Annotated in this window: 51 protein-coding genes (1 of these 51 running past the window's edge); 26 read left to right on the top strand and 25 right to left on the bottom strand. The window is 69.7% G+C overall.

What is annotated here, in order from left to right; genetic code table 11:
• The 6 genes from ACZ63D_RS34020 to ACZ63D_RS33995 form a co-directional block, all read right to left on the bottom strand.
• Positions 1–155 carry the start of a CobW family GTP-binding protein gene (locus tag ACZ63D_RS34020; protein ID WP_465358410.1) on the bottom strand. Its footprint begins 826 nt before the window's first position, so 155 of the gene's 981 nt are visible here — the first part of the coding sequence; the start codon lies at positions 153–155; its stop codon lies off the left edge, out of view.
• Positions 156–168: 13 nt separating this feature from the next.
• The gene (locus ACZ63D_RS34015) at positions 169–1530 is read right to left on the bottom strand and encodes a UbiD family decarboxylase (protein WP_465358409.1); all 1362 of its coding nucleotides are present in this window, start codon (positions 1528–1530) and stop codon (positions 169–171) included.
• Complete coding sequence (locus ACZ63D_RS34010; RefSeq protein WP_465358408.1) at positions 1527–2132, bottom strand: UbiX family flavin prenyltransferase; 606 nt, start codon at positions 2130–2132, stop codon at positions 1527–1529. Before ACZ63D_RS34010 ends, ACZ63D_RS34015 begins: the two co-directional genes overlap by 4 nt.
• Before the next feature lie 9 nt (positions 2133–2141).
• Positions 2142–3503: a nucleobase:cation symporter-2 family protein gene (locus ACZ63D_RS34005; RefSeq protein WP_465358407.1), complete on the bottom strand. Its 1362-nt coding sequence runs from the start codon at positions 3501–3503 to the stop codon at positions 2142–2144.
• Positions 3504–3712: 209 nt separating this feature from the next.
• Complete coding sequence (locus tag ACZ63D_RS34000) at positions 3713–5074, bottom strand: nucleobase:cation symporter-2 family protein (protein ID WP_465358406.1); 1362 nt, start codon at positions 5072–5074, stop codon at positions 3713–3715.
• Between the two features lie 35 nt (positions 5075–5109).
• The gene (locus ACZ63D_RS33995; protein ID WP_465358405.1) at positions 5110–6516 is read right to left on the bottom strand and encodes an amidohydrolase family protein; all 1407 of its coding nucleotides are present in this window, start codon (positions 6514–6516) and stop codon (positions 5110–5112) included.
• A 340-nt stretch (positions 6517–6856) separates the two neighbouring features.
• Between ACZ63D_RS33995 and ACZ63D_RS33990 the strand changes: the two genes are divergently transcribed.
• Positions 6857–7840 (top strand): amidohydrolase family protein, encoded by a 984-nt coding sequence (locus tag ACZ63D_RS33990; protein ID WP_465358404.1) that lies wholly within the window; start codon positions 6857–6859, stop codon positions 7838–7840.
• Positions 7841–7864: 24 nt separating this feature from the next.
• On the opposite strand, the gene ACZ63D_RS33985 is transcribed toward ACZ63D_RS33990, so the two are convergent.
• Complete coding sequence (locus ACZ63D_RS33985; protein ID WP_465358403.1) at positions 7865–8860, bottom strand: LacI family DNA-binding transcriptional regulator; 996 nt, start codon at positions 8858–8860, stop codon at positions 7865–7867.
• 92 nt (positions 8861–8952) lie between these two features.
• On the opposite strand from ACZ63D_RS33985, the gene pucD reads away from it, so the two are divergent.
• From pucD to ACZ63D_RS33970, 3 genes are all read left to right on the top strand, one after another.
• Positions 8953–11277, top strand: a complete 2325-nt coding sequence (gene pucD, locus ACZ63D_RS33980) for a xanthine dehydrogenase subunit D (RefSeq protein WP_465358485.1) — start codon at positions 8953–8955, stop codon at positions 11275–11277.
• Between the two features lie 307 nt (positions 11278–11584).
• A complete protein-coding gene (locus tag ACZ63D_RS33975) occupies positions 11585–12463 on the top strand; it encodes an FAD binding domain-containing protein (protein WP_465358402.1) in 879 nt (292 codons plus the stop codon).
• The gene (locus tag ACZ63D_RS33970; protein ID WP_465358401.1) at positions 12454–12942 is read left to right on the top strand and encodes a (2Fe-2S)-binding protein; all 489 of its coding nucleotides are present in this window, start codon (positions 12454–12456) and stop codon (positions 12940–12942) included. The genes ACZ63D_RS33975 and ACZ63D_RS33970 overlap by 10 nt, the downstream gene beginning before the upstream one ends.
• Before the next feature lie 742 nt (positions 12943–13684).
• Here ACZ63D_RS33970 and ACZ63D_RS33965 read toward each other — a convergent pair.
• On the bottom strand, positions 13685–14464 hold the full coding sequence (locus ACZ63D_RS33965) for a PIG-L family deacetylase (protein ID WP_465358400.1): 780 nt from the start codon (positions 14462–14464) through the stop codon (positions 13685–13687).
• Positions 14465–14671: 207 nt separating this feature from the next.
• Between ACZ63D_RS33965 and ACZ63D_RS33960 the strand changes: the two genes are divergently transcribed.
• Positions 14672–16024 (top strand): TrpB-like pyridoxal phosphate-dependent enzyme, encoded by a 1353-nt coding sequence (locus ACZ63D_RS33960; protein WP_465358399.1) that lies wholly within the window; start codon positions 14672–14674, stop codon positions 16022–16024.
• 805 nt (positions 16025–16829) lie between these two features.
• On the opposite strand, the gene ACZ63D_RS33955 is transcribed toward ACZ63D_RS33960, so the two are convergent.
• From ACZ63D_RS33955 to ACZ63D_RS33935, 5 genes are all read right to left on the bottom strand, one after another.
• On the bottom strand, positions 16830–18023 hold the full coding sequence (locus ACZ63D_RS33955; protein ID WP_465358398.1) for an RNA polymerase sigma factor: 1194 nt from the start codon (positions 18021–18023) through the stop codon (positions 16830–16832).
• The gene (locus ACZ63D_RS33950; RefSeq protein ID WP_465358397.1) at positions 18020–18379 is read right to left on the bottom strand and encodes a YciI family protein; all 360 of its coding nucleotides are present in this window, start codon (positions 18377–18379) and stop codon (positions 18020–18022) included. The genes ACZ63D_RS33955 and ACZ63D_RS33950 overlap by 4 nt, the downstream gene beginning before the upstream one ends.
• An 80-nt stretch (positions 18380–18459) precedes the next feature.
• Positions 18460–20046: a hypothetical protein gene (locus tag ACZ63D_RS33945; RefSeq protein WP_465358396.1), complete on the bottom strand. Its 1587-nt coding sequence runs from the start codon at positions 20044–20046 to the stop codon at positions 18460–18462.
• A complete protein-coding gene (locus ACZ63D_RS33940; protein WP_037817506.1) occupies positions 20022–20792 on the bottom strand; it encodes an ATP-binding cassette domain-containing protein in 771 nt (256 codons plus the stop codon). Before ACZ63D_RS33940 ends, ACZ63D_RS33945 begins: the two co-directional genes overlap by 25 nt.
• A 42-nt stretch (positions 20793–20834) precedes the next feature.
• Positions 20835–21392: an ester cyclase gene (locus ACZ63D_RS33935; RefSeq protein WP_465358395.1), complete on the bottom strand. Its 558-nt coding sequence runs from the start codon at positions 21390–21392 to the stop codon at positions 20835–20837.
• Positions 21393–21471: 79 nt separating this feature from the next.
• On the opposite strand from ACZ63D_RS33935, the gene ACZ63D_RS33930 reads away from it, so the two are divergent.
• Positions 21472–22149, top strand: coding sequence for a TetR family transcriptional regulator (locus tag ACZ63D_RS33930; protein WP_465358394.1), 678 nt, complete (start codon positions 21472–21474; stop codon positions 22147–22149).
• Here ACZ63D_RS33930 and ACZ63D_RS33925 read toward each other — a convergent pair.
• A complete protein-coding gene (locus ACZ63D_RS33925; RefSeq protein ID WP_465358393.1) occupies positions 22133–23908 on the bottom strand; it encodes a VanW family protein in 1776 nt (591 codons plus the stop codon). The genes ACZ63D_RS33930 and ACZ63D_RS33925 overlap by 17 nt on opposite strands.
• A 91-nt stretch (positions 23909–23999) precedes the next feature.
• Positions 24000–25718: an L-arabinonate dehydratase gene (gene araD, locus ACZ63D_RS33920; RefSeq protein ID WP_465358392.1), complete on the bottom strand. Its 1719-nt coding sequence runs from the start codon at positions 25716–25718 to the stop codon at positions 24000–24002.
• Positions 25719–25835: 117 nt separating this feature from the next.
• Between araD and ACZ63D_RS33915 the strand changes: the two genes are divergently transcribed.
• The 3 genes from ACZ63D_RS33915 to ACZ63D_RS33905 are packed head-to-tail and all read left to right on the top strand — an operon-like array spanning position 25836 to position 27999.
• Positions 25836–26489 (top strand): GntR family transcriptional regulator, encoded by a 654-nt coding sequence (locus ACZ63D_RS33915; protein ID WP_465358391.1) that lies wholly within the window; start codon positions 25836–25838, stop codon positions 26487–26489.
• 4 nt (positions 26490–26493) lie between these two features.
• Entirely contained in the window at positions 26494–26997 is a 504-nt protein-coding gene (locus tag ACZ63D_RS33910; protein ID WP_465358390.1) for a metallophosphoesterase family protein, read from the top strand.
• Between the two features lie 18 nt (positions 26998–27015).
• On the top strand, positions 27016–27999 hold the full coding sequence (locus ACZ63D_RS33905; protein ID WP_465358389.1) for a PHP domain-containing protein: 984 nt from the start codon (positions 27016–27018) through the stop codon (positions 27997–27999).
• Here the strand turns inward: ACZ63D_RS33905 and ACZ63D_RS33900 are convergent.
• On the bottom strand, positions 27965–28549 hold the full coding sequence (locus ACZ63D_RS33900) for a L,D-transpeptidase family protein (protein WP_465358388.1): 585 nt from the start codon (positions 28547–28549) through the stop codon (positions 27965–27967). The genes ACZ63D_RS33905 and ACZ63D_RS33900 overlap by 35 nt on opposite strands.
• A complete protein-coding gene (locus ACZ63D_RS33895) occupies positions 28513–29361 on the bottom strand; it encodes a chitosanase (protein WP_465358387.1) in 849 nt (282 codons plus the stop codon). Before ACZ63D_RS33895 ends, ACZ63D_RS33900 begins: the two co-directional genes overlap by 37 nt.
• 290 nt (positions 29362–29651) lie before the next feature.
• On the opposite strand from ACZ63D_RS33895, the gene ACZ63D_RS33890 reads away from it, so the two are divergent.
• The 3 genes from ACZ63D_RS33890 (at position 29652) to hrpA (ending at position 35157) form a co-directional block, all read left to right on the top strand.
• On the top strand, positions 29652–29969 hold the full coding sequence (locus tag ACZ63D_RS33890) for a hypothetical protein (protein ID WP_465358386.1): 318 nt from the start codon (positions 29652–29654) through the stop codon (positions 29967–29969).
• A 42-nt stretch (positions 29970–30011) separates the two neighbouring features.
• Positions 30012–31205: a cation:proton antiporter gene (locus ACZ63D_RS33885; RefSeq protein ID WP_465358385.1), complete on the top strand. Its 1194-nt coding sequence runs from the start codon at positions 30012–30014 to the stop codon at positions 31203–31205.
• A gap of 76 nt (positions 31206–31281) precedes the next feature.
• The gene (gene hrpA / locus ACZ63D_RS33880) at positions 31282–35157 is read left to right on the top strand and encodes an ATP-dependent RNA helicase HrpA (protein WP_465358384.1); all 3876 of its coding nucleotides are present in this window, start codon (positions 31282–31284) and stop codon (positions 35155–35157) included.
• A gap of 512 nt (positions 35158–35669) precedes the next feature.
• Here hrpA and ACZ63D_RS33875 read toward each other — a convergent pair.
• Positions 35670–37364, bottom strand: coding sequence for a bifunctional 3'-5' exonuclease/DNA polymerase (locus ACZ63D_RS33875; protein WP_465358383.1), 1695 nt, complete (start codon positions 37362–37364; stop codon positions 35670–35672).
• Positions 37365–37606: 242 nt separating this feature from the next.
• On the opposite strand from ACZ63D_RS33875, the gene ACZ63D_RS33870 reads away from it, so the two are divergent.
• Positions 37607–39232, top strand: a complete 1626-nt coding sequence (locus tag ACZ63D_RS33870; RefSeq protein WP_465358382.1) for an acyl-CoA synthetase — start codon at positions 37607–37609, stop codon at positions 39230–39232.
• Positions 39233–39238: 6 nt separating this feature from the next.
• Here the strand turns inward: ACZ63D_RS33870 and ACZ63D_RS33865 are convergent, their stop codons facing one another.
• Both ACZ63D_RS33865 and ACZ63D_RS33860 read right to left on the bottom strand, forming a co-directional pair.
• Entirely contained in the window at positions 39239–39550 is a 312-nt protein-coding gene (locus ACZ63D_RS33865) for a hypothetical protein (RefSeq protein WP_465358381.1), read from the bottom strand.
• 154 nt (positions 39551–39704) lie between these two features.
• Positions 39705–40643 carry a hypothetical protein gene (locus tag ACZ63D_RS33860; RefSeq protein WP_465358380.1) on the bottom strand — a complete coding sequence of 313 codons (939 nt, stop codon included), beginning with the start codon at positions 40641–40643 and terminating at the stop codon, positions 39705–39707.
• A gap of 483 nt (positions 40644–41126) precedes the next feature.
• Here ACZ63D_RS33860 and ACZ63D_RS33855 point away from each other — a divergent pair, with 483 nt between their 5' ends.
• The 4 genes from ACZ63D_RS33855 to ACZ63D_RS33840 are packed head-to-tail and all read left to right on the top strand — an operon-like array spanning position 41127 to position 44353.
• On the top strand, positions 41127–41882 hold the full coding sequence (locus ACZ63D_RS33855) for an SDR family oxidoreductase (RefSeq protein WP_465358379.1): 756 nt from the start codon (positions 41127–41129) through the stop codon (positions 41880–41882).
• Between the two features lie 13 nt (positions 41883–41895).
• Positions 41896–42552, top strand: a complete 657-nt coding sequence (locus tag ACZ63D_RS33850) for a histidine phosphatase family protein (RefSeq protein ID WP_465358378.1) — start codon at positions 41896–41898, stop codon at positions 42550–42552.
• Between the two features lie 9 nt (positions 42553–42561).
• Positions 42562–43482, top strand: coding sequence for an SMP-30/gluconolactonase/LRE family protein (locus ACZ63D_RS33845; RefSeq protein ID WP_465358377.1), 921 nt, complete (start codon positions 42562–42564; stop codon positions 43480–43482).
• Between the two features lie 49 nt (positions 43483–43531).
• On the top strand, positions 43532–44353 hold the full coding sequence (locus ACZ63D_RS33840) for a MerR family transcriptional regulator (RefSeq protein WP_465358376.1): 822 nt from the start codon (positions 43532–43534) through the stop codon (positions 44351–44353).
• Here ACZ63D_RS33840 and ACZ63D_RS33835 read toward each other — a convergent pair whose 3' ends face one another.
• Both ACZ63D_RS33835 and ACZ63D_RS33830 read right to left on the bottom strand, forming a co-directional pair.
• Positions 44354–45181: an enoyl-CoA hydratase family protein gene (locus tag ACZ63D_RS33835; protein ID WP_465358375.1), complete on the bottom strand. Its 828-nt coding sequence runs from the start codon at positions 45179–45181 to the stop codon at positions 44354–44356.
• Positions 45178–45882 (bottom strand): SDR family NAD(P)-dependent oxidoreductase, encoded by a 705-nt coding sequence (locus ACZ63D_RS33830; protein WP_465358374.1) that lies wholly within the window; start codon positions 45880–45882, stop codon positions 45178–45180. Before ACZ63D_RS33830 ends, ACZ63D_RS33835 begins: the two co-directional genes overlap by 4 nt.
• A gap of 88 nt (positions 45883–45970) precedes the next feature.
• Here ACZ63D_RS33830 and ACZ63D_RS33825 point away from each other — a divergent pair, with 88 nt between their 5' ends.
• The 4 genes from ACZ63D_RS33825 (at position 45971) to ACZ63D_RS33810 (ending at position 49962) form a co-directional block, all read left to right on the top strand.
• Positions 45971–46744 carry a PaaX family transcriptional regulator gene (locus tag ACZ63D_RS33825; protein WP_465358484.1) on the top strand — a complete coding sequence of 258 codons (774 nt, stop codon included), beginning with the start codon at positions 45971–45973 and terminating at the stop codon, positions 46742–46744.
• Between the two features lie 8 nt (positions 46745–46752).
• Complete coding sequence (locus tag ACZ63D_RS33820; RefSeq protein WP_465358373.1) at positions 46753–47544, top strand: tryptophan 2,3-dioxygenase; 792 nt, start codon at positions 46753–46755, stop codon at positions 47542–47544.
• The gene (locus ACZ63D_RS33815; protein WP_465358372.1) at positions 47541–48740 is read left to right on the top strand and encodes a kynureninase; all 1200 of its coding nucleotides are present in this window, start codon (positions 47541–47543) and stop codon (positions 48738–48740) included. The genes ACZ63D_RS33820 and ACZ63D_RS33815 overlap by 4 nt, the downstream gene beginning before the upstream one ends.
• Positions 48741–48888: 148 nt before the next feature.
• On the top strand, positions 48889–49962 hold the full coding sequence (locus ACZ63D_RS33810) for a Glu/Leu/Phe/Val dehydrogenase dimerization domain-containing protein (protein ID WP_465358371.1): 1074 nt from the start codon (positions 48889–48891) through the stop codon (positions 49960–49962).
• A gap of 72 nt (positions 49963–50034) precedes the next feature.
• Here ACZ63D_RS33810 and ACZ63D_RS33805 read toward each other — a convergent pair.
• Positions 50035–50917, bottom strand: a protein-coding gene (locus ACZ63D_RS33805; protein WP_465358370.1) for an IS5 family transposase whose coding sequence is annotated in 2 segments (ribosomal slippage) — positions 50035–50202 and positions 50204–50917 — 882 coding nt in all. Because the reading frame shifts where the segments join, the coding sequence is not laid out codon by codon here.
• Between the two features lie 99 nt (positions 50918–51016).
• Positions 51017–51856 (bottom strand): inositol monophosphatase family protein, encoded by an 840-nt coding sequence (locus tag ACZ63D_RS33800; RefSeq protein WP_465358369.1) that lies wholly within the window; start codon positions 51854–51856, stop codon positions 51017–51019.
• A 224-nt stretch (positions 51857–52080) separates the two neighbouring features.
• On the opposite strand from ACZ63D_RS33800, the gene ACZ63D_RS33795 reads away from it, so the two are divergent.
• Positions 52081–53151 (top strand): glycosyltransferase family 4 protein, encoded by a 1071-nt coding sequence (locus ACZ63D_RS33795; protein ID WP_465358368.1) that lies wholly within the window; start codon positions 52081–52083, stop codon positions 53149–53151.
• A gap of 3 nt (positions 53152–53154) precedes the next feature.
• Positions 53155–54258: a glycosyltransferase family 4 protein gene (locus ACZ63D_RS33790; RefSeq protein ID WP_465358367.1), complete on the top strand. Its 1104-nt coding sequence runs from the start codon at positions 53155–53157 to the stop codon at positions 54256–54258.
• Positions 54259–54337: 79 nt separating this feature from the next.
• Here the strand turns inward: ACZ63D_RS33790 and ACZ63D_RS33785 are convergent, their stop codons facing one another.
• Entirely contained in the window at positions 54338–54796 is a 459-nt protein-coding gene (locus tag ACZ63D_RS33785) for a MarR family winged helix-turn-helix transcriptional regulator (RefSeq protein WP_465358366.1), read from the bottom strand.
• An 81-nt stretch (positions 54797–54877) separates the two neighbouring features.
• On the opposite strand from ACZ63D_RS33785, the gene ACZ63D_RS33780 reads away from it, so the two are divergent.
• The 3 genes from ACZ63D_RS33780 to ACZ63D_RS33770 are packed head-to-tail and all read left to right on the top strand — an operon-like array spanning position 54878 to position 57540.
• Positions 54878–55534 carry a DUF4386 domain-containing protein gene (locus ACZ63D_RS33780; RefSeq protein ID WP_465358365.1) on the top strand — a complete coding sequence of 219 codons (657 nt, stop codon included), beginning with the start codon at positions 54878–54880 and terminating at the stop codon, positions 55532–55534.
• A 10-nt stretch (positions 55535–55544) separates the two neighbouring features.
• Complete coding sequence (locus ACZ63D_RS33775; protein ID WP_465358364.1) at positions 55545–56234, top strand: demethylmenaquinone methyltransferase; 690 nt, start codon at positions 55545–55547, stop codon at positions 56232–56234.
• Between the two features lie 10 nt (positions 56235–56244).
• Positions 56245–57540, top strand: coding sequence for a geranylgeranyl reductase family protein (locus ACZ63D_RS33770; RefSeq protein ID WP_465358363.1), 1296 nt, complete (start codon positions 56245–56247; stop codon positions 57538–57540).
• Positions 57541–57671: the final 131 nt, after the last annotated feature.

Here is a 57671-nt window from a genome sequence, read left to right as displayed (position 1 = left end):
CCGAGCACGAGCGCGTTGTCGATCGGGATCTCGCCGAATTCGTTCTCGATCACCGCGATCCGGTGCCCGTGGTTCGCGGTGAGGATGTGGTTGACGAGCGTGGTCTTGCCGGAGCCGAGAAAGCCGGTCAGTACGGTCACCGGGATTTTGGCCATGATGATTCCCTCCTTAAACGTTCCCGCCGAGAATCCGGCGAGCGTGCTGACGTGCTTCTTCGGAAACGATGATGCGGTTGCCGTCGAAATTCGAACCGCGGGTGGCGTCCAGACCCATCCGGGAGGTCGTGCCGTCGGATCCGGATGACGGGTCGAGCGGCGAGCCGGGCAGACCGTCCACAGTGAACAAGTCCTGATGCGGCTGGAAATGCGTGGCGAGCGCCCAGAGGACCTCGCTGTCGCTGGTGATGTCGACGTCTTCGTCCACTGCGATCACTGTCTTCACGTACGGGTCCCAGCCGAGCAAGCCGAGCATGACTTGCCGGGCTTGACCGGGCCGTCGCTGCCGCAGCGCGACGTAACAGTGGAAGTGCGTGCCGGACGTCGGATAGTGCACCGCGGTGACATCCGGGAAGCGTGCCTTGAGTTTCTCCGCCATTTCCGATTCTCGCGGCACGCGTGCGAGATTCAGGTGCTCATCGGTGTTACCGCCGACGACATCGATGAGCATGGGGTCGGAGCGGCGCATGACTGTCTGCACGCGGAATACGTTGTTGGTCGAGCGATTCGAGGAATAGCCGGAGAATTCGCCGAACGGGCCTTCGTCCGCGTGCTCGGAGGCGTCGATCGTGCCTTCCAGGACGAAGTCCGACCAAGCCGGGACGCCGATGCCATGGCGGGGCGTGCGCACCACTTCCAGCGGTTCGCCGAACAGCCCGCCAGCCACCGCACGCTCGTCCACGTCGTAACCGACGCGCGCGGACGCGGCCAGCATGAACAGCGGATGCCCGCCGAGCACCATGGCCACCGGCATCGGCTCGCCGCGTTCCGCGTACTTCTGCAGCATCCGCCACAGGTCGCCCCGGGAATGGAGGCTGGTCGCCAATTCCGTGCGGGAATGCGGCATCGCGCGGTGATAGCTGAGATTGCCGACGCCGGTGTCCGGATCCTCCGCGACGATGATGCCGCTGGTGACGTAAGGGGAGCGGTCGCTGGCGAAATGGCGCAGCATCGGAATGGCCGCCAAATCGACGTCGGTTGTCACGTCGTCCAGCACGGGGCCGCTGTCGACCACCCTCGGCGGTACCGCCCGGAGTGCAAGTTGCTGGTAGGCACTGTGCAAACCGGACGGTCCGGTTTCGAGCATGCGGGCGATGCGTTGCCGCGAAGCGAACATGTTGCTGACCACCGGCACATCGAGTCCGGTCACCTTGCGGAACAGCACCATCTCGTGCCGTCCGGCCGCGGCGAGTTCGTAAATCACGCCGGTGACGCCCTCGTCGGCCGGGACGGGATTGTCGAGAACGAGCACGTCGCCGGGAAACTCCTGGCGGTACCGGTCGACGAAAGCGTGGGGATCTTGCCGGTGGTTCACCGCGAAACTCCTTGCGAGGCGGACGGCCCCTGCCAGCGCTCGAACAGGTCGTTTTCGATACCGAACTGGTCGAGCACCTTGCCGGTCAGGTGGGCGAGAATGTCCTCAATGGACTCGGGCTGGTGGTAGAAGGCGGGCACCGGCGGCAGGACGGTCGCGCCCGCCTCGGTCACCGCCACCAGATTGCGCAGGTGCACGAGGCTCAGCGGGGTTTCCCTGGCGACGAGCACGAGCGGACGGCGTTCTTTCAGGGTGACGTCGGCGGCGCGGACGAGCAGGTCGTCGCTGTAGCCGTGCGCGATCCCGGCGACGGTTTTCATCGAGCACGGCACGACGACCATGCCCATGGTGCGAAAGGACCCGGACGCGATCGAGGCGGCGATGTCCCCGCGCGCATGGCGGACGTCGGCCAGTTCGGCCACCTCGGCGGGCGGCATTCCGGTTTCCAGTTCGATGGTGCGGTGCGCGGCTCGCGACATGACCAGGTGCGTCTCCACCGTGCCGAGCTTGCGCAGCGCGGTCAGCAGGTGGATGGCAAGGTGCGGGCCGCTGGCCCCGGTGATGCCGACGATCAGCCGGGGCCGCTGCGATTCGGTGCCCATGACGTCCTTTCAGGACTGGGAAAGCTTCGCGGCGGGTTCTCGGTGCACGAGCGGCTCTTCCGGCCGCCGTTTCCGGCGCGCGAAGAAGAGCAGGTTCAGCAGCACTGCCAGGACGGTTCCGGTGGCCACGCCGCTCTTGAGGAAAACCTGGGCGGCGAACGGGAACTGCTTGTAGAAGTCCGGTGCGCCAGCCGGGATCAGCCCGACGCCGAGCGACAGCATGACGATCACGAGGTTGCCGGTCTGGTTGAAGTCCACTCGGGACAGCAGCTGGATGCCGGACACCGTCAGCGCCGCGAACGTGGCGACCGCGGCCGCTCCGATCACCGGTTGCGGGATCGCCGCGATCACCCGGCCGACCGGTTGCACCACCCCGAAAACGATCAGGATCATGCCGCCGACCGCGACCGGGTACCGGCTGCGCACCTTGGTCAGCGCGACGAGCCCGATGTTCTGGCCGAAGGTGGTGTAGGCGAAGCCGTTGAACACGCCGCTGAGCGCGGTGAGCAGGCCGTCCACCCGGAGCAGGTTGGCGATGTCGCGCGGCCCGGCCTTCTTGCCGACCACCTGCCCGACGGCGAGCCCCTGCCCGGACGCCTCGACCATCAGCACGAAAACGATCACCAGGAACAGCAGAATCGACGGGATGTCGAAATGCAAAGCTCCGTAATGCATCGGTTTCAGCAAGCCGAAAACGGGGCCGTTGGCCACTCCGGCGAGGCTGCCCAACCCGGTCAGCCAGCCGACGATCGCGCCGACCGTCAACGCGATCAGCATCGCGAGCTGGCCCAGCAGACCGCGGAAGACCCGGTAGAACACCGCGATCAGCGCGAGCGTGAACCCGGCGAGGGCGAGATTCGCTGGCGCACCGTAATTGTGCGCGGACGGGTTGGAACCGGCGATGAGTTTCAGCCCGACCGGAATCAGCGTCAGCCCGATCAAGGTGATGACCGTGCCGGTGACGACTTCCGGGAACAGCTTGAGCAATTTGCTGAACAGCGGCGCGATCAGCACCCAGAGCACGCCCACCACGAGCAGCGAGCCGTACACCGTGGCCAGGCCTTGCGTGCTGCCGATCAGCACCATCGGGACGATGCCGTTGGACGCGGCCCCGACCACGAGCGGCATCCGGATGCCGAACTTCCAGACGCCGAACGCCTGCAGCATGGTGCCGATCCCGGCGAGCACCAGGTCGACGCTGACCAGGTCGGCGATCTGCGCCTGCGGCAGCCCCAGCCCGGCCCCGACCACGATCGGCACCACGACGACACCGGCGTACATCACGAGCACGTGCTGCAGGCCGAGCAGCACCAGCGGACCGAATCGGGGACGTTCGTCCACAGGGGACGGGGGAGACGGGTGACTGGCCATGATTCCCTCACCTCGTTGGGCCGGCGGGGCCGGGAAAGGCCGGGCCGGGCGGGTCGCGGGGCGTCGCCGGAGCCGGACGGGCAGCCGGCGTCGATGACCCCCGGCCGCGCGCGCATCCTGCCGCCGCACCTACGGGGTTGTGGGATCGATGAAGATTTTTCCTTCCCTGCAAGGGGTTTCGACTATGGTGCATCGCAATCCGCCGAGGGTCAATACCCGGGCGCGGCTTCTCCTCCGGTGCGCGGGGCCCGCTCGCGGCGGTTGAGCACGAGGTTCAGCAGGAAGGCCGCGATGCCGCCGGCCGCGATACCGCTCGTCAGCACGGTCTGCACCACCACGGGCAGATGCTGGTAGAACTCCGGCGCGCCGACCGGGAGCAGGCCGAAGCCGAACGAGATGGCGACGATCAGGATGTTGCGGCCGTTGCTCAGATCCGCCTGGCTCATGATGCGCAGGCCGACCGCGCCGACGGTGCCGAACATGACCACGCCGACGCCGCCGAGCACCGGCCCGGGCAGCGACGCGACGGCCGCGCCGAGTTTCGGCACCAGGCTCATCACCACCAGCACCGCGCCCGCGGTCGCGACCACGAACCGGCTCATCACGCGCGTGATGCTGACCAGGCCGACGTTCTCGCCGAAGGTGACGACCGTGAACGAGCCGAACACCCCGGCGAACGCGGTGCCGATGCCGTCCGCGCGCAGCGCCCGGGAAATCTCGGGCGGCCCGACGTCGCGGCCGACGATTTGGCCGATGGCGAGCGTGTCGCCGGTCGATTCCACCATGTTCACCAGCTGCACAATGATCATCGGCAGCAACGCGGACACCGCGAACGTCGGCACGCCGAACTCGAACGGCTTCACGACGCCGACCCAGTCCGCTTGCCCGACCGAGCTGAAATCCGCCATGCCCAGCGGAATCGCCACCAGCGTCCCGACGGCCAGTGCGATCAGGATCGCGAAGCGACGCACCGCGGGCGGAGCGAACCGTTCCAGACAGACAGTCAGCACGATGGTGCCCAGCCCGAGAATCAGCCGTCCGGCCGAACCGTGGTCGGACGCACTCGGATTGGACCCGGCGATCAGGGTCGCGGTGGAGGGCAGCAGCGAGAACCCGATGATCGCGATGATCGTCCCGGTGACGATCGGCGGGAAGAACCGGATCAGCTTGCTGAACCACGGCGCGACCAGCCAGGTCAGCAGCCCGGCGACGATCGTCGCGCCGAAGACCGCGGGCAGGCCGGCCTCCTTGCCGACGATGATCGCCGGGGTGATGCCGGTGAAAGTCGAGCCCATGACGATCGGCAGCCGGACGCCGACATTGCCGACGCCGAGCGTCTGCAACAGCGTCGCGATGCCGCTGACCAGCACGTTCGCCGTGATGAGCGTGGCGATCTGCGCGGTGGACAAGCCGACGCCGAGCCCGACCAGCAGCGGCACGGTGACCATTCCGGAGTAGGCGACCAGCAGGTGCTGGATGCCGAGCGGGAGCAGCTGCCGGAGCCGGGGGACGGCGTCGACCGCGTCGCGGGTCGTGGCTTCGGCTCGGGTGGTGCGCGGACGGAATCGCATGGTTTCCTCCACAGCGGGGAAGGGGCGAGCGCGGATCACCGCGCCCAGGGAGTGAGCAGTCCGCCCATGCCGCTGCGCCTCAGCAGCCGGGCCGCGTGCCGTTCCGCCTCGTCGGCGGCGGCCGCTTCGTCGACGCGGACGCACTGTCCGGCGCGGTAGACGACCTCGCCGCCCACGATCGTCAGCTCCACATCGGACCCGCGGGCGGAGTAGACGAGGGCGGCGACAGCCCGGTGCACCGGGCGCACGTGCGGACGGTCGAGCGCGGTCACGATGACGTCGGCGAGTTTGCCCTCGCTGAGGGATCCCGCGTCGATACCGGCGTACCGGGCCCCCTCGCGGGTGGCCATTTCCAGCGCGTCCTCGGCCCGCAGCGCCGTCGGGTCCAAAGTGGCCGCTCGCTGGCCGAAAACGCTGAGTTTCATCGCCTCGAAAAGATCTTGCCGATGACCGCAGCTGGGACCGTCGGTGCCCAGCGCGACCGGGACGTTCTGCCTGCGCATGCTCGCTATCGAGGCGGTGCCGGAAGCGAGGTAGCCGTTGGACGCCGGGTTGTGCGAAACCCCGGCACCCGCCTCGGCGACCTGCTCGATTTCGGCTTCGTCGAGCCAAATCGCGTGCGCGAGGGTGGCTTTCTCGTCGAGCAGGCCTTCTTTCGCGAGCCATGCGACCGGCCGCACCCCGTGGGTTTCGAGGTAGCTGACCGGATCGGTTTTGCTTTCGCAGCAATGGGTGTGCCAGCGAGTGCCGAATTCCCGGGCGAGGTCGACCGTCCGGCGGACGAGTTTTTGCTCCACGTAACAGAGATTGAGCGCGGCGGGCCACACTGTGACTTTTGAACCGGGCGGCCGGTGCTGCATCGCCTCGCGAGTGATCGCGAACTCGTCCTCGGTCGAATAGCGGAACAGTTCGATCGGCTGACCGCGGCGGTCGGCGATTTCGGTGCGCTCGCCGAGCATGCCGCGCGCGACCGCGCCGCGAAGCCCGGCCTGCTCGATGACGTCGGCGACCGCGAGCGTCGTCTCGAGATCGCTTGGCGCGTAATGGTTGTCGATCACTGTCGTGATGCCGGCGCGCAATGCCTCGACCGCGCCGAGCCGCGCCCCGGCCGCCGCTTCGGGGCCGGTGATCGCGATCGAATACGGCCACATGAATTCGCACAGCCACGGCACGATCGACATGCCTTCGCCGAGCCCGCGAGCGAGTGCCTGGTAGAGGTGGTTGTGCCCGTCGACCAGGCCGGGCAGCACGGCTTTGCCGCGGCAGTCGATGATCTCTCCGGCGCGCCAGCGATCAGTGCCGGGCCCTTCGCCGACACCGGCGATCCGGTCGCCGATGATCGCGACGTGGCCGCGGGAATGGACAGTGCGCTGGTCGTCGACGGTCACCACCGTGCCGCCGGTAAGCAGGAGATCGCAGGGTCGTGGTTCCGCAGCCGACATCGGGCCGCCCTTCTCCGGGCGGGGACGGACCCGGCCCGGCGGTCGTCTCCAGCGCGCGGCTGGAGGCAGCTGGCCGAACGGTTGGCCCGAAACGGGAGGTCACCGGCGCCCGGCGGCACCGCCGGGTCGTTCAATGCAAAGCCCTCGCGGGACCGGTGTCAAGAGCCCCGTCCGGAAAAGTCTTGCCGCGCAACGCATCCGGCGATCATGTGTTGACAGCGGGCGGCGAAGGTGCTGCACTCGGTGGCGCCGGAGCGCGGATCGCGCTTCCGGGTCCCGTAGGTGCGGTGAAGCGCGGCCGGGGAGTCCTTTACTCAAGTCTTGCGTAAGGAGACATCCGGTGATTATCGATACCCATGTCCATCCGACGAATCTCGTCGACGAAGCCTGGCGGCACACCGGAACCCCGTTCACCGGCGAGCGCACGCTGGAAATGATGGACGGTCCATTCTGGATCAACGGCAAACCGCGGCGCGTGGACGTCAGCTGCATCATGCCGCCGCCGGGGAACACGACCTGGCGCGAGGGAAACAAAACCGGCCGCGAGGGCATCCGCGAATACCAGGCGTACGTGACCTCGCTCGTGCAGCGCTACCCGGACCGGTTCGTCGGGAACTTCATGTACAACCCGCGGTTCGGCCCGGAGAACGGCGCGGCGGAGCTGGCCTTCCACGTGAAGGAATACGGCTACAAGATGCTGAAACTGCACGCCAACATGCATTCCTACCGCCCGGACCGGGCGCTGGACTGGCTGCGGCCGGTGATGCGGGTGTGCGACGAGCTCGGCGTGATCGTGCTGATCCACACCGGGGACGGGCCGTACTCGATCCCGACCCAGTTCTACCCGATCATCCGCGAGTTCCCGAACGTCACGTTCATTCTCGGCCATTTCGGCATCCAGACCGGCGGCGTCTACTGTTTCGAGGCGTTCTGGATGATCCAGGACTCGCCGAACGTGATCGGCGAATCGGGCTGGCTGCTGCAGTCGCGGATCGTCGAATTCGCCAAGGAGATGAAGAAGAGCGACCTGGTCTTCGGCACCGATTCCCCGCCGAACGAGCCCGGCATGTGGGCGCGCGAGCTGGAAGTGCTGTGCCACCAGCCGCCGCAGGGCCTGAACCTGTCCGAGGACGACCTGGAGGGCTACCTCGGCAACAACATGGCCAAGCTGCTCGGCCTCGCGCCGACGCCGCCGCCGAAGGACAAGGCGGAGGCCGAGGCGTATTTGCGCGGGGACATTCCGCAGGCTTCGGCGGCGAACACGCACGCGTCGCATTATCTCGGCTACACGCCTTCGGCGTGGGCGGAGGCCGCTAACTCCTGATTTCTCGCCGCGCCAGCTGCGGGGTCAGTCGCACCCGCAGCTGGCGCGGGCGGTCAGGTGGACGTCGAGGATCCGGTCTCCCGGCTGAGTGTTCTCCCGGAGCTGGTCCAGAGTGGACACTGCCGCGTCGGCGAAATCGTCGAAGGAATGCCCGGCAGTGGACAACGCGGGCCAGCTGTGCGCGGCGGCGTCGGTGCCGCCGAAGCCGATCACCGCTAGGTCTTTCGGCACCCTCAAACCGAGTTCCGCCGCGACCGTGAGGGTGTCGAGCGCGAGCCCGTCCGCGGTCGCCATGATCGCGCGCGGCCGCTCCGGCGACCGCAACCACCGCCGGATGTCCGCCCGCGCGGCGTGCCGATCCAACCCGGTGCGCACGACGTTGCCCGCGTTCCTTTTCGCCGCCCGCATCGCCTCCGTCCAGCCCCGCGCCCGATCCGCCACCGGCCCGGAGCGGGCGGTGCCGGTGAGGCAGCCGATCTCGCGGTAACCGTGTCCGAGCAGGTGCTCGGTGGTCAACCGCCCGCCCGCCTTGTTGTCCAGCACGACAGACGGAGCGGTGCTGCCGGACGGTGCGCGGTGGTGCAGGTAGACGACCGGAACGTCCAAAGTGGAGTGATTCGCGGACGCACCGGCGAGCTCGGCGCGGACCAGCAGCAGACCGTCCACGCGCATGTTCGCCAGCGATTCGGCGTACCGCAGCTCCTGTTCCCGCGAGAAGGACGAATTTCCTAGCAGCACCAAGGATCCTCGGGCGAACGCGGCCCGCTCGACCGCATGCGTGAGCTGGGTGAAGTACCCCTCGCTGCTGTCCGGCACGACCAGCCCGAGCACGTTGCTGCGCGTGGACCGCAACGCCCGCGCGACGAGATTCGGCCGGTACCCGAGCTCGGCGATGGCCTGTTCGACCCGGGCCCGCGTGGCGGGCGCGACCGGACGCGGGCCGTTGTTGAGCACGTAACTGACCACGGCCGGCGAGGTGCCCGCCAGCCGCGCGACGTCGTCCCTGGTGACCCGCTGCATGCGCCGGACGATACCCGAAGAGCAGTTGACAGTCCCGATCTACACGTGTTGAATCCCGTGCAGTCGGCAAAGCAGGAAAGCTGGTGGTCACTGTGGACTCGCTGGTACGCGCCGCGGAAACCGGGAAAGCCGCCGGGGTGGGCGAAAGCGCCCTCCGGCCGGACGGCTCCGCCAAGGTGACCGGCCGGTTCGCCTATTCGTCGGATTTGTGGATCGAGGGCATGGTCTGGGCGACCACGCTGCGCAGCCCGTACGCGGCCGCGCGGATCCGGTCCATCGACACGAGCAAAGCCCTCGCGCAGCCAGGCGTGCACGCCGTGCTCACCCACGAGGACGTGCCCGGCGCGAAGACGTACGGAATGAAATCCGCCGACCAGCCGGTCCTCGCCGCGGAGGAAGTCCGCTACCACGGAGAACCGGTCGCGCTGGTCGCCGCCGACGACCCGGAAACCGCGCGGCAGGCGGCGAAACTGATCATTGTCGATTACGAACCGCTGACCCCGGTCACGGACCCGATGACCGTCCTGGACGACGGCGTCCGCTCCATCCACCCGGACGGAAACCTTGTCCGGCACGTGAAAATCCGCCACGGCGACATGGAGCGCGCCCGCGCCGAGGCGGACGTCGTGGTCACCGGCGAGTACGAGGTCGGCATGCAGGATCAGGCTTTCCTAGGCCCGGAATCCGGCTTGGCCATTCCTTCCGAAGACGGCGGCGTCGAACTTTACGTTTCCTCGCAATGGCTGCACAAAGACCTGGAACAACTCGCTCCCTGCCTGGGCTTGCCACCGGAAAAAGTGCGGCTGACTCTCGCAGGCGTCGGCGGCGCCTTCGGCGGCCGGGAAGACCTTTCCGTCCACGTGCACGCCTGCATGCTCGCCCTGCGCCTCGGCCGCCCGGTGAAAATGTCGTACAACCGCTACGAATCCTTCTTCGGCCACGTACACCGCCACCCGGCGAAGATGCGTTACGAACACGGAGCCACCCGAGACGGCCGCCTGGTCTATGTCAAAGCCCGCTTGGTTCTGGACGGCGGTGCCTACACCTCGACTTCGCCAGTAGTCATCGCCAACGCCTGCTACTTCGTCACCGGTGCCTACGACGTCCCGAACGCTGAAATCGACGGCCTGGCGGTTTTCACGAACAACCCGCCCTGCGGTGCGATGCGTGGTTTCGGCGCGGTTCAGTCGGCCTACGGCTGTGAGTCCAATATGGACAAACTAGCGCGCGCACTAGGCATGGATCCGATGGAACTGCGCCTGCGCAACGCCATGACCACCGGCACCGTCCTGCCCACCGGCCAAGCCGTCGACGGCCCGGCCCCCGTCGCGGAGCTGCTGCAAGCCCTCCGCGACCGTCCTCTGCCACCTGCTGGTGACACCGATTTGCTTTCCCTGCCCGGCGGAGCCGCCAACACGACGCACGGCGAGGGGGTGCGTCGCGGCGTCGGCTACGCAGTCGGAGTGAAAGCGATCGGCTACTCAGGAGGCGTCGACGACATCTCGACCGCCCGAGTCGCCTTGGCCGTAGTGAACGGTGAACCTGTGGTCTCCGTGCACACCGCCGCAGCTGAATGCGGACAAGGCGTCACCACGGTCCAAGCGCAAGTGGCGAGTACCGAACTAGGCGTCTCCCGAGTAGTCGTACTCCCCGCCGACACTCAAATCGGCGACGCCGGTTCCGCGTCCGCCTCCCGAATGACCTGGATGTCGACCGGGGCCGTGCAAGGCGCCTGCCGCCACATCGCCCGCGAACTGCTGCGCCGCGCCGCCGAGGCGTACAGCCTGCCAGCTTCGGCCCTGTCGCTAGGCAACGATCACGTCCTGGACAGCGGCGGGCATCCGGTGTGCCCCATCGCCGACCTGGTGGGCTCGGACACCGTCGCGCACACCTTCGAGTACCACCACCGCCCCACCCAAGGCATCGACCCGGAAACCGGCCAAGGCGACGCACACATCGCTTTCGCCTTCGCCGCCCACCGAGCCGTGGTGGACGTGGATGTCGAGCTGGGTTTGGTGAAGGTCGTCGAGCTGGCCACCGCGCAGGACGTCGGCAAAGCGATGAACCCGCTGGCAGTGGAAGGCCAAATCGAAGGCGGCAGCGTGCAGGGTTTGGGTTTGGCCCTGATGGAGGAGATCCTGGTCGACCGGGAGGGCCGGGTGCGGAACCCGTCCTTCACGGACTACCTGATCCCGACGGTGCTGGACGTGCCGCCGATGCCGATCAGCCTGTTCGAATTCCCGCACCCGGACTCGCCGTACGGGTTGAATGGCGTGGGCGAGCCACCGACGCTCTCGTCGACCCCAGCGATCCTGAACGCCCTCCGCGCCGCGACCGGTTTGCCTCTGCCGCACGCCCCGATCCGCCCGGACGACATCGCACTGGCCGGAAAGCCCGGGCTGCGGGCCGGGTCGTGATTGGCGCGCGAGGTGGCGTCCGGGTTGGCGGCTGGACGGTTTGGCGCGGCGACTGTGCGGTGCCGTCTGGCAGGTGCGGCTCTGCTTCTGCCGGTGGTGCAGCTCTGCGGACCGCGTTGGGGCGCATCCGGCCGGTGTCTCGCCTCCGTTCCCACGAGCGTCTCTTCCCAGCCCGCGCGGCAACGAACCCCATTCTGCAGGTCGAACCGCGCACGAGCCTGGACCGAGGAACCGCGCCCGTAATCGCTGACCCACCGACCGTCTTGTCCCGTCCCTGACCGGCAGCTGCCCCCTCCGGAGGTGCCCCGTGGATTTCCTGACCCCGGCGACCTGGGCCGAAGCCCTGGCCGTCAAATCCGACCGCCCGGACGCCGTCCCCCTGGCAGGCGGCACCGACGTCCTGGTCGAACTCAACTTCGACCACCGCCGCCCGCCCGCGCTGCTCGACCTCACCCGGATCCGCGACCTGACCGAATGGACCGAGAACGACGGCCGGATCCGGCTGGGCGCGGGCGTGCCCTACACGCGGATCATCACCGAACTCGGCACGAGGCTCCCCGGCCTGGCGATGGCCAGCCGCACCGTCGGCTCCCCGCAAATCCGCAACCGCGGCACCGTCGGCGGAAACCTCGGCGCGGCCTCCCCGGCCGGCGACACCCACCCGACGCTCCTGGCCTGTGACGCGACGATCGAGGCCGCCTCGGTGCGCGGCACCCGGATGATCCCGGCGACGGAGTTCTACCAAGGCGTCAAACGCAACGCACTGGCCCCGGACGAGCTGATCGCCGCCATCCACCTCCCCGTCGCGACCGGCCCGCAGCAGTTCGCGAAAGTCGGCACCCGCAACGCGATGGTCATCGCGGTGTGCTCGTTCGCCCTGGACCTGGCCCCGGAAACCGGCTGGGTAGGCGCCGCGGTGGGCTCGGCCGCCCCGACCCCGCGCCGGGCCACCGCCGCCGAGGACTTCCTCCGCGACGCCCTCTCCGAACGGTGGACGTCGCGCTCCCCGCTGCCGGACCCGCTCGTCCGCCGCTTCGGCGAACTGGCCGCGAGCGCCGCGTCCCCGATCGACGACGTCCGGGGCAGCGCCGACTACCGCATCCACGCGATCGCCGTACTGGCCCGCCGGACGTTGAGCTGGGCCTGGGAAGACTACCGGAAAGGCGGGCAGCCGAAATGCGCCTGAACCTCACTGTCAACGACGAGCCGCGCACCGTCGACGAGGTCTGGGAGGGGCAGAGCTTGCTCTTCGTGCTGCGCGACCAATTGGGTTTGCCAGGCTCGAAAAACGCCTGCGAGCAAGGCGAATGCGGTTCGTGCACAGTGTATTTGGACGGTGTCCCAGTGTGTTCGTGCCTGGTCGCCGCGGGCCAAGCCGAGGGCGGAAACGTCCACACCGTAGAAGGCCTGGCCGACGGCGAACACCTCGACGCGGTCCAGCAAGCCTTCATCGACGCCGGCGCCGTGCAATGCGGTTTCTGCACCCCGGGGTTGATCGTCGCCGCGCACGAACTCGTGCACCGCGCGACCACCCCGACGGACCCGGAAATCCGCGAGGCCCTGGCGGGAAACCTCTGCCGCTGCACCGGCTACGAGAAAATCCTCGACGCAGTCCGCCTAGCCGCGGCTCGCGTCGGCGAGACGGAGCCCGCCAACCCCGCTTGACGCCCACGCGCGGGATTCCGCGCTTGCCCACCGGTGGGGAGCTGTGCGACACCTTTCCCCAGCCCAGCCCAGCCCAGCCCAGCCCAGCCCAGCCCAGCCCAGCCCAGCCCAGCCCAGCCCAGCCCAGCCCAGCCCAGCCCAGCCCAGCCCAGCGCGGTGCCAACCACCCCGGCCGAGCCGGAGCAGCAGATGCTTCGAGCAACCCGTCCGGCGGCGAGCACGAAACCACGCGTAGCACCGGGTTCGAGCCGGACGTCGACGAGCTGCGCACCCAGCCGGGCGAGCACGACACCGCCGGTCATCCCCGGCATTTGCCCCGTGAGGGAGGCCCCGCTGCCCACCGGCTCGCCGGAGCCGACTTCAGGCTTGGAGCGTGGGGTTCCCGACGGCACCACGCATCCGAATCCCGCATCCGATGGGCTCACCGCACCAGCCGCGAACTCGCGACCGGTATCGGGCACCGCGCCAGTCGCGGACTGGTGACGGGTGTCGGTATCCCGTGCCGGTCGCGTACCGGCGTCCGGTATCGGAAACCCATGCCAGCCGCGCACTCGCGCCCCGCGTCGGAACTCCGCGCCAACTCGAATCCACGCCCCGGGCCGGAATCGGCGCCAGTTTCGGACTCGCACCCCGGGGCAAAACCCGCGCCAGCATCGAACCCTCCGGGCCGGAAACCAGCCTCACTCCCGAGCCCGCCAAACCCGCCCCGGAAATCCGCGCCGCACGGCTCACCCCAGCGGGGTCAGAGGCCCTTCATCAGGTCCGTCTCCGTCACCCCCGGCCCCTGTCCCTCCCGGATGAACCATTCCGTCCCGAACACCTGGCCGAACTGGTCGTCCGGCATGGCCAGGAAGAACGATTCCTCGCTGATCTGGCTCCGATGCGCTCGCATCGCCGCCCGCTTCGCCTTCGCGTACGCCGTGACGTCCACCTCGGCGGTCAGTTCGGCTTCCGGCTTGCCGATGACCGTCTCTTCGTCCGGACCGCCTTCCTCGCCAGCCGCCCGCGCGGCTTCGGAGGCCCGGCGGATCTGGTCGCGGTTCGCCGAGCCCTGGTAGACCCGCGGCGTGCCCGCGAGTTCGGCCGCGCGCATGCCGACGCGGTGGACCTGGATGTGGTCCGGGTGGCCGTAGACGCCGAAGTCGTCGTACACCGTCAGCGCGTCGGCCGACTCCTCGCGCAGGATCGCCGCCAGCAGCTCCGCCGCTTCCTCGACGGGCGCGCTCCAGAACGTGCCCGGGTCGTCGTTCGCCGGGTCGCCCATCATCCCGGAATCGTGGTATCCCAAGAACTCCACCCGCGAGACGCCCAGCACCTCGGCCGCCTCGTGGGTCTCCCGCACCCGGCGGTCCGCGAGCTGCTCGCCGTCGTCGAGCAGGCCCTGGGGGATCTCGCCCTTTTCTCCGCGCGTGGCCACCACGAGCACCACCCGGTGCCCCTCGTCGGCCGCCTTGCGCATCACGCCGCCGGTCATGATCGCTTCGTCGTCCGGGTGGGCGTGGAACGTCACCAATGTCGCCATGCCAACGAACCTACCGGCACCCACCGACAAAAACCGGCGTCCGGCGGAACCGTTTCCGGAAAATCCGTTCCACACTCCATTGTGGACAGGTAGCCCACACGGGTGGACCTGCCGCTTTACGCGCGCGAGGGGTCCCTTCGCGCGCTCCGCCGCTTGGCTTCTCCCGCGGCCCGGCTTACGTTGGGGTTCGCCGACCGAGGAGGCGTCATGGCAGAACAGACGAAATACATTCTGGACGAGGCCGATCTCCCGGCGCAGTGGTACAACGTGGTGCCGGACCTGCCCGAGCCGCCGCCTCCGCCGCTGCACCCGGGAACCCGTGAGCCCGTCGGGCCCGCGGACCTGGCTCCGTTGTTCCCGCAGGCGCTCATCGAGCAGGAAGTCACCACCGAGCGCTACGTCGACATTCCCGAGGAAGTCCGGGATGTCTACCGGCTCTGGCGTCCGTCCCCTCTCTACCGCGCCCGCCGGCTGGAGAAGGCGCTCGGGACCCCGGCCCGGATCTACTACAAGTACGAAGGCGTCAGTCCGGTCGGCTCGCACAAACCGAATACCGCTGTGCCGCAGGCGTTCTACAACGCGGCCGAGGGCGTCACGCGGCTCACCACCGAGACCGGCGCCGGGCAGTGGGGGAGTGCGCTGGCGTTCGCGTGCGCGACGTTCGGGCTGTCCTGCGAGGTGTGGCAGGTGCGGGCGTCCTACGACCAGAAGCCGTATCGCAAGCTGATGATGGAGACCTTCGGCGCGCAGGTATACCCGAGCCCGTCGGACCGCACTGCCGCCGGCCGCGCGATCCTGGCGGAGGACCCGCAGTCGACGGGCAGCCTCGGAATCGCGATCAGCGAGGCGGTCGAGCAAGCCGCGGCGAATCCCGGGACGCGGTACGCGCTGGGCAGCGTGCTCAACCACGTGCTGCTGCACCAGACGGTGATCGGCGAGGAAGCCCTCCGGCAGTTCGAACTGGCCGGCGACACCCCGGACGTCCTCGTCGGCTGCACCGGCGGCGGCTCCAACTTCGGCGGGCTCGCTTTCCCGTTCCTGCGGGAAAAACTGGCCGGCCGGATGAATCCGGTGATCCGCGCGGTCGAACCAGCGGCCTGCCCGACTCTCACCCGAGGCCGCTACGCCTACGACTTCGGCGACACCGCCGGTCTCACACCCCTGCTGAAAATGCACACGCTCGGCCACGGCTTCATCCCGGACCCGATTCACGCTGGCGGTCTGCGCTACCACGGGATGTCGCCGCTGATCTCGCACATTTACGAACTAGACCTCATCGAGGCGCTCGCGCTCGGACAGCAGGAATGTTTCGCGGCGGGCGTGCAGTTCGCCCGCACGGAAGGCATCATTCCCGCGCCCGAGCCGACGCACGCGCTGGCCGCGTGCATCCAGGAAGCGTTGCACTGCAAGGAGACCGGCGAAGAGAAGGTGATCCTGACGGCACTCTGCGGACACGCGCACCTCGACTTGCCCGCGTACGGCGCGTACCTCGCAGGGGACATGGTGGACAACGAATTACCGGACACGGCGCTGGAGGAATCGCTGGCGGCACTGCCCTGACGGGCGCGGCTGGCGGAAAGGAGAGGAGCGGCCAAGGGATTGAGCGATGGGCGGCGCTGCGCTGGCGGGCTGGCCGGGAGTGATGGGCTGGTGGGTGCCAGTCCGGAGGGATTGGCTGGCGGCTGGGGACGGGGCGGGTTGCGGTCGGTTGGCGAGGTGTTGTCGGCTGGGGCGGCTTCGGGTTGGTCGGGCGGTCGGTTGGCGAGATGGTGTCGGCTGGGATGGCTTGCTGTCAGAGGGGAGGTGGCTGATTGGTGTTACCGGCTGGCGTGGCCTGGCGCTGATGGGTGGCTGGCGAAGTGCGGTCGGCTCGGGTGGATCGGCTTGGTGAGCCGTGGCTGGCGGGTGTGGTCGGCTGGGATGGCTTGGTGTTGGTGAACCGGTGGCTGGCGGGTGTTGTCGGCTGGAACGGCTTGCTGTCGGCGAACCCGTGGCTGGCGGGTGTTCCAGACTGGGTGGCTCAGCCTGCTGCAACAGGGCCCGGCTGGTTCGCCCGCCGCGGTGGTCTCAGCGGGCGGCGGTCGGACTGAGCATGAGCGGCTCGGTCTTCGTTCCGGGCGGCGCGGGGCTTGGGCGAGCTGGAGCGCGTTCGTGCTCGCCGGAGTTGGCGGACGAGCCGGATCCATCGGGTGGGCGGGGCCGTGGAGGCGCGGAGTCCTGCTAAGCCGAGTTCGGCGTGCGTTCGCGGGCACAGCCCGTGAAGGTGCCATCCGTGCGTCGGCCGGGGCGGCAGAGACGGAAAGCTCAGCCGAACCAAATCGCGGCGGGTGACGGGACGGGCTCGCGTCAGCGCGGCGGACGAGACTCAGGCGTCCCCAGCGAGGCTGGAGCGGCGGGCTTCCAGGAAACTTCGCTCGGTGTCGTTGCTGGCCAACGCGATCGCCTCGCCATATGCGGCCGCGGCCTCCGCGGTGCGGCCCAGGCGGGTCAGCAGGTCCGCTCGGGTGGCGGGCAGCAGGTGGTAGCCGGGCAGGTCCAGGGCGTCCACCAAGGCCAGGGCCAGCTCTGGGCCGTGGACTTCGGCTACCGCGACGGCGCGGTTCAGGGCGACCACAGCGGTCGGGGTGTGAGCCAGGAGTTGGTCGTAGAGGGCCAGTACTTGCGGCCAGTCCGTCGCGGCGCCGTCGGTGTGGACGGCGTTGATGGCGGCTTGCAGCTGGTACGGCCCGGGCTGTCCGCGGCGCAGGCATTGGCGTACCAGGGCGTGGCCTTCGGCGATCAGGTCTTGGTTCCACAGGGAGCGGTCCTGCGCGGTGAGCACTACCAGCTCCCCGGAGGAATTGACGCGGGCTGGGCGGCGCGCTTCGGTCAGCAGAAGCAGCGCGAGCAGGCCTTGGACTTCCGGTTCGTCGGGCATCAGGCCGGCCAGGGCGCGGGTCAGGCGGACGGCTTCCAGGCACAGGTCGGTCCGCACCAGGGGGCCGGTGGTCGAGGTATAGCCCTCGTTGAAAACCAGGTACAGCACGGTGAGGACGGAAGCCAGCCGGTCGGGCAGGGCGGCCTCGTCGGGGACTCGGTACGGGATGCCCGCGTCGCGGATCTTCTTTTTGGCGCGGACGATGCGCTGGGCGATCGTCGGTTCCGGGACCAGGTACGCGCGGGCGATTTCGGCGGTGTCCAGACCGCCGAGCAGACGCAGGGTCAGTGCGGTTTGCGCGAGGGGGGACAAGGCTGGGTGACAGCAGGTGAAGATCATCCGCAGCTGGTCGTCGCGCACGGGGCCCGCCTCCGCTGGTTCGTCGGGCTGGTGGAGAAGCAGGGCCTGCGCGTGCCGGGCCTCCCGGGTCGATTCCCGGCGGAGGCGGTCGATCGCGCGGTTTCGGGCGGTGGTCACGATCCAGGCGCCCGGATTGGCTGGCCACGACTCGGCCCAGGCAGTGACGGCGGCGGCGAACGCGTCCTGCACCGCCTCCTCGGCCAATCCGATATCGCCGAGGAGGCGGGTCAGGGTGGCGACGCAGCGGCCGTATTCGGCTCGGTAGACCGCGTCGAGCGTCACGCGATGTCCTCCGGGCCCGCGACGAACGGGCGTACTTCGATGGGGCGGCCGCAGGCTTGCGCGCATTTGCCGGCCCAGGAGATGGCTTCGTCCAGGTCCGCGCACTGGACCACCCAGAAGCCGCCCAGCTGCTCCTTCGTTTCGGCGAACGGGCCGTCGGTCAGGGTGCTGGCACCGTTCGCGGGGCGGACCACCGTGCTGGCGTGCGACGGGCGCAAACCGCCGACGAACACCCAGGCGCCGGCGGCTTTCATGTCGTCGGTGACCTTCGCGGTGCGAGCCATCTGGGCGGCCAGTTCGGCACCGGTCTCCAGCGTGGTTTCGTCAGCGTGGACAGCCAGCAGGTACTGCTTCATGGCGAACTCCTCGAACGGGGTCTCTTACCCTGGCTACGAACGCGCTCGACCCCATTCGACACTTCGGCCAGAAAAACCTGTCACCGTTCTTTGGAGACAGTCGCCAGCAGCTCCGGGCCCCGCGCCGCGAGCCGTCGCTGGGCGAGCGAACCCCACCACCACGCCAGCGCGACGCCGGTCGCGATCCCGGCCGGAACGCCCAGCCATTGCAGCACCGGCAGGTCCGCCAGCTTCCCGGCCACGCCCAGCGCCACCACCGGCACCGCGCCGAGCACGATGAGCAGCGTGGTCGCCAGCATCAGGGCGGCCCGGGCGCACCCGGGACGTCCGCCGGACGACCACGGGCTGCCGCTGCGGCGTTGATCCGGCAGCGGGAAAGCCAGGAAGACCGATTGCAGCATCAGGACCCCGGCTCCGGCTCCCAGGGTGGCCGGGACCAGGCCCAGGACCCAGGGGTAAGCGCTCGGGACGCCGGTGACGCCGGGCAGGACCAGGGCGAGCACCAAGGCCACCGGGGCGACGATCAGGGCCCACGCCAGCTGACGGCCGCGGATGTCGGCGCGCTCGGCACCGGGGACGACCAGCGTGTGCCACAGGGCGCTGCCGTCCATTCCGTACAGGTTGCCGGACTGCATGGACGCGAAAAGCACTACGGCGACACCGAAATACGGCAGCATCGCGGACCGCTCGCCGCCACCGGACAGCGATGGCACGACGGTGATGACGAAGCCGATGAGCAACGTCGACAGCAGGGCGACGCGTCGGCGGGCGTCTCGCCACCAGGTGTGCAGCTCCTTGCGCGCCACGGCTCCCACCGGGGTGGCGGGCAGCAGGCTGCGCCGCGTGCGCGTGCTCTTCGCGCGGGTGCGGGAGGCGCCGCGGAACGAAGGCGTGGTGACCTGGCGGGCCAGCAGAGCGCCCCAGACCACGATGAGAACCACCACGACGCCGAGCAGCGCGGCGAAGAGGCCGCCGACGACGCCCCACTCGCCGGTTCCGGCCGCGTGGACCGCGAGCGTGCCCCAGCCGGAGGGAAGGGCGTGCATGACACTCGTGAAACCGGGCATCTGGCCGCTGACGATCGCCGGGCCGACGCTTCGCATCACGTAGTTCACCGCGACGCCGGACAACCCGGTGAGCGCCACCAGGATGATGCCCAGTTCCTTGCCCTTGCGCGACGTCAGCAACGCCCCGAGCGCTGCCATCACCACGCGGTACAGCAGCACCACGAACGCCAGCTGCAGGACGGTGAACACGAGCCCGACCAACGCGGCTCCGGCGCCGAACCGCAGCCCGTAGAACACCAAGCCGAGGAACGCCAGCAAGCTCACTACCGCCGTGACGCCCACGAAGCTCGCCGCGAGCAGGCCGATCGCCAGCTTGCGCCGGGGGATCGGCAGCAGCGCGAAGTGTTCCGGCCGCAGAGTGTCGTCCCCGCCGCCGGTCGCGATCGGCGCGAGCACCCAGCCCGCCATCCAAACCGCGTAGACCGAGGTGAGCAGGTCGACGGTGATCCGCGCTTCCGGAGCCGGGAACACCGCGACGCCGATGGTGAACAAGGCCGCCAGCAGACCGAAGAGGCCGCCGACGATCATCCCGGCGATCTGCCGCCCGCGCAGCGAATTGCGCAGGACGCGCAGTTTCAGTCGGACGAGGACGCCAACCACGCCAGCCCCTCCGTCCCACCGGTCCGACCGCCGACAATGTGCACGAACGCGTCTTCCAGCGTGCCTTCGCCGCGTACGTCCGCCACCGCGCCCGCGGCGACGACGCGTCCGCGCGTGATCACCGCGACGTGGCTGCACAACTGCTCCACCAACGCCATCACGTGGCTCGACAGCACGACCGCGCCCCCGGAAGCGACGAACCGCTGCAGAATCGTGCGGATCGTCGACGCCGAAACCGGGTCCACCGCTTCGAACGGCTCGTCCAGCACCAGCAGCCGAGGGCCGTGCAGCAACGCCGTCGCGAGGCCGATCTTCTTGCGCATGCCCGCGGAATAGTCGATGACGAGGGTGCGCTCGGCGTCCGTCAGCTCTAGCACGCCGAGAAGTTCCTGGGCGCGTTCGGCGACCGTGTCCGGCGCGAGCCCGCGCAGCAGGCCCATGTACGTCAGCAGTTCCCGCCCGGTGAGCCGCTCCGGAATGGACAATCCGTCCGGAAGAACGCCGATCAGGCTTTTCGCCCGTTCCGGTTCCCGCCACACGTCCACACCGAACACGCGCGCCTCGCCGGCGTCCGGCCGGAGCAGGCCGACCGCCATCGACAGCGACGTCGTTTTCCCCGCGCCGTTCGGGCCGACAAGGCCGAAGAACGACCCGCGCGGCACCTCCAGCCGCACATCGTCTACTGCCAGCGTGGTCCCGAACCGTTTGGTGAGTCCGTAAAGCCCCATGGCCGCGTCGTCGGACACCGGTTCCCCCTTCCCGTGGTGTGCGCCCGACTGTACGCGGGGTCACCGACAAAAAGCGGGCGGACTGGTATCGGAGAGCCGAGGGTCCGGAGTGCCGGACATCGCCAGCAGCCCGCGCACCGCGCGAACGAGCTTGGGCCACGAGGCGGGTTTCCGGACGTCGTAGGCGCGCAGCAGTTGACGGAGCATGGTGAGCGTGTCGAAGTAAATGCGTTCGCACACCAGTTGTTCGTCGGCGTCGAACAGGAAGTACGCGGTCATCCGAACCCGGAACCGCTGTCCGGTCGGCGGGATTTTCCCGAGCGGCCCGCGATGGGTGCCGAGCAGCCAGAACTCGACGATTACCGCATCGGCACTGTGCCGCAGCGCGATGATTTCGTGGTCTTGATCGGGAAAAGCGCGGCGCGTTTCGTCGTAGTAGCCGCGCACCGCGGAATCGCCGTCGTGCACGGTCATCGTCGGCACGATCTCGTAGTGCGGATGCGGGAACGTCGCGAGCACGTCGTCCCAGTCCTGGCGCACCTCGTCGCGGAAATGGTCGAGGACGAGCTTTTGCCGTGCGCGCAGCACTTCGGGTGCGGGGATGGCCAACGGGTCCACGGGTTCCTCCAAACCAGGCGAGCGCAGCCGCAATTTAATCCACGCTGTGGGTTTAAGGCAAGTGCGCCATGATGGAGCCGTGAACACCACGACCCGCCGGGGACGCCCGCGCAAGGGAGACGCCAGGCTGTCGCGGGAAGCGATCCTGACGGCCGCGCTGGAAGTAGCCGACGCCGACGGAGCGGCAGCGGTGAGCATGCGGACCGTCGCGCAGCGCCTCGGCGTGGACGCGAAGAGCCTCTATCACCACATCGACGGCAAAGAAGCCTTGCTCGACGCCGTCGCCGGGCACGTGCTCGGCGGCATCAACCTCCCGGAGCTGACCGGGCAGCCCGAAGAAGACCTCCGCGCGATCGCCCAGTCCTTCCGGAAAGCCACGCGCGCGCATCCGCAAGCCGCGGCGCTGGTCCTAACCAGACAGTTGCCGTCGATCGCCGCGCTCGCCCCGGTCGAGGCGGTGCTTTCGGTGCTGCGCAAGGCAGGCGCGTCACCCGAAGAGGCAGTGCACCTGCTGCGGTCGCTGCTGGCGGTGGTCGTCGGCCCGCTGCTGCGCGAGGCCGGTGCGGGACCGGCGTTCGGCGTCACCGACGAAGCCGGAATCGCCCACCGGCGCACCGAACTGGAGCAGACCGGACTTCCCGCCGTGGTCGAGTCCGCGCCGCATTTGGCCCGGTGCGATCACGAAGCGGAGTTCGCCTTCGCCGTCGAGCTGGCGGTGGCCGCCACGATGCAGCGACTCGCTACTCCCCGCAGGTGATCTTCGGCTGCGGGTTGTAGCGGACCGACCGCGTGTGCCGCGAAACTTCCCGGCCGGACGAGACGTCGCGCAGGATCCGGGTGTCGCTCGCGGTGAAACCGGGCGCGCCGTTGGACGCGTGGCAGTTCTCCGCCGGACCCGGTTTCGTCGGCGGCGGAGTCGGGTTCGTCCGCTCGCCGGGAACCGATTCGACGGTGTAGCGCTTGGTGCCCCACAGTTTCACCGTGATCGACGACGGCGTCCAGATGGTCTGGATCGCGACGCCGGTGTCCGAATCGTTCGTGAACTTAAGGTCGATCACGCTGGCGCCGTTGGGATTTTGGAACACGGTCGCTTCGCGCGCGGCCGGGTAGCGGCTGATGTAGTAGCTGTGTTCCTTGTGCCCGGCGTCCTTCATTCCGGAGAAATACGCCGCGTTGTACAGCGTGGTGGCGAACTGCGAAATGCCGCCGCCGACCTCGCGGGCGGGCGCGCCGTTCTCGATCACGCCCGCCTCGACGTAGCCCTGCGGACGCCCGCGCGGACCGGTGAACCCGTTGAGGCTGAACGTTTCTCCCGGTTTCACGATCGCGCCGTCGACCTTCTCGGCGACCACCCGGATGTTCGTGCCGGAATCGGGGGCGAACCCGCCGGTGCTGAATTCGCCGATGACTTCCTTGACGCCCAGCTTGTCCGCCTGCTCGGTGGTGACCTTCGCGGGCGTCTTCTTGTAGATCGCCTTGAGCTCGCGCGCATCGGTCTGCTTGAGCGTGTTCGGCAGCGGCTTGAGGCTCTGTTCCCAGTCGACCGTGTTGCCGTCCGCGGACGGTTCGACGACCGGTTTGCCGCCGGAGAACGCGATGGCCGCGTCCTTGCCCTCCTGCTCGGTGGACTTGAGCTGCGGCGCGAGCACGTCGGTGACCTTCTTCGGATCGACCTGCGGCGCGAGGCCGCCGCCGTCGCCGGGCACGAACGTGAGTGCTCCGGCGATCTGCTCCGGCGTCAGCGTCGCGTCCGCGCCTTCGCCCTTGACGACGATCGGCGCGGACACCGCGGGCTTGGCGAACTCCGCGAGCGCCCGCTGCACGCCCTCGGCAGTGGTGCGCACCGGCGTCGGCGCGACCGGAAGCGTCAGCTCGCTGCCCGAAGCCCAGCCGCTCAGCACCTTCGCCCGCGCGGCCGCGACGTCCAGTTTCTGCCCGGCCTGCGGCGGGACCGCGACCGGCGTGGTGCCGTCGAACCGGATCGTGCCCTCCACCGGCTCCCGGTCGACGCGGCCGCGTAGCTCCTCGAGCGCCGGGTCGAGCTTCTCGCTCTCGACGTGCGACACGACGCCCAGTTCCCGCGTGCTGAAGAACGAAGCGAGCCGGGTGAAGGGGTTGACCGGCTGGTCGCCCGCCTGGTCGAGGGTGCCGCTCCAGTCGAGCCCGAGCCCGGCCTCGGTCGGCGACAGCTTGGTGTGCGCGTTGCCCGCGGTGACGGTGAGCGGCTGGGTGAGCCGGGGTTCGATCTTTCCGCGCAGCTCGCGTTCGGCGACCGGCCGCTCCAGCCCGCCGACGTCCACGCCGGCCACGACGACGCCGCGCGGCACCCGGCCCTGGCTGGTCAGCAGGTCGATGAGGTAGGCGACGACCAGCACGCCGAGCACGCCGCCGCTGATCCAGCCGGCTTTGCGCAGGCCGCGCTTGCGCGGCGGGGCCGGAGGTTCCTCGGGCGGCACGACCGGCAGGATGTCGGTCTGGTCGCTGTCGGTTTCCGGCCAGCGCGGTTCGTACTGCACCTCACGACCCCTTCGATTCGCTGCGGTCAGGGTCACAGCGTACGGGCCGAGCCGGACATGCCGGACTACTGCCCCCAGCGGAACAAACCGGTCACCCCGCGTCCGGTTCCGGGTTGTCGCCGGCGCGGGCGAGAAAGTCGAAGTCGCAGCCCTCGTCGGCCTGCGTGATGTGCTCCGCGTACAGCGCACCGTAGCCTCGTTCGAACCGTGGCGCGGGGGCCGCCCACGAAGCGAGACGACGCTCGAGTTCGGTGTCGTCCACGTGCAGCCGCAAGGTCCGGGCGGGCACGTCCAGAGTGATCAGATCGCCGTCGCGGACGAGCGCGAGCGGCCCGCCGACGTGCGATTCCGGTGCCACGTGCAGCACGCACGCGCCGTAGCTGGTGCCGCTCATCCGGGCGTCGGAGATCCGCACCATGTCCCGCACGCCTTGTTCCAGCAGGTGCGCCGGGATCGGCAGCATGCCGTACTCGGGCATTCCCGGGCCGCCGAGCGGACCGGATCCGCGCAGTACCAGCACGGAATCCGCGGTGATGCCCAGCGCCGGGTCGTCGATGCGGTTCTTCAAGTCCGCGTAGTTGTCGAAAACCACTGCCGGACCGGTGTGCGTGAGCAAGGCGGGATCGGCGGCGATGTGCTTGATCACCGCGCCGCCGGGAGCGAGGTTGCCCCGCAGCACGGCCACGCCGCCCTCGCTGGCGACGGGATTGTCGCGCGGGCGGATCACGTCGTCGTTGTGCACGCGGGCGTCGGCGAGCGAGTCGGCGAGGGGGCGTCCGGTGACGGTGATCCGGTCGAGGTGCAGCAGGTCGGTCAGGCGGGACAGCAGTCCGGGCAGCCCGCCCGCGTAATAGAAATCTTCCATCAGCCAGTCGCCGCCCGGCCGGATGTTCGCCAGCACCGGCACCCGGCGGGCGATCGCGTCGAAATCCTGCAGGGACACCGAAATCCCGCTGCGCCCGGCCATCGCGATCAGGTGGATCACCGCGTTGGTCGACCCGCCGAGCGCCAGCACGGTCGTGATCGCGTCGGCGTACGCGCGTTCGTCGAGGATCTTCGCGATCGTGAGGTCTTCCCACACCATGCCCACGATTCTCGCGCCGCTCGCCGCGGCCATCCGGTGGTGCGCGGAATCGACCGCCGGGATCGATGCCGCGCCGGGCAGCGTCAGTCCCAGCACCTCGGCCGCGGACGTCATGGTCGACGCGGTGCCCATCGTCATGCAGTGGCCGGGGGAGCGGGCGAGGCCGCGTTCCAGTTCGGCCAGCTCGCGGTCGCCGATCGTGCCCGCGCGCCGCTCGTCCCAGTATTTCCACATGTCCGTGCCGCTGCCGAGCACTTCGCCGCGCCAGTGTCCGCGCAGCATCGGACCGGCGGGCACGAAAATCGACGGCAGACCGGCGCTCGCCGCACCCATCAGCAACGCCGGCGTGGTCTTGTCGCAGCCGCCCATCAGCACCGCGCCGTCGACCGGGTACGACCGCAGCAGTTCCTCGGTCTCCATCGCCAGCAGGTTCCGGTACAGCATCGGGGTCGGCTTCTGGTAGGTCTCCGACAGCGTCGCCACCGGGAATTCCAGCGGGAACCCGCCCGCCTGCCACACGCCGCGCTTGACCTGCTCCGCGCGTTCGCGCAGGTGCTGGTGGCACGGGTTGATGTCGCTCCAGGTGTTGAGGATGCCGATGACCGGCTTGCCGAGGTGTTCCCCCGGCTCGTAGCCGAGCTGCCGGGCGCGCGTGCGGTGGCTGAAATTCCGCAGGTCGCCGCCGCCGAACCAGCGGTGGCTGCGCAGGTCCTCGGGTGCCTTCATGCTGCGCGTCCTCTCGGTCGACGGATGGCATCTGATATATGATCGTACGTGTCAACGCTCGGAGACGCTCGCCTGGTTGAATGTGCGGGGACGAGCGAGAAAGCCAGGAGGGTCGGCATGCCGTCCACGTTCAGCCTCCCCGCTTCCCGCACCGAGGTGGTGCTGGAGGAGATCCGGCGCGGCATCCTCGCCCGCGAGCTGGTGCCCGGTCAGCAGCTGGTGGAGGCGGAGCTGGCCGCGCGGCTCGGGGTGTCGAAGACGCCGGTGCGCGAGGCGCTCAAGGTGCTGTCCAACACCGGGCTGGTCACGTTCAGCCCGTACAAGGGCGCGTCGGTGTGCGTGGTCGACGCGGAGCTGGCGCGGTCGGTCTACGACGTGCGGATGGTCCTGGAGCCGGAAGCGCTGCGCCGCGCGGTGCGGGCTTCGGACCGCGCGTCGTTCGACGAGGCCGCGCAGGTCCTCAAGGAAGCTTCGGACGCGGATGCCGATCAGACCACGCTGAGCCTGCTGAACCGGCGGTTCCACCGCGCGCTGTACGCGGGCTGCGGCAACCCGCTGATGGTGTCGATGCTGGACGACCTGCGCGACCGGGCGGCGTTGATCACCGTGGTCGGCTGGGACGCGAAGCCCAGCTGGCGCAAGGAATGGAACGAGCACAAGGCGGTGCTCGCCGCCGCGAAGAAGGGCGACGAGGACGGCGCGGCCGAGCTGCTGCGCGCGCACATCGCGGCGTTCCTCGACCATGTGCTCGAAGCGATCGGGGAGGAGTGACGGCGTGCGGTTGCTGCTCGTCGCGGACACCCACCTGCCGAAGCGGGCGAAGGAACTGCCCGCGCAGGTCTGGGACGAAGTCGCGCAAGCCGACGTCGTGGTGCACGCGGGCGACTGGGTCGACGTGGACACTCTTGACGCTCTTGAGGCCCGCAGCGCCCGGCTGATCGGCGTGTACGGCAACAACGACGGCCCTGAATTGCGGAAACGCCTGCCTGAGGTCGCCCGGGAGACGCTGGACGGCGTCCGGCTGGCGGTGGTCCACGAGACCGGTGACGCGAAGAGCCGCGAGGCCCGGTGCGACGCGTTGTATCCCGACGTTGACGTGCTGGTCTTCGGGCACAGCCACATCCCGTGGGACACAGTGACGCCCGGCGGGCTGCGGCTGCTCAACCCCGGTTCGCCCACCGACCGGCGGCGGCAGCCGTTCTGCACCTACCAAACCGCGGAGATCCGCGACAGCCGGCTCGAAAACGTCGAGCTGCACGAGCTGCCCCGGCGCGGCTGAGCGGGTAGAACAGGAGTCATGGACCCGGCCCGCGCCCTGCGCGACATCGCCTTCCAGCTCGAACGCGCCGGTGAGCCGACGTACCGGGTGCGCGCGTTCCGTCAGGCGGCCGCGGTGGTCGAGCGGCTCTCTGAGGACGAGCTGGCGTCGCGCGTCGCCGCGAAGACGCTTCAAGCGTTGAAGGGCATAGGCAAGGCCACTGCCGGGGTCATCGAGGACGCGTGGCACGACCGTACGCCCGCGTACGCGGCGAAGGTGCCCGCAAGCAAGCTGCCGGACGGCGGTGCGCTGCGTACGGCCCTTCGCGGCGACTGCCACACGCACTCCGACTGGTCGGACGGCGGCAGCCCGATCGCCGAGATGGCCGAGACGGCACGCGACCTGGGGCACGAGTGGATCGTGCTCACCGACCATTCGCCGCGGCTGACCGTCGCGCGCGGCCTCTCCGCGGAGCGGCTGCGGGCGCAGATGGACGAGGTCGCGCGGGTGAACGAGCAGCTGGCTCCGTTTCGCCTGCTGCACGGCATCGAGGTCGACATCCTCGACGACGGTGCGCTCGACCAGACCGAGAAGCTGCTGGACCGGCTGGACTTCGTGGTGGCGAGCGTGCACTCGAAACTGCGGATGCCCGCGCGGGAGATGACGCCGCGGATGCTGGCCGCGGTCGAGAATCCGCACGTCCGCGTGCTCGGGCACTGCACCGGACGGCTGGTCGGCGGACGCAGCAGGCCGGAGTCGCAGTTCGACTCGGAGAAGGTGTTCACCGCCTGCCGCGAGAACGGGGTGGCGGTGGAGATCAACTCGCGGCCGGACCGGCTCGATCCGCCGATGCGGCTGCTGCGCCAGGCGGCCGAGCTGGGCTGCGAGTTCGCGATCGACAGCGACGCGCACGCGCCCGGTCAGCTCGATTGGCAGGCGTACGGCTGCGAGCGCGCGGAAAAGGCGGGCATCGGCCCGGACCAGGTGGTCAACACGCGGACGGCCGAGCAGTTATTGCGATGACGGGCTTCCGCGCGGGATCGAGCCAGCGCAGGACAGCGACGAGGTCGTCGGGTTCCAGCGCGACGCAGCCAGCGGTCGGTCCGCCGGTGGCGACGTGCAGGAAGAACGCCGAACCGGCACCGGGCACGACGGGCGATCGGTTGTAGTCGATCACCACCGCGTGCGCGTATGCCGGACCCGCGGCACCGAGGTTCTCTCCGGCGGTTTCGTCGAAGGGACCTGAGGCGCCTCGGTAATGCGTGTTGTAGAGCGGAGAGTGCACATCGGACACCCACCAGTCCGAAGTGGTCACTTGCCGGTAGGGGAGCCGGGTGCCGGGATTCGCAGCGATGCCGAACGCCTCGGTGAGCGGCCAGGTTCCAGCGGGCGTAACGGAAATCCCTTCGCGCGCGACACCGATTCCTTGCGCGCCGACCTCCGCTGGGTACGGACCGAGAGTCCGTACCCAGCGGCCGCGGTCGTGGTCCCACCCGGACGCGCTGTGCGCGTCGACCGCGAGAATCTGCTGGGGGTTCAGTTGATTTCGTACGGGTCGCCGTAGACCTTCCACTTCAGCGGAGTGTGCAGATCGAGGTTGCCGTCGTTGAGGAACACCAGCTGCTCAGTGTCGACGCGGGAGGTGTCCGCGTGCGCTTCTTCCTTTTTCATGACCACCTTGCGCGCGTCGAGGAACGCCTTGAGGTAAGCGGTTTCGTCGCCGCCTTGGGCGGGCGGCTTCGCCTGCGACAGCGCGGCGTCGCGGATGCCGCCGAAGCTGTCGGTGCTCGTTCCGGGGCCGTGCATCACGATGGCGTCGTAGTAGATGAACTGGCCGAGCGCGCCGAGACCGTCCGACTTGGCCTGGTTCACCGCGGGGTCGAAGTACACGCGGTCGCGTTCGGTGTTCTGCGCGGCCTGGAATTCCTCGGTGCCCGCGGCTCCTTTCCACGCGCTTTCGAAGGCGGAGCCGAGACCCTCGTGCGAATCGGAGCCGTTGACTTTCTCCAGCGCGGGCAGGAATTTCGCCAGCGGGTTGTCCGGCACCGCTTGGGTGTAGGCCCGCACCAGTTCGAGCATGTCGCCGGTGCCCGAGCAGAACCCGATGATGCCCGCGGTGTACCCGCGGCCGTCCTTGATATCCTCGATGTAGGCGTATTGCTTTTTCCAGTCGAGCGACGAGTTTTCCGCGCTCGACACCAGCTGCATCGCGATCTCCTTCTTCTCCGGAGACGCGAGGTCGCCGCCCGAACCCAGCACAGACGCCGAGGCGGCGAGCGGGGCGGGCACGGCGGCGGCCGAGAGACCGGGGGTGCTGAACACGAGGGCGAGGGCCGAGGCAGCCGTGAGACCGGCGACCAGCGTGGGCCGCATCGTCTTGCGCATGAGGGGAATCCCTTTCCGCGGTACGTGGGCAAGGCGGCCGGACCGGCGAATGGACCGGTTCCGGGTACTGCTGCGGCGTAGCGCCACGATAACCGAGCGTGAAGCGGCAGGGCAAGGGATGCGCCGAGGTTTCACGGATGTGAATCTCGCTGGTCCACTATGGACGATAGAAACTGCCTGAAAGCGCGCGAAAAACAGCCAGGGCAACCGGATCCGGCACCAGTCTGTCTATTGTGGACTCAAGACGGAGCGTCCGGCACACATTAAAGACATGGTAAACTTGCCCCGAGATGACGACTGCTGCCGCCGCTTCCGCGCCGCGGCACCGGTCCATCCTCGTCCTGCTGCTCGCCGCGCTGCTTCTGCTGGGCGTGGCCGTCCCCGGCCCAGGACCGGCAGGCCCGCGCCCGCTCGACCCCGCACCTGTCCTGGTTCAGGAACAAGGCCCGCATCTGGTTGCCGCGCACCCGCTGCCGCTCGCCGACGCCCCGGGCGAAATCCGCCTTGCCCGGCCGGATCGGCGCACCGTCCCGGCCGCCGCCACGTCGCCGGTCGAACTGGATCGCGCACCCGCGCCCGCCGCGGCGCGAGCCCCTCCCTGCTGCTGAGTACTCGCTCCCCGCCTGTACCCGGCTCTTGAGAGGACAACCATGAGCAACGGTCATGCTTTGCTGGCCGTCGGCGGCGCGTTTCTCGCCGCCGGCGCCCTCGCCCGCGTCGGCTCCCGGATCGGGCTGCCCACGATCCCCCTGTTCATGCTGGCCGGTTTCGTCTTCGGCCCGCACACCCCCGGACTGTCCCTTGTGGACGATCCGGCCGAGTTCGGCGTCCTGGCCGGGCTCGGGCTCGTGTTCCTGCTCTTCTATCTCGGACTGGAGTTCTCGCTCGACGACCTCGCCCGCGGCGGCGCCAGACTCGCCTGGGCGGGGCTGGCGTACCTGGTGCTGAACGTCGGCGGCGGGCTCGCATTCGGGTTCGCACTGGGCTGGGGCGCGCGCGAGGCGCTGGTGATCGCCGGCGCGATCGGCATCTCGTCCTCGGCCATCGTCACCAAACTGCTTCTGGAAACCCGGCGGATGAACAACCGGGAATCCCGCCTGATCATGGGCATCATCGTGCTGGAGGACCTGTTCCTCGCGCTGTATCTGGCGCTGCTGCAGCCGGTGCTGAGCGGCGCGGACGGATTCGGCGCGGCGCTCGCCGACTTCGGCAAGGCGTTCGGCTTCCTGCTCGTGCTCGCCGCGCTGGCCCGCTGGGGCGGACGGCTGGTGTCGCGATTGTTCGGCTCGGCGGACGACGAACTGCTCACCGTCTGCTTCGTCGGCGTGGCCGTGCTCGGCGCCGCGGTGGCCGAGGAAGTGGGCGTGTCCGACGCGATCGGCGCGTTCATGGTCGGCATGATGCTCGGCAATTCCCAGGTCGCGCCGCGGGTGCACAAGCTGGTGCTGCCGCTGCGGGACGCGTTCGGCGCGTTGTTCTTCTTCATCTTCGGGCTGTCGATCGACCCGGGCGCGGTCGGCACGGTCGTCCTTCCGGTGCTCGCCGCGGTCGCGCTGACGCTGGTGCTCAACCTCGCCGCCGGGGCGTTCGCCGCCCGGCTGCACGGCTTCGACCGGCAGGAGGGCGTGAACATCGGCCTGACCGTGCTAACCCGGGGCGAGTTCTCGCTGGTGCTGGCGTCGATGGCGACCGCGGCCGGACTGGACTCGCGGGTGGCCCCGTTCGTCGCCGGGTATGTGCTGCTCCTGGCGGTGATCGGACCGCTCGCCGTGCTCCGCTCGGACCGGCTGACCTGGCTGCTTCCGGCCAAGCTGGTGCGGCCGCGCCCGGCCCCGGTGCCGTGAGCCGGGGACGCCGGGCTGTCACTCGCGGCATATTCGGAAGCCACGACGGTCACGCACGGCTATCCTTGGCCCAAGTATGTCCACTCCATCTCCCCTCGCAGAGCTGCGCGCCCAGCTGCCCGAATTGATGCTGCGCGACGAGCACCGGCTCCGCCGTCGTCTCGACGGCGCGCGCCGGTCTCGCGACAAGCAGCAGACGGCCGAGCGCATCGCCGCCGACGTCGAAACGGCGCTGCTGCGCGTGCAGCAGCGCCGCGAAAGCGTGCCGAAGATCGAGTACCCCGCCGAGCTGCCGGTCAGCAGGCTCAAGGACGAAATCGGCGACGCGATCCGCGACCACCAGGTCGTGATCGTCGCGGGGGAGACCGGGTCGGGCAAGACCACGCAGCTGCCCAAGATCTGCCTGGAGCTGGGCCGCGGCGTGCGCGGGCAGATCGGGCACACCCAGCCGCGCCGGCTGGCCGCGCGCACGGTCGCCGACCGCATCGCCAGCGAGCTGAACACCGAACTGGGCGACACCGTCGGCTACAAGGTCCGGTTCACCGACCAGTCCGGCCAGGACACCCTGGTCAAGCTGATGACCGACGGCATCCTGCTGGCCGAGATCCAGACCGACCGGATGCTGCGCCAGTACGACACGCTGATCATCGACGAGGCGCACGAGCGCAGCCTCAACATCGACTTCATCCTCGGCTACCTCAAGCAGCTGCTGCCGCGCCGTCCCGACCTGAAAGTCGTCATCACCTCGGCGACCATCGACCCGGAACGGTTCTCGCGGCACTTCGACGACGCCCCGATCGTCGAGGTCTCCGGCCGGACCTACCCGGTCGAGGTGCGCTACCGCCCGCTCGTGGACCCGGACGACCCCGAGGGCGACCCGGACCGCGACCAGACGCAGGCGATCGCCGAGGCCGTGCGGGAGCTGTCCGGCGAAGCCCCGGGCGACATCCTCGTGTTCCTCTCCGGCGAACGCGAGATCCGCGACACCGCGGACGTGCTGAACCGGCTGGAACTGCGGAACACCGAGGTGCTGCCGCTGTACGCGCGGCTGTCCGCGGCCGATCAGCAGCGCGTGTTCCAGCGGCACACCGGACGGCGGATCGTGCTGGCCACGAACGTCGCCGAGACGTCGCTGACCGTGCCCGGGATCAAGTACGTGATCGACCCGGGCACCGCGCGCATTTCGCGCTACAGCCACCGCACGAAGGTGCAGCGGTTGCCGATCGAGGCAATTTCGCAGGCGTCGGCGAACCAGCGCAAGGGCCGCTGCGGGCGTACCTCCGACGGCATCTGCATCCGGCTGTACTCCGAGGAAGATTTCGAGTCGCGGCCGGAGTTCACCGATCCGGAGATCCTGCGGACGAACCTGGCGTCGGTCATCCTGCAGATGACCTCGCTCGGCCTCGGCGACATGAACGCGTTCCCGTTCGTGGAGCCGCCGGACCGCCGCCAGGTCACCGACGGCGTCCAGCTGTTGCAGGAACTCGGCGCGTTCGAGACCGGCGATTCCTCGAAGCTCACCGAGGTCGGCCGCAAGCTCGCCCTGCTGCCGGTCGACCCGCGGATGGGCCGGATGGTGCTGGAGGCCGCGCGGAACGGCTGCGTGCGCGAGGTGATGATCATCGCCGCCGCACTGTCCATTCAGGACCCGCGCGAGCGACCGGCGGAGAAACAGCAGGCCGCCGACGCGCAGCACGCCCGGTTCGCCGACCCGACGTCGGACTTCCTCTCCTACCTCAAGCTGTGGGACTACGTCAGCGAACAGCAGAAGACGTTGAGCGGCAACCAGTTCCGCCGGATGTGCCGCGCCGAGTACCTGAACTACCTGCGCATCCGCGAATGGCAGGACATCTTCGGCCAGCTGCGCCAGCTCGCCAAACCGCTCGGCATCACCCTCAGCACCACGCCCGCCGAACCGCAGCGGGTGCACACGGCGCTGATTTCCGGGCTGCTGTCGCACATCGGGCTCAAAGACCCGGCGAAGGGCGACTACCTCGGCGCGCGCGGAGCCCGGTTCTCGGTGTTCCCCGGTTCGGCGCTGTTCAAGAAGCAGCCGCGCTGGGTGATGTCGGCCGAACTGGTGGAGACGTCGCGGCTGTGGGGCCGGGTCAACGCGCGGATCGAGCCGGACTGGGTCGAACCGCTCGCGCAGCACGTCGTGAAGCGTTCGTATTCGGAGCCGCACTGGGAGCGCAAACAGGGCGCGGTGATGGCGACCGAGAAGGTGACGCTGTACGGCGTGCCGCTGGTCGCCGACCGGCGGGTGAACTACGGCCGGATCGACCCGGAGATCTCGCGCGCGATGTTCATCCGGCACGCGCTGGTCGAGGGCGACTGGCAGACGAACCACCGGTTCTTCGCGGAGAATCGCGCGCTGCTGGACGAGGTCGAGGACCTGGAGAACCGGGCCCGGCGGCGCGACATCCTGGTGGACGACCAGACGCTGTACGAGTTCTACGACGCGCGCGTGCCCGAGGACGTCGTGTCCGTGCGGCACTTCGACAGCTGGTGGAAGAAGGCGCGGCGGACCGAGCCGGATCTGCTGTCCTTCGAGAAGTCCATGCTCATCAACGAAGTCGCGGGCGCGGTCCGGGAATCGGACTACCCGGACTCGTGGACGCAGGGCACGCACGTCTTCAAGCTGACCTACCAGTTCGAGCCCGGCGCGGACGCCGACGGCGTGACCGTGCACATCCCACTGCCGGTGCTGAACCAGGTGACGCCGGACGGTTTCGACTGGCAGGTGCCCGGCCTGCGCGGAGAATTGGCGACCCAGCTGATCAAATCGCTGCCGAAAGCGTTGCGGCGCAACTTCGTCCCGGCCCCCGACACCGCCGCCGACGCGCTGACGCGAATGTCCCCTTCGGACGGCCCGCTGCTCGACATCCTCGGCGACGAACTGCACGCGATGCGCGGCATCGACATCCCGCATTCGGCGTGGGACCTTTCGGCGGTGCCGGACCATCTCCGGATGACCTTCCGCGTGGTGGACGAGCGCGGCAAGCGGGTGGCCGAGGGCAAGGATCTGGACGAGCTGAAACGCCGCCTCGCGCCGCGCGTGCGGGAGACGATTTCCAAGGCCGCCAACAGCATCGAGAAGGCCGGCCTGGTGCAGCCGTCGTTCGGCGAACTGCCGAAGGTGTTCGCGTCCACCCGGCGCGGCCACGACGTGAAGGCGTACCCGGCGCTGGTGGACGAGGGGTCGTCGGTGGCCGTGCGGCTGCTCGACACCCCGGCCGAACAGCAGCACGCGATGTGGACCGGCACGCGGCGGATGCTGCGGCTGAACCTGAACTCGCCGATGAAGTTCATCACGCGGTCGCTGTCGAACTCCTCGAAACTCGTGCTGAACCGGAATCCGCACGGCAGCGTGGCGGCTCTGCTGGAGGACTGCGTCGACTGCGCGGTGGACGCGCTGATGGCCGCGGCGGGCGGCCCGGTCTGGGACGAGGCGGGTTTCGCCGCGCTGCTGGACAAGGTGCGCGCCGGGTTGAACCCGAAGGTGCTGGAGGTGCTGACGGAGGTCGAGCGGATCCTGCGCGCGGCCATCGACGTCGAAACGCGCCTGGCGGACACCCGCGGCCCAGCCGAGTCGCTGGCGGACGTCCGGCGCCAGCTGGACGGCTTGGTGCACGCGGGCTTCGTGACGGAAACGGGGGCCGACCGCCTGCCGAACGTGGTCCGCTACCTGCGCGGCATCGAGCGGCGGCTGGAGAAGCTGCCGCTGGAGCAGACCCGGGACCTGCAGCGCATGGCCGACGTCGCGTGGATCACGAAGGAGTACGAGGACGCGGTGGCCGCACTGCCGCCGGGGACGTCTTCGCCCGCGCTGGCGGAGGTGCGGTGGATGATCGAGGAGCTCCGGGTGAGCTTCTTCGCGCAGACCTTGGGGACGGCGCATCCGGTGTCGCTGAAGCGGATCACCAAGGCGCTGGACGACGCGCTGGCCTGAGCCCGCGGTCTTGGCTGACGCTGGCCGGACCGGGGTGCGGTTGTTCGGCGGGGCGCGGTCGTGCGGGCGTTTAGGGGCGGCGCGGCTGGCCGCGCAGCGGTAACCGGTGCGGCGGGGCTGTCGTTCGCAGAGCCCTCGGTCCCGGCTGATGCTGTTCGGGGTCTTGTGTGGTTGTTCGGCGGTTGCGTGGTCGTGTGGGCGTTTGGCGACGGCGCGTCTGGGCGCGCAGCCGTGACCGGTGTAGCGGACTGCCGTTCCGCAGGGCCTTCGGACTCGGCTGACGCCAAGATTTTGGGCGGCGAGGCGTCGTTGCGGCGAGTTGCCGTGCCGTCAGGCAATGCGCTCGCCGAACCGCGCCAGCTGCGCAGCTCACTCGCTGAGACATCGTCACCAGCTCCGGAGCATTGGCCCAGCGTGAAGCAACGGCTCGTGGCCGAAAGCTGCTGCGACCCCGGGCGCACTTGGATCACCCCGGCGGCGCAGCCTGACTGAACGCGAAAACGGTCAGATCCTCACTTGGCCTCCGCATATGTGTCTACCGGCTTCGCGTGCATCGGAAACCGCACCGGACACGCCTCTCCGAAAACCAGCCGGGCGGATTCCTGAATCGACGCTTCCACAATGGCCGCCACCTCGTCCGCCAGTTCCGCGGGCGCATGCACGATCACCTCGTCGTGCAGGAAGAACACCAGATGCGCCGGATCGGGCAGCCGGCGGCGGAGGGTGGCCAGCAGCACCGCGGTCAGGTCGGCCGCGCTGGCCTGCACTACGAAGTTCCGCGTGAACCGGCCCCAGCTGCGGGACGCTCGCCGTGCGCGGGTTTCCGTTGCCTCGTCTTCGGTGAGGCCGCCGGTCAGGGCTCGCCAGGCGGCGGACGGGGCCGGGGAGGTGCGGCCCAGCCGGGACCGGACCCGTTCGCCTCGTTCGCCCGCCGCGGCGGCACGCTCCACATAGGACACCGCGTCCGGGAAACGCTGCCGCAGCAACGCGAGCAGGGGTCCGGCCTCGCCGGAGGTGCCGCCGTACATCGCGGACAGCATGGCGATCTTCGCGCGGGAACGGTCGTCTCGCGTGTCCCCGGGGCGGAGCGGGACGTAGCGGGTGCCGGAGAACAGGGCTTCCGCCAAGCGTGCGTACAAATCGGTCGCCGCGGCGACTTCGGCCAGGCGGCGATCTCCGGACAGGGCGGTGAGGACGCGTGGCTCCAGCTGCGCGCCGTCGGCGACGACGAGTTTCCAGCCGGGGTCCGCGGCCGCGCACGAGCGGAGCGCGCGCGGGATCTGCAGCGCGCCGCCGCCCCGGGTGGCCCAGCGGCCGGACACCACGCCGCCGACCACGAAGTGCGGGCGGAAGCGGCCATCGGCGACCCATTCGTCCAGCCACGCCCAGCCGTTGGCCGAGTGCAGCCGCGACAGTTCCTTGTACTCCAGCAGCGGCGCGATCGCCGGATGGTCGATGTCCCGCAGCAGGTATTTCCGCGCCGCCGGGATTTCGATGCCCTCCCTGGCCAGCGCGCGGACGACGCTGGCCGACGAATCGGGGTTGACCGGCCGGCCGCCCAGCGCCGCCGAGATTTTCGCGGCGAGCTCGACCAGGGCTTTCGGACGCTGACCGGCGGGTACGCGCGGCCCTAGGCGTTCTTCCAGCAAGTGCAGGTGCCGGTCGGCGCGCCAGGGCAGCCCGGCGGCGGAGATTTCCGCGGCGGCCAGCGCGCTCGCCGACTCCGCCGCGAGCAGCAGCCGCATCCGCGCGGGGGTCTCGGTGGCGGCGACGCGTTTCTCCTGTTCGGCCAGGACCCGCCGGGCAGCGGCCGTGACCGTGACTCCTGGCGGCAGGCCCGGGCCGCGCGGAGAGAACAGCGTGGGCTGCGCTTCCTCGCCGAAGGCCGGGCCGTCGTCGGGCGGTTCCTCCCCGTTCGCCCGCGCCCACGCGGCTCGCAAACTGCGCGATTCGCCCTCCCGGCCCTCGTAGGCGAGCAGCAGCCCTTCGGCGAGCGACAGGTCGTGGCACCGGCCCAGCCGCACCCCGGCCTCGATCAGCGCGGGGTAGACCTCCTCGGCCGAGGGCAGCACCCAGCGCGGGCTCTCGGCCGCTTCCAGCCGCCGCACCTCGGCGGCCCAGTCGGCGCGCGAAAGCCCGCGGAGGGTCCCCGCGGGGCCCTCGATCGCGTAGCCGGAGTCCTCCTCCCGGCCGGTGATCACCTGCACCGTCACATTGTGCGGACCAGCACCGACAATTTCCGCGCACCCGCCGCCCCGGTGGTCCGCGACGGGCCGGAGATCCCCGCGAAAAGCCCTTCCCGGACAGTCCGTGACCGGCACCGGAAATTTCCTCCCCGGCCGGGCACTGGTGCGCGGCCGGGCCTTGCTTTACTGTCGAGTAACTCCCATACCGGCGGTACGGAGTCCGTCGGCGTGGGCGCTCCCGCCGCAGCAATGGAGGTGCCCGGATGAGTGTGGCCGAGCTGGCCGGCCAGGTGGCCGGGAAGCTGACCGAGACCGTGCGCAGCGTCGAGGTGATGCGCCGCGCCGGGCTGGTCCCGTTTCCCCGGCTCGACGAGGGCTTGCGGTCCCTCGTCGCGATCCGCAAGTACGGCCCGTTCGCCGGCGCGAACCACATCGCGGCCCGGCGCGACGCGGCGGGCGTCGGGATCGTCGACGACCTCGGCCCGCTCACCTACAAGCAGCTCGACGACCAGTCCAACGCGCTCGCCCGGGCCTGGTCGCAGCGCGGCCTCGGCCCCGGTTCGGTGATCGCCGCGCTGTGCCGCGACCACCGCGGGCTCGTGCTCACGATGGCCGCCTCGGGCAAGCTCGGCGCGCGGCTGCTGCTGATGAACACCGGTTTCGCCAAACCGCAGTTCGCCGACGTCGCCCAGCGCGAGGGCGTCACCGCGCTCGTCTACGACCAGGAGTTCACCGGCCTGCTCGACGCGATCGACGAGAGCGTCGACCGCTACCTGGCCTGGGTCGACGAACCGGGCGGGCACGAAATCCCGGTGCTCGCCGAGATCATCGCCAGCACCGACGACCGGCCGCTGCCCGCGCCCGCCAAGCCCGGCGGGTTCGTGCTGCTCACCAGCGGCACCACCGGGACGCCCAAAGGCGCGCCGCGACCGCATACGTCCGCGCTGGCGTCGGCGCAGTTCCTGGACCGGATCCCGCTCCGCTCCGGCGAAGCGACCTTCATCGGCGCGCCCCTGTTCCACGGCACCGGGCTGTCGCAGTTCATCCTCAGCTTCGCGCTCGGCTGCACGGTCGTGATGCGCCGGAAGTTCGACCCCGAGGCCACGCTGAAAGGCGTCGCGACGCATCGGTGCACCGCGCTCGTTCTGGTGCCGACGATGCTGCAGCGAATCGTCGACCTGCCGAAGGAAGTCCGCGACCGCTACGACACCTCGTGCCTGCGGATCATCTTCGTCGCCGGGTCCGCGCTGTCGCCGGATCTCGGCAACCGGGCGAACGAGGAATTCGGCGACGTGGTGCACAACCTGTACGGCTCCACGGAAGTCGCGGTGGCGACGGTCGCGACGCCGGAGGACTGGAAGAAAGCGCCGGGCACGGTCGGCCGCGCGCCGGTCGGCTGTCGCGTCGCGCTGTATGACGAGCACGGAACCAAGATCACCGAGCCGCATGTGACCGGGCGGGTGTTCGTCGGCAGCGGGCTCAGCTTCGGCGGCTACACCGACGGCCGCAACAAGGAGATCATCGACGGCCTGCTCTCCAGCGGCGACGTCGGCCATTTCGACGAGGACGGCCTGCTGTTCATTGACGGCCGCGACGACGAGATGATCGTCTCCGGCGGCGAGAACGTCTTCCCGATCGAGGTGGAAAACCTCTTGGTGGAGCGGGAAGACGTGCTCGAGGCGGCGGTGATCGGGGTCGAGGACCCGGACTTCGGCGAGCGGCTCAAGGCGTTCGTGGTGCGCACCGAGGGCTCGACGCTGGACGAAGACGGCGTGCGCGAGTACGTGAAGGCGAATCTGGCGCGCTACAAGGTGCCGCGGGATGTGGAGTTCCTGGACGAGCTGCCGCGCAACGCGACGGGAAAGGTGTTGCGGACCAAGCTGAGCTGAGCACGGTCACGGGAAAAAGCCTCGCAGGTAAGGATCCGCGAGGACGCGGATTTCGCCGGGCGTCCCGGCGGCGCCAGCATCGGCGTAAGCGCGCAGGGCGGACCACACCTCGTGGGCGGTGCCGCGGTCGAGGGAGGCGCTGGGTTCGTCCACCACGAGCGTCTCCACGGGACAGACCGCTGCCTTGCAGGCGTCGTCGACGCTCCGACCGCGGAATAGCCTCTGCCGCTCGCCCAGATGCTCGCCTACGGTGCGCTCCGCGGCGAACGCCGTGACCCCGGACTGCGGCACCAGGCCGACGGTGCCGTTGATTCGCACGTCCCCGAGCTGCGTGCGGTCGCGGGAAGCGAACTCGCCAACGCCGCCGCGACCCGTCCCGCTGGCACCGTGAGACTCACCGAGTCCAGAACCGTCTCGCGCCAGCGTCCCGTGTCGACCAGAACGGTCAGCTCGCGCAGTTCGGCCGCCGGGTTCACGAACTCCAGCCGATGCCGAAGATCCCCGGCCCGAAGTCCAAGGCGATCGCGTGCACGCCGTTGCCGCTGTCGAGCCGCAGGCGGCGGCGGGACGGGGCTTCGTCGGTGGCGTTCGCGTACTGCCAGCAGCGGGCGGGCACCGCGGCCGGGTCGAAGCGGACCTCCAGCAGGTACTCGCGGACCGGGCGGCGGAATTCCCGGTAGTGCGTGGACCGGCAGTGCGGATACGGCGGCCCGGAGTTGCGCAGGGTGTACTCGATGAGGTGCGTTTCGCCGCGTTCCAGTGCGCGGTCGAAGAGCAGTTCGGCCACCAGGATGCCGTGGTCGTCGTCCACTTCGGCGCGTCCGACGCGGCAGTTGCGCACCGGCTGCAACTCCGGCACCGCGGTCGCGTCGCCCTGGGCGTACACCAGCAGCCAGCGGTCCTGACCGTCCGCACTGGACTGGAACACCGCGCGCGAGGTCACCGAGAGCTGCCCGCCGTCGGCCGCGATGTCGCAGCGGTCGTGCAGGCCGACGAGTTTCAGCTGGTGCTGCTGGTCCAGCGCGTCGGGCGCGCCGACGCGGTCCAGCAGCGGCTGCAGGATCTCGCGGGTGAAGGTGACCGGTTCCTCGCCCGCCCGGTCGCGCCTGCTCGCGCCGCGCGGACGGGGCGGCGGCAGCAGGCCGAGCAGCGCGCCGTCGGGCACGCCGAGGATTTCCTCCAGCATCCGCACCGCCGACAGCGACCCGGCCCGTTCCGGCTGGCGTTTGCCCGATTGCCAATAGCTGAGCGCGGTGACGCTGACCGCGGCGCCGCGGGCGCGCAGCCGCGCCTGGATCCGGTCCAGGGAAAGCCCGCTCGCCCCGATCGCGGCGCGCAGCGCGCTCGCGAACGCGGTCCGGGCACCTCCGTCGGTGTCCGGACCGGCGTGGTCCGCATGCCGCTGCGTCATGTGCCGCCGACCGCCCCCATAGGTAACCGACTGTGCCGAGCCCGACACAGGCACGGTAGCAGCCGCCGGACCAGGCGCACCGCCTCGGGACTCGGACGAACGGGCTAGTACTGGCAACTGGCAACCATTGCCGTGACCTGCGCGGTCGCGCTTCCATGGCCAGGACGGAACGCGCCGCCCCCGGCGCGTCCGGAGCCTCGGCCCCGGCAGCGCGGACCGCGCCCCGCGCCCGGCCGGCGGCCGCGCCCGGAACCGGTGGCCCGGCATGCCCCCAGAGGCCGGGCCACCGGTCATCCGTGCCGGATCCGCATGTCTAGCCGCCGCACCAGCTGGCTCGCTCGCACCGACGAGTGCACCGCGCTGTCTCGGCGGGTGCCGCGAACGCCGTCCCGCCGAAAATGCGTTCCCGGCGACCGGGAGAACACGCCTTCGACGCGGTCACACGGGACCGCCAGGACGGTTACCAGCGGGTAGGCTCCGGGCATGGTCTTGCGGCAGAACATCCTGATCACCGGAGCCAGCTCCGGGCTCGGCGAGGGAATGGCCCGGCAGTTCGCCGCCCGCGGCCGCAATCTCGCGCTGTGCGCCCGGCGCACCGAACGGCTCGACGACCTGGCCGCGCAGCTGCGCACCGCGTACCCGGGGATCACCGTCGCCACGCGCGCGCTCGACGTCACCGACCACGATCGCGTCTTCGCGGTGTTCGAGGAATTCCGGACTGAGCTCGGCAGGCTCGACCGCGTGATCGTCAACGCCGGGCTCGGCAAGGGACAGCCGGTCGGCACGGGCCGGTTCGACGCCAACCGGCAGACCCTCGAAACCAACCTCGTCGGCGCGGTCGCGCAGATCGAGGCGGCGGCGGGCATCTTCCGCGAGCAGCGCGACGGGCACCTCGCGGTGATCTCGTCGTTCATGGCGCTGCGCGGTTTTCCCCGCAACCTCACCGCGTACTCCGCGTCGAAGGCGGGGATCTCCGCGTTCACCGACGGTGCGCGGCTGGAGCTGAGCAGCCACGGCATCACGGTCACCGACGTCCGGCCCGGCTACATCAGCTCCGAGATGACCGCGCGTTCGACGAAACGCAATCCGCTGATGGTGTCGGCCGAAGCCGGTGCGCACGCGCTGGTCAAAGCGATCGAAGCGGAACCGAAGCGGGCGTACGTGCCTTCGTGGCCCTGGGTGCCGCTGAGTCTCGCGGTACGCTTGGCTCCGGGCCGGTTGCTGCGGAAGTTTCCCTGACGGGACGGCGTAAATGGGTGCGATCTACCTCATCCGGCACGGCCAGGCGTCCTTCGGCGCGGCGGATTACGACGCGTTGTCGCCTCTGGGTTTCGAACAGTCCACAGTGGTCGGTGCGGAGCTGAAACGACGCGGGGTCGAGTTCGCTCAGGTGCGCTCGGGAACCCTGGCCCGCCAGCGGGACACCGCGGCGACGGCGTTGAAAGCGCTCGGCTGCGACGTGCCGGTGATCGAGGACGAACGCTGGAACGAATACGACCACGTCGACATCGCGCGGCACCACGCGGGCGGTGCGCCGCAACAGGATTCGCGCGAGTACCAGCGGTTGCTGGACGCCGCGCTGACCGCGTGGGTCGACTCCGGCGACAGCGGTCCGTGCGCGGAAAGCTGGCCCGCTTTCCTCGGCCGCTGCACGGAGGCGCTGGCGGAACTGGCCGGCTCGCTGGGCAAGGGCGAAAACGGCCTCGTCTTCACCTCCGGCGGCGTGCTGGGCGCGGTCGCCGGGTCGTTGCTGGGCACGCCCGGGCCCGGGCTGCTGAAGCTGAACCGCGTCACCGTGAACACCGGCATCACGAAGCTGACGTCCGGCCGCGGCGGCGTGACTTTGCTGTCCTTCAACGAGCATCCGCATCTCGAAGGCGAGAACGCGCGGCTGCTCAGCTACCGGTAGGAGACTGGCGTGCGGTTCGGTGAGGTCACGATCGTCCCGGTGAACGGGCACGGTCCGGAAGACGTGGTCGTGGACGCCGAGGGCCGGGTCTACACCGGCGTCGACGACGGGCGGATCCTGCGCGTTTCCCCGGACGGACGGCGGATCGACCTGATCGGCGACACCGGCGGCCGCCCGCTCGGGCTGGAGCTGTACGGCGACGGCGAACTGCTCATCTGCGACGCCCGCGCAGGCTTGCTGACCATGCCGTTGAGCGGCGGCGAGACGACGACCCTCGCGACGTCCGGAGCCGGGCTGGATTTCGTGTTCTGCAACAACGCCGCGGTCGCCGCCGACGGGACGGTGTACTTCACGGATTCCTCGCGCCGCTTCGGCATCGACAACTGGCGCGACGACCTCATCGAGCAGACCGCGGGCGGACGGCTGCTGCGCCGCACCCCGGACGGCGCGATCGACCTGCTCGCCGACGGTCTCCAGTTCGCCAACGGCGTGGCGCTGCCGCCGGACGAGTCCTTCGTGGCGGTCGCCGAAACCGGCGCGTGCCGGGTCAGCCGGGTCTGGCTGACCGGTCCGCGCGCGGGCGATCGCGACGTCCTGATCGACGACCTGCCGGGCTTCCCGGACAACATCGCGACCGGTTCGGACGGGTTGATCTGGATCACCGAGGCCAGTCCGCGGCTGCGCGCCCTCGATGTCGTGCGCCGCCTTCCCACGCCGGTGCGGACCGCGGTGCGCGCGTTGCCGGATTCCCTGCAGCCCGCCCCGAAACGCCGGGTGGGCGCGCTCGCGGTCACGCCGGAGGGCGCGGTGGTGCGGGAACTGCGCGGCGAGATCCCGGGATTCCACCTGCTGGTGGGCATCCGCGAATACCACGGCCGCCTGTGGTTCGGCTCGCTGGAAGAGAACGCGATCGCCTACACCGATCTTTGATCGTCTTCTTGACTCTCACACCGTGTCAGCCGGTCAACCCGAAGACACCATGTTCACTATCGGAGACTTCGCCCGGCACGGCCGCGTCTCGGTCCGCATGCTGCGGCACTACGACGCGACCGGGCTGCTGCGCCCGGCCCGCGTCGACCCCGTCACCGGGTACCGCTACTACGCCGCCGCTCAGCTGGCCCGCCTCAACCGCGTCATCGCGCTCAAGGATCTCGGCTTCACTCTCCAGCAGGTCCAGGAGATCCTCGACGAGAAGGTCACCGTCGAGCAGCTGAGCGCCATGCTGCGATTGCGGCGGGCCGATCTGGAGGCGGCGATGGCAGCCGCGGCGGCCAGGCTGGTCCGGGTCGAGGCGAGGCTCCGAGCGATCGAAAGCGAGGGGCAGATGCCCGAGAACGACGTCGTCCTCAAGAACGTCCCCGGCGTGCGGGTGGCGGAGCTGACCGCGGTCGCCGCCAGTTTCGAGCCCGAGGACATCGGACCCGTCATCGGACCGCTCTACGAGGAGCTTTTCCGGCGGCTGGCGGCGGCGGGAATCGCGTGCACCGGATCCGGAGTGGCCTCTTACGAGGACGCCCCGCAGGCCGACGGCAAGGTCGTCGTCCACGCAGCCGTCGAGGTTTCCGCCCCGCTGCGGGACGGCGACGTCCGGGTCCTCGACCTGCCGCCCCTCGAGCAGGCAGCGACCATCGTGCACCGCGGTTCCATGGAGACCATCGATCCAGCGGCCCAGGCCCTGGCCCGCTGGATCGACGCCAACGGCTACCAGTCGACCGGCTACCCCCGCGAGGTCAACCTGGAGTGCCCGGAAAACCGCGACGACTGGGTGACGGAACTCCAGGCCGCGGTGACCCGGGCCTGATCAGCGACCAGTCCACTGTGGACTGCGACCGGCGGCCCAGGCGGCGTAGAACTCCTTGTGGTCCTTGGCGGTCATCAGCAACGCCTGCGTGATGGCTTCCAGTTCGATCGAGCTGCCGAGGTCGCTGTCGAGTTCGCGGGTGAGCAGCACCTTCGTGGTGGAGTACGCCAGCGCCGGGCCGTCCGCGAGCCGTCGCGCCAGTGCGGCGGCCTCGGCGGCGAGTTCGGCGTCCGGCACCACCCGGTTCGCCAGCCCGATCGCTTCGGCGCGCTCGGCGGGGAGTTTGTCGCCCAGCATCAGCAGTTCCGTCGCGCGGCCGAGGCCGACCAGGCGCGGCAGCAGGTACGCCGAACCCATGTCCGCGCCCGCCAAACCGACCTTGGTGAACAGGAACGCGAACTTCGCCGATTCGGCCAGGAGCCGGAAATCGCTTGCCAGCGCTAGAACGGAACCGGCGCCCGCCGCGACGCCGTTGATCGCCGCGATGATCGGGATCGGCGTTTCGCGCATGGCTTTCACCACCGCACCGGTCATCCGGGTGAATTCGAGCAGTTCCGCGGTGTCCATTTTCTGCAGCTCGCCGATGATTTCCTCGACGTCGCCGCCGGAGCAGAACCCGCGGCCCTTCCCGGTGAGCACGAGCACCCGCACGTCGCCGCGATGCGGCAGTTCGGCGACGAGGTCGCGCAGGTCGGCGTAGACGTCGAAGGTGAGCGCGTTGAGCTTGTCCGGCCGGTCGAAGGTCACCGTCGCGACCCCGTCGTCCACGGTGAACTCGAAGTGCTCCCACGAGTCCGTGAGCGGGGCACTGGCGCGGAACGGGCTCATTTCTGGATTCCTCCACCGTCGAGTACGAGGGTCTGTCCGTTGATCGCGGCCGCCTCCGGAGCGGCGAAAAACTCCACGGCGTAAGCGATTTCGCCGGGTTCGAGCAGCCTGCCGAGCGGAGAGGCGGCGGCGAGCGCGGCTTCCGCTCCGGCTTCGTCGCGGCCGGTCCGTTCGCGGATCCGGGCGACCGAAGTCGCGGTCATGTCGGTGCGCACGAACGACGGGCACACCGCGTTCGACGTGACGCCCGTGCCCGCCACTTCCGCCGCCACGGCGCGCATCAAGCCGACGGCCGCGTGCTTCGACGCGGTATATCCCGAGGTGTAACGCGCACCGGCCAGGCCCGCGGTCGACGCGACCGTGACGATCCGGCCGAAGTCGCGTTCCCGCATCCCCGGCAGCACCTCGCGGGTGCACAGGAACGCGCCGGTCGCGTTCACCTCGAACTGGCCGCGCCAGTCGTCGAGAGCGGTTTTGGCCAGCGGTGCGCTTGACGAAACCCCAGCGTTGTTGACCAGCACGTCGACTCGTCCGAGCTGGGCGAAGTACGCGCGGACGGCGGCCTCGTCGGTCACGTCGCATTCGGCGCTGCCGGGGGAGTGCACCGTCGCTCCGGCACGACGGAACCGCTCGGCGACGGCCGCGCCGATGCCGCGGGTGCCGCCGGTGACCACGACGACCCGGTCGGAGAAACTGCTCACTCCCAAAAGCTACACCGCAGCGGGCTGAGGTGTATAGAGTTGCCCCGTGCCCGACACCGAACCCGCCCGCACGCCCCAGGAGCTCGTGATGACGCTGCTGGGCAGCTACGTGCGCCCGCGCGAGAGCAGGCGCGTGTGGTCCGGCGGGCTCGTCGCACTGCTGCACGAGCTGGGGTTCTCCGACGGCGCGGCCCGGATCGCGCTGACCCGGCTGGTGCGCCGCGGCCTGCTGTCCCGCCACCGCGAGGGCAGGCTGGTGCACTATTCGCTGACCCCGCGCACGGTCGCCCTGCTCGACGACGGCGACCGGCGGATCTTCGGCCTCGGCCGGCGCGAGGAACCGGCCGGGACCTGGACCGTGCTGTGGCAGAACATCCCGGAAACCCGGCGCACGTCCCGCGAACGGCTGGTGCGGCGGCTGCGGTTCCTCGGGTTCGGCCCCGTTCAGGACGGCACCTGGCTCGCCCCGCACGACCGTGAGGCCGAGGTGCTCGCGCTGCTCACCGAACTCGAAGTCGCCGAACACGCCGGGCTGATGCTCGGCACCCCGTCCGCCGCACTGGACGTGCGCCGGCTCGCCGGACGGGCCTGGGACCTCGACGGACTGTCCGCCCGGTACGCCGCGTTCGTCGCCGAATTCGGCGAATGCTCGCGCGACCTCAGCGACGCGCGAGCATTCGCCGTGCGGACCAGACTGGTGCACACCTACCGCGAATTCCCCTCGCTGGACCCGGAGTTACCGTCTGAGCTGATCCCCGCGCCCGAGACCCGGGCGGCGGCGGTCGAGTTGTTCCACGACCTGTACTCGGCGCTCGCGCCACCCGCCCAGCGCCACTTCGACCGCACCCTGTCCACGAGATGAGGAACCCGATGACCGGACCCGACGACACCCAAGCCGCGCTCAGCTACACGTCCTATCTGGCGCTCGACGAGGTGCTGGCCGCGCAGCGCCCGCGCTCGGACGAACACGACGAACTGCTGTTCATCGTGATTCACCAGGTCTACGAGCTGTGGTTCAAGCAAATCCTGCACGAGGCCGCGTTCCTGCAGGAGAACCTCGAAGCGGGCAACACCGCGCATTCGATCCGCACGCTGCGCCGCATCCTGACCGTGCTGAAAGTGGTGGTCGCGCAGATCGACGTGCTGGAGACGATGACCCCCAGCCAGTTCACCAGCTTCCGCGCCCGCCTCGACGCTTCGAGCGGCTTCCAGTCCGGTCAGTTCCGCGAGCTGGAGGCGGTGCTCGGCCGCCGCGACGAGCGCGTGTTCGCGCACTACCCGGACGGCGGCGAGCAGCGCACCCGGATCGCCGACGCGATGCGCCGCCCGTCGGTGTTCGACTCGTTCCTGACCTACCTGTCCGGAAAGGGCTACCCGGTCGCCACGGACCGCGACGTGACCCGTCCGGTGGAGCCGTCGCCGGAACTGCAGGAAGTGCTGCTGAAGGTCTACCACGACGACGGCGGCCCGTCGGTGCTCGCCGAGGCGCTGGTCGACCTCGACGAGGGCCTGCAGGAATGGCGCTACCGGCACGTGAAGATGGTCGAACGCACGATCGGCGACAAGACCGGCACCGGCGGCTCGTCCGGCGCGACATACTTGCGCACCACGCTGTTCAACCCGATGTTCCCGGACCTGTGGGCCGTGCGGAGCCGGTTGTGACCACAGTGGAATCCTTGCGCGCCAAGAAAAACGCACTCGCCCCGCACTACTCGCGGTTCCGGGTCGCCGAGCGGCTGCTGCTGTCCTCGCATTCGCATCAGGCCTGGCCGGACGTCGCGGAAGAGGGGTTGCGCGAAGCGTTCGCCGACGCGGCGGAGGAAGTGGACGAGAAGTGGGGCCGGGCGTTCGCGAAGGCCGAAGAGCTGCGCGCCGGGTTCCGGCAGTGGTTGTCCGATCCGCACGGCGACTACGCGCTCGGTCACAACACGCATGAACTCGTGCTGCGGTTCCTGTCCGCGATCGACCTGCGGAAGCGGCCGCGATTGGTGACCACGGACGGGGAATTCCACACTCTGCGCCGTCAGCTCGCCCGGTTGGCCGAGGAAGGCGTCGAGGTCGTCCGCGTGCCCGCCGCCCCGGTCGCGACGCTGGCCGAACGGCTCGCCGGCCAGGTCGACGGCCGCACCGCCGCGGTGCTCACGTCGGCGGTGCTGTTCGAGACGTCGTGGATCGTGCCGGGCCTCGCGCATCTGGCTGATACGTGCCGAAGCCGCTCGGTCGAGCTGGTCGTCGACGCCTACCACGCGGTCGGCGCGGTGCCGTTCCCGTTGCACGACCTCGGCCTCACCAACGCGTGGGTGCTCGGCGGCGGATACAAATACCTGCAGCTCGGCGAGGGCAACTGCTTCCTGCGGCTGCCCGCGCACGCGCAAGAGCTGCGCCCGGTGATCACCGGTTGGTTCGCGGAATTCGGCGCGCTCGCCGACGAACGCCGCCCGGACGAAGTCGCGTACGCGGCCGGCGGCGACCGGTTCGCCGGAGCCACCTACGACCCGTCGAGCCACTACCGAGGCGCGCGCGTGCAGCGGTTCTTCGCCGAGCAAGGACTCACCGCCGAGTTCCTGCGCGAAGTGTCGCAGCACCAGGTCGGCCTGCTCACCCGCTGCTTCGACGAGCTCGGCCTGCCAGACGACGTCGTCACCCGGGACCGGGAGACCCCGCTGGAGGGCATCGGCGGCTTCCTCTCGCTGCGCAGCCCGGTCGCCGGGCGACTGTGCGAAAGCCTCGCCGCGCGCGGCGTGCGGACCGACAGCCGGGGCCATTACCTCCGGTTCGGTCCCGCGCCGTACCTCTCCGATGAACAGCTCGAGACCGCGATTTTCACCCTTCGGGAAGCTGCCGCGGATCTGGGGTGAACCTGCCGGGAGGCGGGTGGTGGCCGGAAGAACGGCGAAGTAGGTTGACGGTGTGCACTGTGGAACGGGCAACCCCCGTTTCCCCGGTGCGCACCGTTCACACATTTGCGCGGCCACGAGCCGCGTGGGAGACAAAGGAGTCACCACCGTGACCGAAGGCGTGTTCGGCCGGCACAGCGGCCATGAACAAGTCGTGTTCTGCCACGACGAGGCCAGCGGGCTGAAAGCCATCATCGGCATCTACTCCACCGCTCTGGGCCCGGCCCTGGGCGGCACCCGGTTCTACCCCTACGCCACCGAAGACGCCGCACTGGACGACGTTCTCGCGCTCTCCAAGGGCATGGCGTACAAGAACGCTCTCGCCGGACTCGACCTCGGCGGCGGCAAAGCCGTCATCCTCGGCGACCCGAACACGCTGAAATCCGAAGCGCTGCTGCGCGCGTACGGCCGCTTCGTGGAGTCTCTCGGCGGCCGCTACATCACCGCCTGCGACATGGGCACCTACGTGCGCGACATGGACATCGTCGCCCGCGAGACCCGGCACGTCACCGGACGCTCCCCAGAGGACGGCGGGGCCGGCGACTCCTCGGTGCTCACCGCTTTCGGCGTGTACCAGGGCATGCGCGCTTCCGCGGACCAGGTGTGGGGCGTCCCGGAACTGACCGGCCGCCGCGTCGGCGTGGCCGGGGTCGGCAAGGTCGGGCACATTCTCGTCGGCCACCTTGTCGAGGCCGGCGCGCACGTAGTGATCACCGATGTCGCCCCCAGCGCCGTGAACCGCACCCGCGCGGCGTACCCCGGCGTCGAGGTGGTGTCCGATGTGGACACCATGATCGAAACCGAACTGGACGTCTTCGCCCCGTGCGCGATGGGCGGCGTGCTCACCGACGAAACTGTTGCCGCCCTGCGCGCCCAGATCGTCTGCGGCGCGGCGAACAACCAGCTCGCCCACCCCGGCGTCGACAAACTGCTCGACGACCGCGGCATCCTGTTCGCCCCCGACTACCTGGTGAACGCGGGCGGCGTGATCCAGGTGGACGACGAACGGCACGGCTTCGACTTCGCCCGCGCCCAGCGCAAAACCGCGGCGATCTTCGACACCACGAAGGCGGTGTACGACTTGGCGAAGGCCGACGGCGTGCCGCCCGCCGCCGCTGCCGACCGCCTGGCCGAACGCCGGATGGCCGACGTCGGCCGCCTGCGCTCCATCCTCACGGTGTAACTGCCCGGACGTCCGTGAGGGGAACCCTGAGGGAATCAGATTCCCTCAGAGGGTGTTGTGGAACCTGGGCGGTTAGTTGTCGTGGTCTTCTGCTAGGCGGCGGGCTGCTTCGGTTTCGATGGGGCCGCGGGGTTCGATGTGCTCGTCGGCGAGGCGGGCGGCCATCAATCGGATCATCGCGAACTGGATCATCGCTTCGGCGTGGGCCGTCTTGCGTTCGTAGTCGCGTGCCAAGCGTCTCCCACCTCGTCAGCCAGCCGAAGGTTCGTTCCACCACCCACCGGCGGGGCAGCACTTGAAAGCCTGCCACATCAGCGTTCCGCGGCACCGCCACGATCTCGATGTCCTCCTTCTCCCGGGCCCAGTCGACGAGGGTGGCGTCCTTGGAGTTGACGTAGCCGCCGTCCACCCACACCAAGTCGAGCAGCGGAAACCGTGCCCGGATCCCGGCCGGAATCCGGCGGGCTCCGGGCCGGTCCTGCACCGACGCCGACGTCACGGCCACGCCCAGGATCAGCCCGAGGGTGTCGACCAGCAGGTGCCGTTTGCGGCCCCGCACGCGTTTGCCCGCGTCGTAGCCGGTCTGTTCCCCGCCCTCGCTGGTTTTTACCGACTGGGAGTCCAGGCTCGCGGCCGTGGGCTGCGGGTTGCGTCCGTCGCGTTCGCGGACTCGGTCGCGCAGCACGTCGTGCACACGAGCCCAAGTGCCGTCGGCGGTCCACGCCGCGAACACCCGATACGCCGTCGTCCACGGCGCGAGATCACGCGGCGCCAGCCGCCACGCGCACCCGCTGACCAGCACATAACTGATCGTGTCGATGACCAGCCGGCGGGAGTGGACCGGCGGTCGGCCGCCCAGACCCGGATGGGTTCTCGGCAGCAGCGGCTCGACCACCGCCCACTGCGCATCGGTCAACGACGAGTCATAACCCGGCTTGCACACACAGACGCACACCCGACTCGATGATCACCACGCCGGACCGGCTACCACAGCCGACACACCGAGCCGATCACCAGGTTCCACAACACCCTCTCAGGGTTCCCCTCACGAACCTCAAGTACCGACAGCCGCCGTTTCCTGCCACCAGCCAAGGACCTCGTCGGCGACGCCGGGCGCGGCCACCAGCAGGCCGTCCGTAGGCAGCGCCGCGTCCTCGCCGTGCTTGTCCAGCACGACCGCGCCAGCCTCGATCGCCATCGCGACTGAGCCCGCGACGTCCCATTCGTGGTAGCTGTGCAGCACCGCGGCAGCCGCGTGTCCGAGCGCGACTTGGGCGATCGACAGCGCGGCCGACCCCAGCACCCGCACCCCGGCGTGCGCGGCCGCCGCTCGTTCGATGAACTCGCCCATGCCCGGCCACGGTCCCTTGCGCGCCAATTCGGTGCACACGATCGCCCCGGCGGTACCCGAGCGGTCCACCAGCTTGAGCGGTTTCCCGTTCGCGCGGGCTCCCCGGCCGCGAGCAGCGGCGTAGATCTGCGCCCGGTACGGGTCCGCGACCACGCCCACCACGGGGCCACTCGCGTCGACCAGGGCGAGGCTGTAAGCGCACCAAGGCACTCCGGCGACGTAGTTCGCGGTGCCGTCCACCGAATCGACCACCCAGCGGTACTCCGCGACATCCGCGCCGTGGTCGGCACCGAATTCGTGGCCTACCACCGGGATTCCGGGGAACTCAGCGGTCAGTACGCGGCGGGTGTGCCGTTCCAGGATCCGATCGGTGTCGGTGACCCAGTCGAACGGCGAATCCAGCGTCGCCGGGTGGGCGCCGCGGCCGGCGGTCGCGGTGATCACGTCGGTGGCGTCGTTCGCCAGCCGCCCCGCGACCTCGAGCGCTCGGGAGAGCAGCCCGGGTTCCACGGGCCGCGACGGCCTGGAGGACAAGAGGGTCATGCCTGCTTAGTCTGGGCGTTCCTGGTGTCCGGGACACGACCGGAAGATGACATGTCGTGGCGAATTATTCGACGGTCGGTGCTCGCGCGCGGACGCTGCGGAGTGTTTCGCCACCGTTGGCCGGTCGGTTACGCGGGATTGGCCCGCCCTGCCTGCGGTTTTGCGACAGTGACGCCGTGCGAGTCGCCATAGTCACCGAAAGTTTCCTGCCCCAGGTGAACGGCGTGACGAATTCCGTGCTGCGGGTCGTCGAGCATCTGGTCGAATCCGCGCACGACGTGCTGGTCGTCGCGCCGGGGCCGGGTCCGTCGAGTTATCGCGGCGCTCCGGTCGTCCGCATTCCGGCGCTGGACTTCCCCGGCGTGAACTCGCTGCCGATCGGCCTGCCGACGCGCACCGTGCTGACCGCGCTGGCGGATTTCGGCCCGGACGTCGTGCACCTGGCTTCGCCGTTCGTCGTCGGGGCACGCGGGCTGGCCGCGGCCAGACGGCTGCGAGTGCCGTCGATCGCCGTCTACCAGACCGACATCGCCGGGTTCGCCACGTCGTACGGCTTCGGCATCGGCGCGCGGGCGGCCTGGCGCTGGGTGCGCCGCCTGCACTCGCGGGCCGACCGGACGCTCGCACCGTCTTCGGACTCGATCGAACAGCTGAAACTGCACGGGGTTCCGCGCGTGCACCGCTGGGCCCGCGGCGTGGACATCAGCCGGTTCTCCCCGGCGCACGCGGACCCGGCGCTGCGCGCGGAACTCGCGCCGAACGGTGAGTTGCTGGTCGGGTTCGTCGGACGGCTCGCGCCGGAGAAGGAGGTCGACCGGCTGACCGTGCTGGCCGGGATGCCGGGCGTGCGCGTGGTCGTCGTCGGTGATGGGCCGGAGCTTCCCGCGTTGCGGGAACGGTTGCCTGGCGCGGCTTTCCTCGGCGCGAAGTACGGCGAAGAGCTGTCGGTCGCGTACGCGAGCCTCGACGTTTTCGTGCACACCGGACCGCACGAGACGTTCTGTCAAGCGGTGCAGGAGGCGATGGCGTCCGGGCTGCCCGTGCTCGCGCCGGACGCGGGTGGGCCGAAGGACCTTGTGCTACCCGGCCGGACCGGGTATTTGCTGCCCGCTGAGCGGGAGTTGTTCGGCCCGGCGCTGGTTGCCAAGGTCAATGACCTGCGCGACGCGGCGTTGCGGGCCAGGCTGGGCGAGAAGGCGCGGAAAGTGGTCTTGGGCCGGACGTGGCCCGCGGTGTGCCGGGAGCTGGTCGGGCACTACGAAGCGGTGCAGGGCCGAGTCGCGCGTGCGGCTTGAGCCATGCACATCGTCCAGCTGGCGAACTTCTACGGGCCGAGGTCCGGCGGATTGCGGACCGCGCTGAATCACCTCGGCGCGGGGTACGTCGCCAGCGGGCATCGGGTGACGCTGGTCGTGCCGGGGCGACGCTATGCGGTGGAAACACTGCCGACGGGCGTGTGCCGGTATTCCCTGCCTGCCTTGCGGATTCCTGGCACCGGCGGCTATCGCGCCGTCGACCCGCAGCGGGTGCGCTCGGTGCTGCGGCGGCTGGAACCGGATCGGCTGGAGGTGTCCGATCGGCTGACCTTGCGGGGGATGGGCGTCTGGGCACGGCGGCACGGGGTGCCCAGCACGGTGATCTCGCACGAGCGGCTGGATCGGTTGCTGGAACAGTTCTTGCTGCCCGGGGCGATGGCCCGGCACGTCGCGGATGTCGCCAACCGGCGGATGGCGGCGTCGTACGACACGGTGGTGTGCACGACGGCCTTCGCGCACGCGGAGTTCGAGCGGATCGCCGCGCCTAACGTCCGGCGGGTGCCGCTGGGGGTGGATCTGGCGACCTTCGCACCGTCGATGCGGGATTCCGGGTGGCGGTCGGCGCTGGCCGAGGGCGCGGAGGCGTTGATCGTCCATTGTGGTCGGTTGTCGCCGGAGAAACACGTTGAACGGAGCGTGGATACGGTCGCGGAGCTGACCGAATCCGGGGCGCGGGTGCGGCTGGTGATCGCGGGGGACGGGCCGCGGCGGCGGGCGTTGGAGCGGCGGGCTCGCGGGCTGCCGGTGACGTTTCTCGGGTTCCTCTCCGGCCGCGGCGAGGTGGCCCGGTTGCTGGCCAGCGCGGACATCTCGCTGGCTCCGGGGCCGCACGAGACGTTCGGGCTGGCGGCCTTGGAAGCGCTCGCTTCGGGGACGCCGGTGGTGGTTTCGGCGTCGTCGGCACTGCGGGAGATCGTGCGACCTGGCTGCGGGGCGGCGGTGGACGATCACGCGCCCGCGTTCGCCCATGCGGTGACTGGATTGCTGGAGCACCCGGAGGACCTCCGGCGGGCGGCTGCTCGGGCGCGCGCCGAGGAATTCGCCTGGCCGAACTCGGTGCGGGGAATGCTCGCCGCGCTCGGCTGACCCCACTGCGGAAAGTCCGTGAGGGGAACCCTGACGGAATCAGATTCCGTCAGGGTTCCCCGCACGGACAACGAGCGGGTCAGGCGCGGTAGCCGGGGTGAATGCCGGGGGCCAGGTCGTGGGCGGCGGCGACGCGGGCCAGCAGCTCACGCAGCGTCGAACGTTCCTCTGTGGACAGTGCGGACATCAGCTCGTCCTCGTGCTCCGCGGCGGTTTTCGCCAGTTCCGCCATCGTTTCCTGACCTTTGCCGCTGAGGAAAACCGCGTAGAGGCGGCGGTCTCGCGGGTTGCGGCGGCGTTCGATCAGGCCTTGCTGCTCCAGGCCGTCGACCAGCGCGACCAGCCGGGTCGGCGGCGTGCCCAATTCCGCGGCCAGCACCTGCTGGCTTTCGCCCGGCCGCCGCGCGATCGCCCGGAGCAGTCCGGTCTGGGGCGGGGTCAGGCCGAGCTCCGCGACGCGTTCGGCGAAGCGCTGGGTCGCGTGTGCGCCCAGCTGGGCCAGCAGGAAGGCGCTGCCGAACGCCGGGGGTCCTTGCATGCCTTGAACCGTATCGCTTGACAATCGATTACACCACTGTAATCGTTCTAGTAGTGAAACTAATTGACCAGGAGGTTTGTCATGGCGATCGCGACTCGACAGCAGAGCGGCCCGCCGTTGCTGGCTCCGGCGCTGGCGTTCGGGGTGCTGACCGTCGCGTCGGCGGCGCTGGGAGCGGCGGGAACGCGGCCGGATTCCAGCGCGGCTGAGGTCGCGGAGTATCTCGGCGGCCACCAGGGCGTCGTGCGGTTGCTCGCGTTCGCGGTGTTCGGCGCGTCGGTTCCGTTGGCGGTCTGGGCCGCGACGGCTTACCGCAGACAACGGCGGCTCGGGGTCGCGGCTCCAGGCGCGGTGATCGGGCTGACCGGTGGCGTGCTGTCCGCGGCCGCGCTCGCGATGAGCGGGTTGATCACCTGGACCGCCGTGCAGGCCAGCGACACCCCGGCGGTGGCACGGGCGTTGACCAGCCTGGCGTTCGCGTCCGGCGGGCCGGGGTTCGTGGTGCCGCTGGCGTTGCTGATCGCCGGGATCGCGGTGCCCGCGTGGTTCCTGAACCTACTGCCGCGCTGGCTGTCGGCCGCCGGGCTGGCGGTCGCCGCGGCCGCGGTGCTGGCGTCGCTGTCGTTGCTGGCTCCGGCGTTGTATCCGCTGATCCCGGTCGGCCGGTTCGGCGGGCTCGCGTGGCTGATCGCCGCCAGCGTCCTGCTCCCGCGAGACCGCTCGGCACGGACGGACTAATCTCGGACCCATGCCCCGAGCGAGCCTGGACAAGGATCCGCACGAAGTCGCCGCGATGTTCGACGGCGTCGCGTCCGGTTACGACCGGGCGAACTCGTTCATGACGTTCGGGTTCGACCGGCGCTGGCGCACCACCACGGCGCGCGTGCTGGACGCCAAACCGGGCGAGAAGGTGCTCGACCTGGCGGCGGGCACCGGGGTGTCCACCGTCGAGTACGCGCGCGGCGGCGCCTGGTGCCTCGCCGCCGACTTCTCCGTCGGGATGCTCAAGGCGGGGCTGCACCGGAAGGTGCCGATGGTCGCCGCGGACGCGATGAACCTGCCGTTCGCCGACGACAGCTTCGACGCCGTCACCATCTCCCTCGCGCTGCGGAACTTCGTCGACACCAAGGGCGCGCTCGCCGAGATCCTGCGGGTGGTCAAACCGGGCGGCCGGCTGGTGATCTGCGAGGTGTCGACGCCCACCTTCGCCCCGATCCGGTTCATCTACCGGCGGTTCATCCTCAAGCTGCTCACCTGGGTCGGCAGCCGGTCCTCGACCAACCCCGAGGCCTACTCCTACCTGGCCGAATCGATGCTCGCCTGGCCCGATCAGCGCGGGCTCGGCGAGATCATCGCGAGCGCCGGATGGACCGAGGTCGAATGGCTGAACCTCACATTCGGCGTCGTCGCGATCCACCGGGCGCGCAAGCCTGCCTAAACTCGGCGGTATGACGACTTCGCGCCGCCGCAGCCCGGACCACGACGCCGAAGTGATCGTGGTCGGGGCGGGACCTGCTGGTTCGACCGCGGCCACGTATCTCGCCCGGGCGGGCGTGGACGTGCTGCTGCTGGAGAAGACCGAGTTTCCGCGCGAGAAGGTCTGCGGGGACGGGCTCACGCCGCGGGGTGTGAAGCAGTTGATCGATCTTGGGCTGGATACCAGTGAAGAGGCTGGGTGGGTGCGTAGCCGGGGGCTGCGGATCCTTACCGGGGATCTGACGCTGGAATTCGACTGGCCGGATCTCACGGATTACCCGCCGTACGGGGTCTCGCGTACTCGGCAGGACTTCGATGATCTGCTGGCGAAGACCGCGGTGAAGGCTGGGGCGCGGTTGTATGAGCGGACTGCGGTGACTGGGGCGATCACCAACGCGTCTGGGCGGGTGATTGGTGTTGAGGCGAAGGTGGGGCCGGAGAAGACGCCGGTGAGTTATCGGGCGCCGTTGGTGCTGGCTTGCGACGGGGTGTCTGCTCGGCTGGCGTTGAGCGTCGGGATTGAGAAGAACGAGAAGCGGCCGATGGGGGTCGCGGTTCGGCGGTACTACAAGAGTCCTAAGCATGATGACCCGTTTATCGAGGGGCATCTTGAGCTGTGGGACCGGTCTGATCCTCGGGATCCGAAGCTGCTGCCTGGGTATGGGTGGGCGTTTCCGCTTGGGGACGGGACGGTGAACGTCGGGCTGGGGATGTTGTCGACGTCGGCGTCCTTCCGGAATACGGATTACCGGGCGTTGTTGCGGCAGTGGCTGGACGGGACGCCTGAGGAATGGGGTTATCGCGAGGAAAACGCCATTGGCAAGGTCGGTGGGGCTGGGTTGCCGATGGGGTTCAACCGGACTCCGCATTACCGGGACGGGCTGCTGTTGCTCGGGGATGCCGGGGGGATGGTGAGTCCGTTCAACGGGGAGGGGATTTCGGCGGCGATGGAGTCGGCGCAGCTCGCGGCTGAGGCTGTGGTGCAGGCGTTGGCTCGGCCGGAGGGGGCGTCTCGGGAGCGGGCGTTGGAGGGGTATCCGCGGGCTGTCGGTGAGTTGATGGGCGGATATTACCGGCTGGGGAATGTGTTCGCGAAGTTGATCGGGAAGCCGAAGGTTATGCACGCGGCTACTAAGTACGGGTTGCGGGTTAATTCGATTCTTCCGTTGGTGTACAAGGGGCTTTCCGGGTGTTATGACGCTCGTGGGGGCGATGGGGTGGATCGGTTGATTGCGGCTTTGGCTCGGGTTACGCCTCGGCCGCGGTGATCTGGGGGTCTGTCGGCTCGTCGCCTGGCGGCGACATTGCGGGGTGTGGTGCGTGGGGCACCCCGAAGCCCAAGTGTGCTGACGGTTCGGGGGTGCTTGTCAAGGCGGGAAAGATGCCTTGACAAGCACCC

This window comes from Amycolatopsis sp. NPDC104775 (assembly GCF_055583325.1).
The sequence above is the reverse complement of the archived record's forward strand: the minus strand, read 5'-3'. Positions and strand labels throughout refer to the sequence as shown.

Coding starts and splice junctions, on each gene's coding strand:
- ACZ63D_RS33915 (WP_465358391.1), top strand. CDS start 25,836: ATGCCGTCCACGTTCAGCCTCCCCGCTTCCCGCACCGAGGTGGTGCTG.
- ACZ63D_RS33775 (WP_465358364.1), top strand. CDS start 55,545: ATGCCCCGAGCGAGCCTGGACAAGGATCCGCACGAAGTCGCCGCGATG.
- ACZ63D_RS33835 (WP_465358375.1), bottom strand. CDS start 45,181: ATGAGCCCGTTCCGCGCCAGTGCCCCGCTCACGGACTCGTGGGAGCAC.
- ACZ63D_RS34005 (WP_465358407.1), bottom strand. CDS start 3,503: ATGGCCAGTCACCCGTCTCCCCCGTCCCCTGTGGACGAACGTCCCCGA.
- ACZ63D_RS33890 (WP_465358386.1), top strand. CDS start 29,652: ATGACGACTGCTGCCGCCGCTTCCGCGCCGCGGCACCGGTCCATCCTC.
- ACZ63D_RS33825 (WP_465358484.1), top strand. CDS start 45,971: ATGACGCTGCTGGGCAGCTACGTGCGCCCGCGCGAGAGCAGGCGCGTG.
- ACZ63D_RS33790 (WP_465358367.1), top strand. CDS start 53,155: ATGCACATCGTCCAGCTGGCGAACTTCTACGGGCCGAGGTCCGGCGGA.
- ACZ63D_RS33785 (WP_465358366.1), bottom strand. CDS start 54,796: ATGCAAGGACCCCCGGCGTTCGGCAGCGCCTTCCTGCTGGCCCAGCTG.
- ACZ63D_RS33960 (WP_465358399.1), top strand. CDS start 14,672: ATGGCAGAACAGACGAAATACATTCTGGACGAGGCCGATCTCCCGGCG.
- hrpA (WP_465358384.1), top strand. CDS start 31,282: ATGTCCACTCCATCTCCCCTCGCAGAGCTGCGCGCCCAGCTGCCCGAA.
- ACZ63D_RS34000 (WP_465358406.1), bottom strand. CDS start 5,074: ATGCGATTCCGTCCGCGCACCACCCGAGCCGAAGCCACGACCCGCGAC.
- ACZ63D_RS33950 (WP_465358397.1), bottom strand. CDS start 18,379: ATGAAGCAGTACCTGCTGGCTGTCCACGCTGACGAAACCACGCTGGAG.
- ACZ63D_RS33965 (WP_465358400.1), bottom strand. CDS start 14,464: ATGGCGACATTGGTGACGTTCCACGCCCACCCGGACGACGAAGCGATC.
- ACZ63D_RS33780 (WP_465358365.1), top strand. CDS start 54,878: ATGGCGATCGCGACTCGACAGCAGAGCGGCCCGCCGTTGCTGGCTCCG.
- ACZ63D_RS33840 (WP_465358376.1), top strand. CDS start 43,532: ATGTTCACTATCGGAGACTTCGCCCGGCACGGCCGCGTCTCGGTCCGC.
- ACZ63D_RS33800 (WP_465358369.1), bottom strand. CDS start 51,856: ATGACCCTCTTGTCCTCCAGGCCGTCGCGGCCCGTGGAACCCGGGCTG.
- ACZ63D_RS33860 (WP_465358380.1), bottom strand. CDS start 40,643: ATGACGCAGCGGCATGCGGACCACGCCGGTCCGGACACCGACGGAGGT.
- ACZ63D_RS33995 (WP_465358405.1), bottom strand. CDS start 6,516: ATGTCGGCTGCGGAACCACGACCCTGCGATCTCCTGCTTACCGGCGGC.
- ACZ63D_RS33970 (WP_465358401.1), top strand. CDS start 12,454: ATGCGCCTGAACCTCACTGTCAACGACGAGCCGCGCACCGTCGACGAG.
- ACZ63D_RS33820 (WP_465358373.1), top strand. CDS start 46,753: ATGACCGGACCCGACGACACCCAAGCCGCGCTCAGCTACACGTCCTAT.
- ACZ63D_RS33850 (WP_465358378.1), top strand. CDS start 41,896: ATGGGTGCGATCTACCTCATCCGGCACGGCCAGGCGTCCTTCGGCGCG.
- ACZ63D_RS33770 (WP_465358363.1), top strand. CDS start 56,245: ATGACGACTTCGCGCCGCCGCAGCCCGGACCACGACGCCGAAGTGATC.
- ACZ63D_RS33895 (WP_465358387.1), bottom strand. CDS start 29,361: ATGCGCAAGACGATGCGGCCCACGCTGGTCGCCGGTCTCACGGCTGCC.
- ACZ63D_RS33985 (WP_465358403.1), bottom strand. CDS start 8,860: ATGCAGCGGGTCACCAGGGACGACGTCGCGCGGCTGGCGGGCACCTCG.
- ACZ63D_RS33905 (WP_465358389.1), top strand. CDS start 27,016: ATGGACCCGGCCCGCGCCCTGCGCGACATCGCCTTCCAGCTCGAACGC.
- ACZ63D_RS33885 (WP_465358385.1), top strand. CDS start 30,012: ATGAGCAACGGTCATGCTTTGCTGGCCGTCGGCGGCGCGTTTCTCGCC.
- ACZ63D_RS33855 (WP_465358379.1), top strand. CDS start 41,127: ATGGTCTTGCGGCAGAACATCCTGATCACCGGAGCCAGCTCCGGGCTC.
- ACZ63D_RS34010 (WP_465358408.1), bottom strand. CDS start 2,132: ATGGGCACCGAATCGCAGCGGCCCCGGCTGATCGTCGGCATCACCGGG.
- ACZ63D_RS33870 (WP_465358382.1), top strand. CDS start 37,607: ATGAGTGTGGCCGAGCTGGCCGGCCAGGTGGCCGGGAAGCTGACCGAG.
- araD (WP_465358392.1), bottom strand. CDS start 25,718: ATGAAGGCACCCGAGGACCTGCGCAGCCACCGCTGGTTCGGCGGCGGC.